We start from the raw sequence: 54,235 nt of genomic DNA on the forward strand, positions 1-54,235 counted from the left end.
CCGAATCATCCCCCTTCATTCCTGACCTACGGAATCACCAACCCGGTTCCGTGCAAAGCCCTCACAAGGGGAGAAGGAGGAGCTCTATCTGGCCCTACACCTCTCCCGCGAAACCCGCTAAACACTCCGCATGAACCACCACGCCAAGCTCCGGATTGGGCATTCTGCCTGTCCGCATGACTGTCCTTCCACCTGCGCGCTCGAAGTCGAGCTGCTCGACGACAACCGCATCGGCCGCGTGCATGGCGCCAAGGCGAACAGCTATACGTCCGGCGTCGTCTGCGCCAAGGTCGCGCGCTATGCCGACCGCGTCCACCATCCCGATAGGCTGCTGAAGCCGCTGGTGCGCGCCGGCGCCAAGGGCGAGGGCGCCTGGAAGGAATCCAGCTGGGAAGCCGCGCTGGACCTCGTGGCGGAAAGATTCATAGCGGCCGAGGCGAAATACGGATCGGAGACCGTCTGGCCTTATTTCTACGCCGGCACGATGGGGCTGGTGCAGCGCGACGGCATCCAGCGGCTGCGCCACGCCAAGAAATATTCCGGCTTTTTCGGCTCGATCTGCACCAATCTGGCCTGGACCGGCTGGATGATGGGAGCGGGTGCGCTCCGCGGCCCCGATCCGCGCGAGATGGCCAAGTCCGATTGCGTGGTGATCTGGGGCACCAATGCCGTGGTCACCCAGGTCAATGTCATGACCCACACGACCCGAGCGCGAAAAGAGCGTGGGGCCAAGATCGTCGTCATCGACATCTATGACAACGCCACTATGAAGCAGGCCGATCTCGGCCTGGTGCTGAGGCCTGGCACCGACGGCGCGCTCGCCTGCGCGGTCATGCACGTGCTGTTCCGCGATGGGCTCGCCGACCGTGCCTATCTCGAAAAATACACCGACGATCCGCGCGGGCTGGAAGAGCATTTGAAGACGCGCACGCCCGAATGGGCGGCCGCTATCACCGGGCTTTCCGCCGCCGAGATCGAGGCATTCGCCCGGCTCGTCGGCACGACGAAGAAAACCTACTTCCGCCTCGGCTACGGTTTTGCGCGCCAGCGCAACGGCTCGGTCAACATGCATGCCGCCTCCTGCATCGCCGCCGTCACCGGCGCCTGGCAGTATGAGGGCGGCGGCGCTTTCCACTCCAACTCCGGCATCTTCCAGCTGAACCAGGACGTGCTGGAAGGCACCGCGATGCGCGACCCGAAGGTGCGCTATCTCGACCATTCGCGCATCGGCCCGGTGCTGACGGGCGCGGCCGACGCGCTCTACGGCGGTCCGCCGGTGACGGCGATGCTGATCCAGAACACCAATCCGGCCAATGTCGCGCCGGAGCAGCGGCTGGTGAAACAGGGTTTCATGCGCGAGGATCTGTTCACCTGCGTGCACGAGCAGTTCATGACCGATACGGCCAAGCTCGCCGATGTCGTGCTGCCGGCGACGATGTTTCTGGAGCATGACGACATCTACAAGGGCGGCGGCAACCAGCACATCACGCTCGGCCCCAAGCTGATCGAGCCGCCGGAAGGGCCGCGCACCAACCACTACGTCAATGAGGAGCTCGGCAGGCGGCTCGGCGTCGGCGACCGGCCGGGCTTCGGCCTGACCGAGCGCGAGCATATCGACATCATCCTCGGCAAGCGCGGCCTTGGCAGCTTCGACAGCCTGAAGGCTGAGAAGTGGGTCGACCTGCAGCCCGACTTCGACGACGCGCATTTCATCAACGGCTTCGGCCATGCCGACAAGAAATTCCATTTCCGACCCAACTGGACCGGGCAGTCGGCGCCCAACCGGCCGCCGAAAAGCATGGGCCTGTTCGGCCCGGTCGGGCGGCTGCCGGAATTCCCCGACCATGTCGAGCTGATCGAGGTGGCGGATGAGGAGCATCCGTTTCGCCTGGCGACGTCGCCGGCGCGCAACTTCCTCAATTCCAGCTTTGCCGAGACGCCGGTCTCGAAGGCCAAGGAAGGCCAGCCCGAGCTGCTCATCCACCGCGAAGATGCAGCAGTGCTCGGCATCGAGGATGGCGGCCGCGTCGAGGTCGGCAACCGGCGCGGCGACGTGGTGCTGCATGCCAGGTTCTTCGACGGCGTGAAGCGCGGCGTGGTGATCGCCGAAGGCATCTGGCCGAACAGCGCGCATGAGCGCGGCGAGGGCATCAATGTGCTGACCGGCGCCGACGCCCCGGCGCCGTATGGCGGCGCCGCCGTTCACGACAACAAGGTGTGGCTCAGGGCGCTTTGACCGCTTCGTGGTCTGCCATTGCCTGGCGGCTCACCAAGTGGGGTCTCGGCCTTTGAGATCATCGTCCGGGACGACCGGCGGTTGGCGACCAAGACTGGCGTAGGGGTCCACGTAAGCCATCTTGAGTGCATCGCCTACCAAACCGGATATGGCATTGAGCGATGCGCCGATTGCAAGCCTCGGAAAGCTTCGCCGCAGCAGTTTAAAGCGTCGGACTATGATCGGGCCTGTGGTGAGGATGTCAGCCATGATGTCCTCCTGAACGGCGACAATGGCACTGCCTCGCACGCAGGTCCTTGGCTTGAACCTGAAGAGTCTTGTACGGCTCTGAAATTGCCTGAAGCGAAGAATCCCGAACGGCCCTGAAGTTCGCCTTCAGGGTCATCTTGGATTATCTTGACCGCGAGGGTGGTTCTTGGCCAATGGACTTGGAGTTTGGGAACTATCGTTTGAGACGAGCCGAACGGCAGTTGCTGGGTCCGAAAGGGCCGGTGGAGCTTTCGGGGCGTTCCTTCGACATCCTCGCCATGTTGCTCGACAGGCCCGATGAGGTGATCGGCAAGACCGAACTTTTCGATGCGGTCTGGCCCGGCGTGGTGGTGGAGGAGAACACGCTGCAGGTCCACATTTCGGCGCTGCGAAAACTGCTGTCTGCCGAGATTATCGCAACCGTACATGGTCGCGGTTATAAATATGCGGGCCCCAGGCCCTTTGCGGTTACGGCAGATGGCACGGCGCCGCCCAGGCCGTCCATCGCCATACTTCCCTTCGACAACATGAGCGGTGACCCGGAGCAAGACTATTTCAGCGACGGAATTACCGAAGACATCATCGTCGAGCTCGGCAAATATAAGGAGTTTCTGGTCATTGCGCGGAACTCCTCCTTCCAGTTTCGCGGCAAGGCGCATGAGCCGGCAGAGGTGGCGAGCAAGCTTGGCGTCCAATATGTCGTCGAAGGCAGCGTGCGGAAGATCGGCAACAGGGTGCGGATCGCAGTACAGCTAACCGATGCGTCGTCGATGGCTCATATCTGGGGCGAACACTACGACCGGGAACTCGACGACATTTTCGCCATCCAGGACGAAATCACCCGGATGATCGCGGCGCGTCTGGCCCGGCAGGCCAGAACCGCGATCGCGTCGCGCGCCAGGGCCCGGCCGACCAACAACATGTCGGCCTACGAGTTTTACCTACGGGCGCTGCAACTGGCGGCCGTCTATGACACGGTGCTCGAAGCGGAACCATTCCTGCGCCAGGCTGTAAAGCTCGATCCGCAGTTTGCCGCCGCCCACGCCATGCTCAGCTTTGTGGAGTCGATCAAGTACTATTGGGACTACAACAATCCCGGCCATTTGCATTCCGGACTGGCGATCGCGAGAACGGCGTTGGACCTTGATCCCGACGAGGCCTATGGGCATCTCGCCACCGGCTTCGCTCACTTGTACCTGCGCCAGTTCAAGCAAGCTGAATTCAGCCTTGACCGGGCCGTCACGCTCAATCCGAACGATCCGTTCATTCTCAGCATCCGCGCTATTTTCCTCAATCACACGGACAGGCCGGAGCAAGGGCTTGATGAAATAACCGAAGCCCAGCGCCGCGATCCATACGCCGTGGGATGGTATGACGACTTCCGCGGCGTCCTGCTGACGACGGCTGGGCGATATCGCGAGGCGGCTGCCTGCTACGCGAAAATGGCGACTGTAACACCGTGGTCGCTCATTCGTCTTATCATCTGCCATTCCGAACTCGGCGAAATCAGGCAAGCGCAAGACATCCTGGCAAAGATCAAGGCGCATTATCGCGGAATGAGCCTCGACCAGATCATCGATACCGAAGTGGATTTCTACCAGGATGCCGCCATATGCAGGCGCTATCGCGCGATCCTGGAGCGCGTCGACAAGGCGGGATAGCCCGGTTTGCGGCCCGCTTACCGCTGCCTGGCTACTTCGCCGCCTGCGCATCCAGAGCCTTGATCTGCTCCGCGGCCGCCTTGCGCGCCGCCGCATCGGTGCCGGATGCACCCTTGTCCTTGGCATAGGCGATCAGCGCAGTGCGCGTGTCCTCGTCGCATCCATCCTCGCCCACGCCGTCGATGCCGGCCTTGCGGGCAGCGGCCAGCACGGAGTCGCAGGCGTCCGGCGCGAAGGCGAACTGGCCCATGATGGCGCCGAGCGTCAGGGGATCCTGCAGGCGCGGATCGTCGCGGATGGCCCGCAGCGTGGCGTTGCCCACCGCTTTCGATTTCCGGTCCTGCGTGATCTGCGTCAGGTCGAAGATGAACTCGAACTCCGGCTTGTCGACGCCTTCGGGCTTCGACACCAGGATGTCGAGCGCATAGCGGGTGATCTCGTCCGGCGTGACCACCGACCGGATGGCCCTCGCCTGATGGTAGTTGTGCACCAGCGCCCAGCGCGAGGGGAGGTCGCCATAGCGGGCGAGCGTGCTGAGCTGCTTGATGGCGGCAAGCTTCTGCTTGTCGGTTTTGGCCGCCTGCGCCTGCGTGAAGACCTTGTCGCGGACGCGGTTGAGGACCTCCGCGTCGATCCCACCCGCTGCCGGCGCGGCCTGCTGCGCCGCCGCGGTCTGTGCGGGGATTTCGGCGAGCGGGCCCTTGGCGTCGACCCAGGCGGCCAGCGCCTTGCGCGCGTCAGGGCCGAAATAACCCTTCGGCTCGCCGGTATAAAAACCTTCGCTCTTCAGCGTCGTCTCGATCGCGGCGCGGATCTCGTCGGGCAGCGCCTTGCCGATACCGACGAGGTTGTCTTCCGCGAGCCCCGCCGGCGCCTCGCGAAAAGCGTCCATCACCGCGGTCGCGATCGCCGCCGTTCCGGCGCTGGAGGCAGGTCCGGAAAAGAGGCCGCTCAGTTCGATGCTTGCCGTGTCGTTGCCGAGCACGCCGGCGCCCATCCTGCCGATGCCGTCATTGTAAAGCGCGATGCGGTCGGTGATGCCTTCGCGCAGCGTCATCAGATGATCGAAACTGTCGAAGGTGAAGGCATTGGCGAGCTTGCTCTTTGCCTGGAGTGAGCCCAGCCGCGCCGCCTCGCGCCACGCATGCAGGCGCTCGCGCGGGTTCTTGTCGATGCCGACACCGTCGGCATAGGCATCGCCGAGCAGCACCATCGCCTCGACGCTGCCGAGATTGGCGGCGTTGATCAGCATCGCGGTCGCCTTTGCATCATCCTGCGGATAGACCACGCCTTTGCGCAGAAGCTTGGCCTGCAGCAGATAGGCCTGTTGCTCTTTCTTGGCCTCGCCTTCGTCGATCAGGGCTTTCAGCTGATCGTCGCTCAGACCGTCGTCGCGGCGCGACGGGCGGTAGCTGGTCGAATCGAGATTGGCATATTGCGTCGAGGCATAGAGCCAGAGCGCCTCGCGGTCGCCGCTATCGGCCAGCGGCTTCAGCATAGCGCGCGCCAAATCCTCATTCTTGAACTGCTGATCGTCCGACAGCTGCAGCCGTGCCAGCGCCAGCGCCGCGCCGGGTTCGCCGGCCTCGGCGCCGTCGCTCAAGCGCTCGATCAACTGGCCCGGATTGTCGATCTGGACGCCGTCATAGTCGGGAAGTAGTCTCGCAAGCCGGATACTGGCATCGAGGTCCCAGGGGGCGTTCAGCAATTGGATCGCTTCACGCGGCTGCCGACCGACGAACTTGCCGTCCATGAGCAGGCCGGCGAGTTCCGGCCCGGCCTCGGCGACATTCTTGGTGGCGGCACGCAGCATGGCGATGGCGCGCTTGCCGTCGGCGGGGCCGCCTTCGCCCTTGGCTAGCATGTCGGCCAGCATCGGTATGGCATATTGATCGCTGCCGACGCGCGCCTCCAGCAACTGCCTGGCCTTCGCCGCGTCCTGCGAGGTCCCGCGGCCCAGCCGCAGCGCCTTGATGTAAGCCAGCGCCGATCCTCCGGAGCCGTTGGTTCCGGCCTGGAAATCCGTCTCGACGGCATGAAAGGCCTTTTGCTGCTCGTCGCTCGTGAAGCCGTCCTCCGTCAGCGTCGTCCGTGCAATCAGCAGCGGCATGGCGGCGCGGAACTGGTTGTCCCATTCGCCGGGCGACTGACCCTGAGCCGGCGCGTCGATGACGCGTTGCGCGGTCTCGACCACCTTATGCGCGTCGCGGCGCAGCAGCGGCCCTTCGATATACTGACGGAGCAGCGTCTCGAGCGCCGTGAGATGACCGGCAGCGCCCGCCTTCTGCAAGGCATCGAGCGCCATCTCCCGTGTGACCGGCGGTGGACCGGCGTCGGCGCCGTCGTGCCGATGCACCGAATAGACCTCGTAGAGTAGGTAATTCGCCTCGGAACTGCCGCCGTCGGCGAGCAGCTTGATCTGCGGCAGGAGAAAGGTAAGCCCCGGCTGGTTGAGCGCGACCTGGACCCGAAGCCATTCAAGCGCCAACCGCTTTTCCTGCGGCGCGCCGAGCATCGCTGCCTGGCATTTGTCGGCCAGGATTTTGAGCTTGCTGAGATCAAAGTCTTGCGGGAAGAGCTTGCCATATTGGATAGGCGGCGCCTTGGCCTCAGGATCGAGCGGCACGGAAGCGCCCCGGTCGCAGACGCTGATCGCCTCGGCGAGCGCGGCGTTCTTCGCCGCATCGTCAGGCTTGTCGGAAGACGCCTGCGCCCCCAAGGCCTCGCCGGCAAGCGGCGTCAAGGCGAGGCAGGAAAGAACCAGGACATGCACTGGCCGCAGCATGGGCGTCCCCCTCGGACACGGTCCGGGTGCTGCCGGACACACAGGCGCTAAATTAGCACATCGAGCGAGTGATGATGAGTGTGGCGCTTCACATTCGCGGCCGGTCCGGCGCCGGCCTTGCCATCTGGCCCAAGCGCCTCTCGTCGCGCCCGCCAGCTCCGGCGTCTATAGAGGCAACAGTTGCGGATCAGTGGAGGATGTCGTGGCAAAAATCTCGCTTCTGGGCATTCCGCATGACGAGAATTCGTCCTATTTGCGCGGGCCAGCCGAGGCGCCGCCGCTGATCCGGCGAACTCGCAAGCGACGCCTACACTTCATGGTCGGAAACAGGCTTCGACCTGATGGACCGCTTCGTCGATCACGGCGACATCGATTTTACCCAACCCGGCGACCCGTGGCAGCGGATCGAAAGCGAAGTTGGCCGCGCTCTCGACGCCGGCCATCCGCTGATCTCGCTCGGCGGCGATCATGCGATCTCTTGGCCCATACTGCGTGGCGTTCGCCGCCGCCATCGCAACCTGACGATCGTCCATATCGACGCGCATCCGGACATCTATCATGCCTATGAAGACAATCCGCGCTCGCACACCTCGCCCTTTGCCCGCGTCATGGAGGAGAAGCTGGCCGACCGGCTGATCCAGATCGGCCTGCGCACCGTCAACGATCACCATCGCGACCAGTTCAAGCGCTTCGGCGTCGAGGTGGTGGAGATGCGGCATTTCAGGGAAGGGCTGCAGCTCGACCTCAAGACGCCCGTCTATATCTCGATGGACATCGACGCTCTCGATCCGGCCTTCGCCCCCGGCATCTCGTACCGCGAGCCGGGCGGCTTCACCACCCGCCAGGTCATCGGCCTGATCCAGGCAATAGACCAACGAATAGTCGCCGCCGACGTGGTCGAATACAATCCGCGCCAGGACCTCTCCAACGTGACGGCGCTGGTCGCCGCCAAGCTGGTCAAGGAAATCGCCGGTATGATGCTGAAGACCAACGGCGCCGCCTGAATCAACGCTTGAATCAATTTGTCAGGGCGGCGTGCTAGAGGATTGTTACGACTCGGGCTTTCGACAAGGATCGCCATGCCGCAGCCGCTCAGGATAGCCGTCGCCGGCGCGCTCGGCCGCATGGGCCGGCAGATGGCGCAAACCGTCACGGCCGATCCGCGGCTGCAGCTCGTCGCGCGCTTCCATCGGCCTGGCAGCATGGGCAAGGGGCTCCTCGATCGCGACGAAGCGCTGGCGCTTGCCGACGTGGTCGTCGATTTCACCACGCCTGCGGCTTCAGCCGAGTTGGCCAAGGCCTGCGCCGCGCGCGGCGGTCCGGCGCTGGTGATCGGCTCGACAGGTTTCAACGCCTCGGAGCTGGCGGCAATCGCCGAGGCGGCGAAGAAGATCGCCGTCGTGCGCTCCGGAAGCTATTCGCTAGGGCTCAACATGCTGACCGGGCTGGTCGAGCAGGCGGCGAGGGTGCTTGACCCCGACGATTGCGACATCGAGATCCTCGAAGCGCATCACCGCATGAAGGTCGACGCACCGTCGGGCACGGCGCTGATGCTCGGCGATGCGGCGGCGCGCGGGCGCGGCGTCGAGCTGGACAATGTGGCGAAGCGCACCCGCGACGGCCTCGTCGGTCCGCGCCCAACCGGCGAGATCGGCTTTGCCGTGCTGCGCGGCGGCAGCATCGTCGGCGAGCACAGCGTGAGCTTCCTCACCGAAGGCGAGACGCTCACGCTCTCGCATGCCGCCGGCGATCGCTCGATGTTCGCGCGCGGCGCCATCGCCGCGGCACTCTGGGTCGCCGGGCGGCCACCGAGCGAATATGATATGCGCGACGTTCTCGGCTTCACTGCCTCGTGACCGGGAACCACGCCGGATTCCGTTCCACCGCCGCTAAAACGGCTGAAAGCCAGCTGAAAGCTTGGCCATGCCATGACGGTTTTGTGGCGTTCGCCACATGAGCGGCCTGGGAGCGGCCGGCAGGAGGAAATGCGGCGCCGCGCGCCGCCCAGCGGAGGAAGTTACGTGACCGGTTTCATCTCTAGACGCGCGCTGCGCTCAGTGGCGCTGGCGCTTGCCATGGTCGGCGCTGGCGCATCGGCGGCCTCGGCAGCCGACAAGATCACCATCATCGTCGGCGGCATGGAAAAGCAGATCTATCTGCCGGCGGTGCTCACCCAGCAGCTCGGCTACTTCAAGGATGAAGGGCTGGACGTGGAGTTGGTGAACTCCCGCGCGGGCGTCGAGGCCGAGAACGAATTGCTGGCCGGCGCCGTGCAGGGTGTCGTCGGCTTCTACGACCACACTGTCGACCTGCAATCGAAGGGCAAATACATCCAGTCGATCGTGCAGTTCAGCCAGGCGCCGGGCGAGGTCGAGCTGGTCTCGGCCAAGCATCCGGAAATCAAGTCGCCGGCCGACTTCAAGGGCGCGACGCTCGGCGTCACCGGCCTCGGCTCCTCGACCGATTTCCTGACGCAGTATCTCGCCGTTCGCGGCGGCCTGAAGCCGGGCGACTACACGCTGCTTCCGGTCGGCGCCGGCAACACCTTCATCGCCGCCGTCAAGCAGGACCAGATCCAGGCCGGCATGACCACCGAGCCTACCATCGCCAAGCTGCTCCAGACCGGCGAGGCCAAGGTGTTGGTCGATATGCGCACGCCCGAAAAGACCAAGGCAGCGCTTGGCGGCGACTATCCGGCGGCCTCCTTCTATGTCCAGTCAAGCTGGATCGAGGGCCACAAGGACGAGGCGCAGAAGCTCGCCAATGCCTTCGTCAAGACGATGAAGTTCATCGCCGGCCATTCGGCCGAAGAGATCGCCGACAAGATGCCGAAGGACTATTATGCCGGCAGCAAGGACCTCTATGTGCAGGGCCTGGCCGGCGGCAAGGCGATGTTCACGCCGGACGGTCGCATGCCGGCCGACGGCCCCCAGACGGTGCTGAAGGTTCTGTCGACTTTCTCGAAGAGCCTGCAGGGCAAGCAGATCGACCTGTCGAAGACCTACACGACCGAGTTCGTGGACGCCGCCAAGTAGGCGCCGGCAGGCGAGGGCGGGCCGATCGGTCCGCCCTTGGAGCAATTCAGGAAAAGTGTGAAACGGTTTTCCGCCCGGAATTGCGTCAAGCAAAGAGATGAAGCGGTTTGGCGTGAAACGACGAACCGCTCCAGAGAACAACGACTTGCGCCGGCTGCCTGAATCAATTCGGCAGCGGCGCCTTTGCCGGTGCCGTCGTGCGGCGGACCCGCGGGCTTGAGCCCGGCGTCCTCGCACCACCACGATAGGAGTGTGTCATGCAGTTGCAGACCATGGCGGCGGAGAAACTGTCTCCGGCCGCGCCGCCGGCCGATGCCGCGATCGCCATCGACGACGTGACGCTGCGCTTCGTCACGCCTGACGGCCACATGATGACGGCGATCCGCGATTTCACCATGACGGTGGCGCGCGGCGAGTTCGCCTGTGTCGTCGGGCCGACCGGCTGCGGCAAGTCGACGACGCTCAACCTCGTCACCGGCCTGTTGCGTCCGACCACCGGCAATGTCCGCGTCATGGGCAATCCGGTTACCGACATCAGCCGCGATATCGGCTTCGTCTTCCAGGCCGACGCGCTGTTTCCCTGGCGCAGCGTCATCGACAATGTCGCCGCCGGTCCGCTCTTCCGCGGCACGCCGAAGAAAGAAGCCTATGACAAGGCGCGCGACTGGATCGGCCGGGTTGGCCTTTCGCGGTTCGAGAAGCATTATCCGCACCAGCTTTCGGGCGGCATGCGCAAGCGCGCGGCGCTTGCCCAGACCTTCATCAACCAGCCCAAGATCCTGCTGATGGACGAGCCCTTCAGCGCGCTCGACATGCAGACCCGCACGGCAATGCAGGACGAATTGCTGGGCCTCTGGTCGGGGCTGAAATCCTCCGTCGTCTTCGTCACGCATGACCTTGAGGAAGCGGTGGCGCTGGCCGACAAGGTCTATGTGCTGACCGCCGGTCCGGGCACGGTGAAAAGCGTCTACCGCATCGACCTGCCGCGCCCGCGCGTCATGGCCGACATCCGCTACGATCCGAAATTCATCGAGATCGCCAAGGTGATCTGGAGCGATCTGCGCGAGGAAGTGCAGCTCGGCCAGAGCCGCGGCCTCCAGACCGGCCATTGACAGGAGACACAGCATGACCGCCATTTCTCCCACCGATCAGGCCGCTGCCCGTGCCACTTCGATCGTCGCCGCCGAAGCGCAGGCGAGGGCGCGGCTGCGCAAGCGCCATGCCTTGGTCATCGGCCTGCGCCTCGCGATCCTCGTCGTCTTCCTTGGCCTTTGGGAACTCTGCGCCGATTACAACATCATCGACCCGTTCTTCTTCTCCAGCCCGTCGGGCATCTGGGAACAGATCTGGTCCTGGATTACCGAAGGCACCTCGCAGGGGCCGCTCTGGCTGCAGATCTATGTGACGCTGGAAGAGACCTTCCTTGGCTTCGTGATCGGCGCCGTCGGCGGCATCGTGGCGGGCATCATCCTTGGCCGCAACAAGCTCCTGGCCGATGTGTTCTCGATCTATATCAAGATCGCGAACTCCGTGCCGCGCGTGGTGCTCGGCTCGGTGTTCATCATCGCGCTTGGACTTGGCATGGCGTCCAAGGTGGCGCTGGCCGTCGTCATGGTATTCTTCGTCGTCTTCGCCAACGCCTTCCAGGGCGTGCGCGAGGCCGACCGCGCGATGATCGCCAACGCCCAGATCCTCGGCGCCTCGCCGATGCAGATCACCACCTCGGTCATCATCCCTTCGGCGATGAGCTGGATCCTCGCCAGCCTGCATGTCTCCTTCGGCTTCGCGCTAGTCGGCGCCGTGGTCGGCGAGTTCCTCGGCGCCAAGCAGGGCATGGGTCTCTTGATCTCCACCGCGCAGGGCGCCTTCAACGCCAATGGCGTCTTCGCCGCCATGATCATCCTGGCGGTGATGGCGCTGGTGGTGGAGTTCATCATCACCCGCTTCGAGAACTATGTGGTGAAGTGGCGCCCGGCGCCGTTCAACGAGCAGGGGGCTTGATCAGGCAGATCGCTCTTCAGGTGAAGCAAGCGGCAGCCGCACCTCGACCTTGAGCCCGCCCGCGGCGGCGTCGCCCAGCGTGACGCTGCCGCCGGCATTCTCGACCACCTCGCGCACGATGGCGAGACCAAGACCGCTGCCTTCCTCGGCCGAGCCGGCGAGGCGGTAGAAGCGCTCGAAGACATGCTCCCGCTCTTCCGCCGGGATTCCCGGTCCGGCATCGCTCACCGTGAGCTCGGCCTCGCCGGCCGCAGTCGCCAGCCTCACCGTGACGCTACCGCCCGGTCTGGAATAGCGTAGCGCGTTGTCGACCAGGTTGACGATCATCTCGCGCAGCATCGTGCCGTCGCCGACCACCGTCACCGGTCCGTTTTCCTCGAGGCCGAGGTCGATGTCGCGGTTGATCGCCGCCGGCGCTTGCGCTTCCAGCACATGGCGGGCGGCTTCGGTGAGGTCGATGCGGTCGGCGCGCGGCCGTCGGCTGCCAGGTTCCGCCCTCGACAGCGTAAGCAGCTGTTCGGCCAACCGCGCCAATTTGCCCGAGCTCGCCTGCAAGGCGACCAGCGCCTCCTGACGCCGGTCGGCCGCGGTTTCGCGCAAGGCATAGCTTGCCTGCGTCGACAAGAGCGCCAGCGGCGTGCGCAGTTGGTGCGCGGCATTGGCGATGAAGCGCCGCTGCGCCGCCATCTGCGCACGCACGCGCTCCATATAGGCGTTGAGCGCCTCGATCAGCGGCCGGATCTCGCTCTGCGCGCCCAGAACCTCGACCGGGTCGAGATCGCTGCGGCTTCGCGAGCGCACCGCGTCGCGCAGCCGGATCAGCGGCGCCAGCCCGCGGCGCAGGCCAAGCAGCACGAACACGCCGGCAATAGCCACCAAGGCAAGCTGCTGGGCGAAGGCGCTGAGCCACAGGCGCTTCACCATCGCGTCATGCCCGGCGAGCGTGACGCCGACAGTGACCTTGATCGGCGAATCCGTGCCGGCGCCGATCACGGCATGGCTGAGCGTCGCCAGGCGCAGCGGGTGATCGCGATAGGCAGCCTCGATGCTGCCGCGCTCCGGCGCCACGGGCAGGTCGGGATAGCCGGTCAGCAGCCGCCCGCCGGCGGTCTCGACCCGGTAATAGACGCTGTCCCGGTCGCCGGTGTCGAACATCTCGATCGCAGCCGGCGGCACGGTGGCGTCGAGCGCGCCGTCGGCCATCGCCACCTGCTCGGCGATGGCGCGCGCCGAGCCGACCAGCATGCGGTCGGTGACGAGGTCCGCGGTCGCCAGCGCGTTGCGCTGGCTGGTCCACAGATTGATGGCGGCGAGCCCGGCAAGCGGCAGCACCACCCAGGCCAGCAATTGCAGGCGAAGGCTGCCGATCCGAAACCTGTCGATCCTCATGGCGCCGGGTCGTCGTGGCGCAACAGGTAGCCGAGGCCGCGCAAGGTGGCGATCCGGACGCGCGATCCCTCCAGCTTCTTGCGCAGCCGGTGCACGTAGATCTCGATGGCGCTGGGGTCGGCGTCGGTCTCGAAATCGTAGATCGCGGTCGAGAGCGCCGCCTTGCTCACCGTGCGGCCGGCCTTGACGACGAGCTGTTCCAGCACGGCGTGCTCGCGCGGTGTCAGCGACAGCGTCGCGCCGGCAAGCGAGAACAGCCTGGTGTTGGTGTCAAAGGTGAGATCGCCGCAGGCAATGACCGGCGCGGTGCGGTCGTTGGCGCGGCGCAGCTGCACGCGGATGCGCGCTTCCAGCTCCTCGATCTGGAAGGGTTTCGCCAGATAGTCGTCGGCGCCTTCGTTGAGGCCCTTGACCCGGCCGTCGAGGCTGGCATTGGCGGTGAGCACGATCACCGGCACCGGGTTGCCGCGCGCCCGCAACCTTTTCAGCACCTCCATGCCGCCCATGCGGGGCAGGGCAAGGTCGAGGATGATCACGGCATGGTCGCCGGCGGCCAAAGCATGCTCGACATCCTCGCCGTCATGCACGACGTCGACGACATAGCTCGCCTGGCGCAGCGTCTTGCTCAGCCAATCGGCCAGTTCGCGGTTGTCCTCGACAAGCAGCAGCCGCATCGTTTGTCGCTGTTTCCTCCCAATTGCGTCGACCGTCGCCATAGGGCGGCTGGTGGCGTCCAAATTGGTTCCCGAGGCAACCGATAGTATCGATCCGCGCGCAAGGCAAACGTGGTTTCCCGGCGGTCGCCATCCCGGTCGTGGCACCTGCCGAGTCCCTTGTTCGGTCGTGCAAGCGATGAAATCGAACCGTTCGGTTCAATTAATGTTGACGGTTCGTACCACCACGGTGAACACCGGCAGCCTGTACCAGGATGCCGCATTGCGCGCCGTTTGCTGTAACCAATTGATATTAAACGATAAGAATGTGGCCGCTGCGTCCTTTGCATAATTTCAAGATCGAACCGAACGGTTCGGTTCGCAACTTTTCGTGATTGGAAATGGCAGCAGGGCCGACCCATTTCGGGGTGGTCCGAGCGACGCGAATTTCCATTACGGCACGCCACTAGACGGACGAGACTTTTGAAATCTGGAGTACCTAAAATGAACAAGATTGCTTTTGCCGCCGCTGCTTTCCTCATTGCCACGGGCAGCGCTTTCGCCGGCAGCGACCACTACAACCCCAACGATACCGCCCAGTCGGCCGTGACGGCCCCCGCGGGCTACGCGGGCAACGTCGACCGGACCGTTACCGGCTCGATCAATAAGTTCGAACAGCGCTTCATCAAGAGCGCGCCCAGCTCGAACCAGCAGGAATCCGGCCAGGGCCTCTGGGGCAACCACTAAAGCCGGTTCCAGTCCTGACCAAAATCTGACCATCAACCCAAATCTGATCATCAACCTTGAATCTGGAGTAACTCAAATGACCAAGATCGCTCTTACCGCTGCCGCCCTCCTCGTCGCCACTGGCGCCGCTTTCGCTGGGTCCGACCACTACAACCCCAACGAAGCCAGCCGGCCGGCTGCGTCGGTCGACACCTCGATCACTGCTTCGGTCAAGACTTCGGACGCGAACGTCCAGAAGCCGGCGACCCAGGCTCCTGCTCAGGATCTGTTCGGCAACCGCTGAACGCCCTGGTCTTCCAAGACTTCAAAGCGGCGGGCTTGTCCCGCCGCTCTGTTTTTCTGCAGCCGGCTGCTCCCGGGCCGGCTTTTCAGGGTTGATCAAGCATTCATCACGAAGCGGTGATGCCTGTAACGATGCCCCTGGTGCCGTCGAAGTGGGAGTAAGGGCCGATAGACGGGGCCGATGCCAAGGAAATTCAAGTGTGTCGAACGAGCGGGCAGCACCCGGGCGATGTCCGTGGCTACCCTGTGCCGATCCACTAGGTCATCTGATCGTCGATCGCGCCCGATCAAAACAGCGCAACCCGAAACCTGGAGTATTTGAAATGACCAAGATCGCTCTTACCGCCGCCGCCCTGCTTGTCGCCACTGGCGCCGCTTTCGCCGGGTCGGACCACTACAACCCCAACGAGGTCAACCGGCCGGCTGCTTCGGTCGACAGCTCGTTCACCGCTTCGATCAAGAATTCGGGCGCGAATGTCCAGAAGCCGGCGGCCCAGGCCGTTGATCAGGATCTGTTCGGCAACCGCTGAATGGCCTGGTTCCAAGACCTCGAGCGGCGGGCTTGTCCCGCCGCTCTGTTCTTCTACAGCCGGCTACCGGCATAGTGAAATCACTTCACAAGTATTTGTATCACAAGCATTTGTAATCGTTTGTCTTTTTCTCCGCGAAATTTGGGCCAACGCTACCGAGGCCGCTAAAGAAAGCGAGCGGGCCGGGAATAAATCCCGGCCGCCACGGGTCTTGTCGGCAGCGGGGTCATCCTCCCAAGGCCTCCGCCACGATGAAACCAAACGAACAAGGAAAACCGAAATGACCAGGATCGCTCTCACCACTGCCGCAATGCTTCTCGCGATGGGCTCCGCCTTCGCTGGCAGCGATCACTACGACCCCAATGACGCCAACCGGCCGATCGCCGGCGTCGACAGGGCCTACACGGCCTCGGTCGGCAAGCGTGAGGTTGCCAAGCAGGCCGATGTCGACACCTCGATGACGACAGGTTCGGCTGGCTCCAAGGCTTGGTCCGACCCGGGCCAGGGCATCTGGGGCAACTGATTTTTGACGCTTTGAACTGTCAAAGGCGGCGGACTTGCTCCGCCGCCTTTTGTTTTACGCGGCGAGCAGCGCCAATCCCAGCGAGGAGATCGGCGGTTTTCACTCTAGGCCCAAATCCTTCGGCCGAACACAATGCGTCAGCCGCGCGCCGCGAAAGTCGAGGTCCACCCAATCCTCGTCCAGCGTGAACCGCGCGAGCGCCGCCGTCGGGAACTTCGCTTCGATCTTCTTGAAGACAGCCTCATCCGACCCGGCGCCGGCCAGCCGCAGCGCAAAATGCTGCAGGCCGGGATTGTGGCCGATCACCAGCAGGCTCTCCGCCTTGGCCTGCCGCACACGCGCCAGGATCGCACCGGCCGCCGCCTCGTAGAGTTCGTCGGCGAATTGCGCCGGCACGTTCTTCGGCAGTTCGGCCGCGACCATCCGCCAGGTGTCGCGCGTGCGCAGCGCCGGCGAGACCAGCGCCAGGTCCGGCAGCCAGCCGCGTCGCGCAAGCTCCCGCCCCATCAGCGGCGCCGTCTTCAAGCCGCGTGGGGCCAGCGGCCGGTCGAAATCGGCGAGTCCCGGATCGTCCCAGCGCGATTTGGCATGGCGCAGGATAAGCAGCTGTCTCACGGGCATTGATCAGGACCAGGGCAACCAATGAAACGAGCGCGAGCCTTCTCGTTAATTGCTTCGATGTCAAAACCATCGAACGGGCCGCTGTCCAGCCCGTCTATCCAAGCCTTGCGCAGCCGGTCTGTTTCGGTCTGGCTCACAGGTTGGTTCGGCGAATCCGGGCTGGAGGTCATGCTGTTGTTCTGGTGAGGCCGCTACGGCGTGATCCGCGCCAGCTGCTCGAGGTCGGTCTCCTCGCGCAGCGGATCCGGCGCCATCACCACCGAGGCGGCGTTGTCGGCGTCGTCGGCGAAATGGGCAAGCACGGTGTGGCCCTTTTCCATGCGCGCCTTGCCTTCGGCGACCAGACCCAGCGCCAGCGGGTAGAGCCGGTGCTCCACCTTCAGCACGCGCGCTGCGAGCGTGTCCTCATTGTCGCCGACCATCACCGGCACGGCAGCCTGCGCGATGATTGGGCCGTCATCCATCTCGGGCGTGACGAAATGCACCGAGCAGCCATGGATGCGCACACCGGCGCGGATGGCGCGCGCGTGCGTGTCCAGCCCCTTGAAGGCCGGCAGCAGGGCAGGGTGGATGTTGACCATGCGTCCCTGCCATTTCTCGACCAGGCCGCGGCCGAGGATCCGCATATAGCCGGCCAGGGCCACGATGTCGGCGCCGAAGCCGGTGAGCGCGGCATCGAGCGCGGCGTCATAGGCATCCCTGCTCGGATGGTCGGCGCGCTGGACGACCTTGGTGGCGATGCCGCGCGACTGGGCGATGCCGAGGCCGGCAGCATTGGCGCGGTCGGAAATGACGCCGACGATTTCGGCCGGATAGCTTGGATCGGCGGCCGCCGCGATCAACGCCGTCATGTTGGAGCCGCGTCCCGAGATCAGGACGACTGTGCGTTTCCTGCTCATAGGCCGATCGAGCCCCGATAGATGACGCCGGCGTCTCGGCGCGGCACGATGCGGCCGATCGGCGTCACCGTCTCGCCGGCTTCCTGCAGCACCGCCGCGACCTGCGCTGCCTGGCCGGACGCGACCGCCAGGATCATGCCGATGCCGCAGTTGAAGGTCCGCATCATCTCTTCCGGCGCGACGCCGCCGGTCTTTGCCAGCCACGAGAACACCGGCGGCACGTCGATCGCCTCGAGGTCGAGCTCGGCGGAGAAATCCTTGGGCAGCACGCGCGGAATGTTTTCCGGGAAACCGCCGCCGGTGATGTGGGCCAACGCCTTGATGCCATGCGTGTTGCGGATCGCCTTCAGGATCGACTTCACATAGATGCGCGTCGGCTCGAGCAGCGCCTCGCCGAGGCTGAGCTCCTCGTTGAACGGCGCCGGATCGCTCCAGCCAAGGCCGCTCGCGGCAACGATCCGGCGCACCAGCGAAAAGCCGTTGGAGTGCAGGCCGGACGAGGCAAGGCCGAGCAGCACGTCGCCCTCGACGATGTCGTCGGTCGGCAGCAACTGGCCGCGCTCGGCCGCACCCACCGCGAAGCCGGCAAGGTCATAGTCCTTGTCGTGATACATGCCGGGCATTTCCGCCGTCTCGCCTCCGATCAGCGCGCAGCCGGCCTGCCGGCAGCCTTGCGCGATGCCGCCGACGATCGAAGCGCCCTGGTCCGGGTCGAGCTTGCCGGTGGCGAAATAGTCGAGGAAGAACAGCGGCTCGGCGCCCTGCACGACGATGTCGTTGACGCACATGGCGACGAGGTCGATGCCGATCGTGTCGTGCTTGCCGGCGTCGATGGCGATCTTGAGCTTGGTGCCGACGCCGTCATTGGCCGCGACCAGCACTGGGTCGGTGAAGCCGGCGGCCTTCAGGTCGAACAGCCCGCCGAAGCCGCCGATCTCACCGTCGGCGCCCGGCCGGCGCGTCGCGCGCACCAGCGGCTTGATCTTCTCGACCATCAGATTGCCGGCATCGATATCGACGCCAGCCTCGGCGTAGGTGAGCCCGTTCTTTCGCTTGGCCGGATCGCCCTTGCTCATCGTAGGCTCGTCCCTGTTTCCATTGCGGGCTCTTCGCATGAATGGTTTCGGGGAGCAAGGATGACGGTCGTTCCCGCCGATAAAAGCGTGGAAAGCGGAAGCTGCCAATCTCCCGCGCAAACGGGGATTGGCAGCTTCGCCGCCCCGCTACTTGCGCCCACCCGCCATCTCCCTCATCTATTCCCCAATAAAACCACGACGGGACGTGCGGTGACCCTTCCCAACATGATCACGATCATGCGGCTGCTGCTCGTGCCCGCCGTGGTGCTGGCCATGCTGCAGTCGCGTTGGGACTGGGCCTTCGCCGGGTTCCTCGTCGCCGGCATTTCCGACGGCGTCGACGGCTTCATCGCGCGCCGCTGGAACCAGTCGTCCAGCCTCGGCGCTTATCTCGATCCGATCGCCGACAAGCTTCTGCTTGTCTCGGTTTTCCTCGTCATGGGTTTTGCCGGCGAGCTGCCGCTTTGGCTGGTGGTGACCATGGTCTCGCGTGACGGACTGATCGTCTGCGCCGTGCTCTTGTCCAGCGTCATGAGCCATCCGGTCGAGATGAAGCCGCTCTTCGTGTCGAAGGCCAACACCGCTGCGCAGATCGTGCTCGCGGCGCTTGTGCTGGGCGAGTTGGCCTTCTCGGTGCATCTCGGCCCGCTGCGGACCGCGCTCATATTGCTGACCGGGGTCTTGACCGTGGCTTCGGCCGCGGCCTATCTCGTGGCTTGGCTAAGGCATATGAGCGGCTATGGCGAAGGCTCCCGGACGAGCAACTCCCAGATCGACAACTCCCAGACCGGCGACATCAAGTCGGGCATCGGCAAGTCGGGCGGCTCCAACACGGGCGCCTGACAATGACGCCGAGGCGATCGCGGCCGACGACAGCTCGGGCGGGCTTCGCCGCCAGGCCTTCTTCTGGCTGGCGACGGCGGTCCTGCTGGCGCTGTTCCTCTACATCTTCTCGGGCATCCTCCTGCCTTTCGTCGCCGGCATGGTGCTCGCCTATTTCCTCGACCCGGTTGCCGACTGGCTGCAGCGGCTCGGCCTCTCGCGCCTGATGGCGACTGTGGTGATCCTGATTGCCTTCATCGTCGTCGTGGTGCTGGCCTTGGTCATCCTGGTGCCGGTGCTGGCCACCCAGATGGCCGATTTCGCCCGCAAGCTGCCGGAATATCTCACCCGCCTGCAGTCGCTGATCACCAGCTTCGACCCGAAATGGCTGGAGCAGCGCTTTGGCGTCAACGCCGCCGGATTGCGCGACGGGCTGAACTCGCTGCTCACCACCGGCTTCGGGCTGCTCACCACCGTCTTCACCTCGATCTGGAGCTCGGGCGTGGCGCTGGTATCGGTCGTCAGCCTGTTCGTCGTCACCCCGGTCGTCGCCTTCTACATGCTGCTCGACTGGGACCGCATGGTGGCGGTGGTCGACAGCTGGGTGCCGCGCGACTATGTCGAGACGGTGCGCGCGCTCGCCCGCGACATCAACACCGCCACCGCCGGCTTCGTGCGCGGTCAAGGCACGCTCTGCCTGGTGCTCGGCGCGATGTATGCCACGGGTCTGACGCTGACCGGGCTGAACTTCGCCATCCTCATCGGCTTGTTCGCCGGGCTGATCTCCTTCATCCCCTATGTCGGCTCCTTGACCGGGCTGGTGCTCGCCGTCGGCGTTGCCTTCGTCCAGTTCTGGCCGGACTGGACGATGATCGTGGCGGTGGCCTGCGTGTTCTTCGTCGGCCAGTTCATCGAGGGCAACATCCTTCAGCCGAGGCTGGTCGGCAAAAGCGTCGGCCTGCATCCGGTCTGGCTGATGTTCGCGCTGTTTGCCTTCGGCGCGCTGTTCGGCTTCGTCGGCCTTTTGATCGCCGTCCCGGCCTCGGCGGCGATTGCCGTGCTGGTGCGCTTCGCCATCGGCCGCTATCTCGAATCGCCGCTTTACAAGGGTCACGCCGCCCGTCCCGCGCCGCCATTGCCGGCCGATCGCGGCGGCGGCCATCGCTCGAAGCGGGGCTGAAATGGCTGCTCAGCCAGCCGATACGCCGCGCCAGCTGCCGCTCGATCTCGGCCACGGCACCGGCTATTCGCGCGACGAGCTCGTCGTCTCGGGTACCAATGCGCAGGCGGCATCGCTGATCGACCGCTGGCCGGACTGGCCGTCGCCGGTGGTCGTGCTGGCAGGGCCGCCCGGTTCCGGCAAGACGCATCTCGCCCGGATCTGGCAGGATAGGGCGCACGCCGTCGCCGTCGATCCGGGCCGGATCGACGAGCACATTGCCGGTCTCGGCACCAGGCCGGCGCTCATCGACGATGTCGACAAGGGCCCGATCGACGAGCAGGGCCTGTTCCACCTGATCAACGCCGTGCGCGGCGCGGGTTCGACGCTGCTTTTGACGGCGAGGCGGTTCCCCTCGGCCTGGCGCGTCGCGCTGCCCGATCTCATCTCGCGGCTGAAGGCGGCGGCGACGGTCGAGATCCACGAGCCCGACGACCTTTTGCTTGCCGGCGTCATCACAAAGCTGTTCGCCGACCGCCAAATCGAAGTCGAGCCGCATGTGGTGCAATATCTGGTGCGCCGCATCGAGCGTTCGCTCGGCACCGCGATGCGCGTTGTCGAGCGCCTCGATCGCGCAGCCCTCGAGCGCAAGACGCCGATCACCCGCGTCTTGGCCGCCGAGACCGTCAGCGCCATGGACGAGGGGCAGGGCGAGTTCGATATCTAGCCATCGAGAGCGGCCCAGCTGTTACGCCCAAAGCCCGGCAAGATGCCGGGCTAAAAGATAGACTCCCGTATGCGCCGCGACATAGCAAGCGGCGACAAGGCCGAAGAACATCAGGCCGGCGAACCGTGACCGGGCGACGCCGCCCGGTCTCTTGCTCGGCCGGTTGTTCCAAACCCATAGGGCAGCACACAGAATTGCCCAAACGACCATGGCCGGAACCGTAAAGCCGTAATAGGCCAGGTACGCCGGGCCGATCAGTGACAGCAACGCCTCGAGAACAGGCATCAAAAATCCCCCTGGTTCGAAGTCTAGACCGGCGACAAAGTTGGAAGCGAGGGATTATTCGAGTCACGGCAGGCGTTTCCGTGATCAATCCGTGGGAGCACGCGGCGTAGCCGTCCCATTCCGGAACAGTCTTTCCGGCATCGCTCTTGCAACGCACACAGTGCCGGCTGATCCCGGTCCCGGTCGCGTTCCAGATCGGGTTGTAGGCTCGCCGGGCTCGAGGTGTTGGGGTCTCGCCCGGCGGGTTTACCGTGAAACTCAGTCCCGCCCACATGGGCCAGGCCGTATTCTTAAACCCAGCGGTGTGATGCGCGACAAAGGCAACGTGCGCTTATTCCGCGCAGCGGCCAAATTCGTGCGGCAGCGCAACATGTCGCAAGTCGGCCGGAAGCCGGCGGTGTGGATTGAAGTGAATGAAAGCCAATTGTCCCCGAAATCCAGTGCTCATAGAATAGACGCCGGTCGGGCCGGTATCGCCCACCGAGGGAGGGGGCCGTCAGAAATGTCCGACCCGGTATTCGACCAGAAGGCTTGGCTCCAGCGTATCGGATATTCGGGACCAGTCACCCCAACCCTTGAAACCCTCAATCGCCTGATTTTCGCGCAGTCGCATTCAATTGCATACGAGACGTTGGATATCATGCTCGGACGACCACCGAAGCTTGATATACCGACGCTCCAGCAAAAGATGATCGACAACAAGCGCGGTGGATATTGCTTCGAACAGAACATGTTGTTCCGGGCCGGACTGCGGTCACTCGGATTCAGGATCACAAGTCTGCAAGGGCGTGTAGTGCGGGGGTTGGCGATTGATGCTCAACGTCCTGCGATCCACATGCTGTTAAAAATAGAGCTGCCGGAAGGAGCTTATCTTGCCGATGTTGGGTTCGGAAATCTCGCGCCGACCTCAGCACTGTTGCTTGAGCCGCAGATCGAACAAGAGACGCCGCACGAACTCATGCGGTTTATCGACGTTGGTGGCGAACTGACGCTACAAGCACGTCTCAAACACGGCTGGCAGCACATTTATCGCGTGATTCCTCACCCGCGCTACGACGCAGAGTACGAGATCGCGAATTGGTATACCGCGACACACCCGGAGACGCCTTATCAGGCGAACATCATTGTGGCCAAGCCAGGCCCGAATAGAAGCCGGATCACGATGTACAATGCACGCGTCACGATTCGGGATGCGGACGGGCATGCTGAGAAACGCTGGCTCTCGGACGAGAGTGAATTCAAGGATGTGTTGTGTGGCGAATTTGGACTCAATATATCCGATCAGGAGATCGAAGACTGCGTAGCGGTGATGAAAGCCAAAGGGACTGGAGACGCCCCGCACCCGTTTTTTGCGTAAGCCCTCACATCCGCCCTCGGTCGCTTTTCGGCATTGCGTTCGGCCGGTGATCCAAGCTCACCCTCTGGCGGCTCGAATCACAAGCCGGAAACGACTGTCCCGCCTCAATCCGGATCAATGCTGCCTGCCGACCATGGCTGTGATGCCGACTGGATCAGAGAACTTGCCTTGAAAAGCGCGTGGGCCAACATCCGGCCGAAAAGCAATCGCAGCGATCCGATCTCTCCGCGCCGCAAATCCCAGTCCTGCAGCGCATCGAGCAGCAACTTCCCGCCACCCAGGGCGAAGGCCGCATTGACTCGGTCGTCGATGAGGGGAGACCACAGGTCGCGCGGCACCCCATGTCAGCCGCCGCACGGCGACGACGATGTCGGTGTCCCAATGTCCCTGTCGAGGATCGCCGCGGCTGCCGAGGCTTGCGCCCTTCCGGCCAGGATGCCGGACCGCGAGGCCGGCCTGATCGATTCCAGGAAGAAGCAATGGTCGGAGTGGCAGGATTTGAACCTGCGACCCTCTGGTCCCAAACCAGATGCGCTACCAGGCTGCGCTACACTCCGACGTTCCGCGGCGTATAGGGGGCGCACGCCCGGAAGGCAACACAAAAACCGAGGTCGGAACTGACGATGCCACTCAGCGCTTCTGGCTGACGATCTTCCTGGCGATCGCGGTGCCCTGAATCCTTGCATTGGAAAAGCAGCCGCGAATGCTCGGCCGCATGCCGGTGAACCAGAGCCCGGGCAGCTTCGGGTCGTTGGCGGCGCCGTTGAACAGCGGCACGCCCTTGGCGTCGAGCACGCCGAGCCGGCCCAGCATCGTTTCCAGCCCGGTGCGGTAGCCGGTGGCGGCAATGACGATGTCGGGCGCGATCGTCTGCCCATTGTCCAGCACGACGCCGTCGCGACTGAATTCGCGCAGTTGCGGCACCACGATGATGCGCCCGGCCTTGATGGCCTCGACCGCGCCGTCGTCGGCGGCGATCGCCGTATAGTCGGAGCCGAGCCGGCTGGCGCCGCCCGACGGGGCAGGAGGCAGGCCGTATTTCGTCAGATCCCCGAACACCAGGCGCTGCGTTGCCGCCATGGCCGCGTCCGCGAGCCGTGTCGGCAGGCTTGCCATCACCGGCGAGATGCGATGCACCGCGATCTTGCCGATGCGCTTGGGCAGCAGCGAAGGTCCGTTGCGCGCCGAAAGCCACATCTGGCCCGTCTCGACGCGGGAAAGATGGTTGAGCGCGTCGAAGCCGGAATTGCCGGCGCCGACCACCAGCACCTTCTTGCCGGCATAGTCGCTCGCCTTGCCGAAATCGGCCGAGTGGATGATCGATCCTGAAAAATCCGCCATGCCCTTCCAGGCCGGGATGAAGGGTTGCCGGTCGCGCCCGGTGGCGACCACAACATATCGCGCCGCCGTCAAGCCCGCGCTTGTCCGCAGCAGCCAGTGGTCGCCGCGGAACTCGATCTCGTCGACCTTGACGCCGAAGGCGATCGGCAGCCTGTGCGTCTCGGCGAAATCGTTGAGATGGCGGATGACGGCGCTGCGGTGCGGGAAGGCCGGCGTTCCCGCGGGATAGGAAACGCCCGGCAGCGAAGAAAGATCGCGATGCGTGTTGAGGTGCAGGTTGTCGTGGCGGCGATGCCAGGGCTCGGCCAGCCGTTCCTCGCGTTCCAGGATCCGCGTCGTCACGCCGGCCCTGGCCAGCGCATGCGTGGCTGCAAGCCCCGCGGCGCCCGCGCCGATGACAATCGCGCCTTCCAATATCGCTGGCTCGCCGACCCCCGACGGCAAGACTTTCGCTTCCGCGCCCATAAGTGTCTTTATCGTCGTCATCATGCCTTCAACTGGCATGACCATGTATCTGACATATGCCGCCCAAGGGCTAAAAGGAATAGGCCTATGTTGCAAAGACCACCGGCATTGTGTCGCGGATTTTTGCAAGCGCCGGCTAATGAACCGGGTCGGCGTGGCGATGCACCAGCTTGAACGCGCCGTCCTCCAGCCGGAACACCTCGGTGACTCGCAAGGTCATCTCGGTTGCCTCGCCGTTTTTGCCCATGCGCGCCTTGGCATGCTGCAAGCCACTCCAGAAGGCCAGATCGCCGCTTGCCGACGCCTGCAGCACCTCGAGGTCGGTGTTGCCGCCTTTGTGGAAGCTCGCAGCATCGCGCTCGTAACGGCCGGCAATCGCTTCGGCCCCTTCGAGATGGTCGCCGCGCGGCGAGAAGAATGTCGCCGGCCCGGCACGGGTGACGATCGCTTTCAGCGAGGAGGCGTCGCCATTGACATAGTCCTCGGCAATCTTCTCGCGCTGCTTCATGAAGGCATCGAAGGACGAGCCGCCAGGATGCACCGTCCTGATCCAGTTCTCTAGGCTGGCCATGAAATTCTCGAGGAAGGTGGCGGTGTCGGCGTTGGTCACCGCGCCTTTGTCGTCCAACAGCTCCGAGACATTTCCTATATAAGCCTCCGGCTGCTGCATCACCGGCATGTCGAGGAAGACGAAGGTTTGTCTCAGCGCATGGTTAGCGCCGAATGCGCCGAGCTTGTTCGGCGTGACGCTGACCACACCGGCGGGCATGCCCTTGAACACGTTTTTGCCCGATGGGCGCGAGCCGACATCGAGCGCATTCTTCAGGCAGCCCGGGATCGAGCGGTTGTATTCCGGTGTGACGAACAGCGCCGCGTCGCATTCGCGTATCGCCGCACGGAAGGCCGACCACGCCGCCGGCGGGCCGTTGCCGTCCAGATCCTCGTTGTAAAGCGGCAGGTTGCCGATCTCGATGAAGCGGCAGCGCACCGAATCCGGCGCACGAGCGGCGAGCGCCTTGGCGATCTTGCGGCTGAAGGATTGGGCGCGCAGGCTGCCGACAAGCACGGCGAGCTGCAGGACGGGGTGTTCGGTTGCATTGGTCATGGCGAACGTCCGCTTCTGATGGATGGCTCAGGGGAAGGCTGGCTCGGGCCGGCCGCCCGACCTTTCGATAATGTCGCTGGCGCGGCGAGGTTCCCTGCGCCGTGGGAACGAGGGGCGCTTGCGGCCTTGCCGCGGCGCCCATTGCACAGTAATGACGGATTGGCGTGAGATCGGGGCTTCCGTAGGATCCCCGGAGGCGCTGAGCGAGGTGCCCGGTCTTCGGGCGGCAAAGAGGTGGTCATGTCCGCGCGCATTTTCAGTCCAGCCAAAACCGCGATGCAGTCCGGCAAGGCCAAGACCGGACATTGGGTGCTGGAATTCGATCCCGCCCAGCGCAAGAAGATCGACCCGCTGATGGGCTACACCACCTCGGGTGACATGCTGAGCCAGGTGAAGCTCACCTTCGAGACGAAGGAAGAGGCTATGGCTTATGCCGAAAAGGAAAAGATCGCCTATCGCGTCGAAGAGCCGAAGGAAGCCAAGCGCCGGCAGATTTCCTATTCGGACAATTTCCGCTATGACCGCAGAACGCCCTGGACGCACTGACTTCCCGAGTCTTGCCTCGCCTTGGCGTAGCGCGCATCAGCCGGCCCGGCCGGCCGACGGTCCCGTAGCTCAGCTGGATAGAGCACCGGCCTTCTAAGCCGATGGTCGCAGGTTCGAATCCTGCCGGGATCGCCATTTTTTGGGTCCGTTCCGGACACATAGGTTACGGTTTATACCGGAGACATGGGTAACACTTTTGGACCGAAGGGGTTCTGGAGTGGTTTGAGCCTGCATGTCTCATCGTCGAAAGAGCCCAGATCATAGTCCATGAAGCTGGCCAGCCGGATATGGTCTCCGACCTGTTTTGACGCCGACGGTCTGGCCAGCGAAGACGAGGCTGAGCAAGGCCCATTAACTGCCCTTTCTCACCCGTTCCGAGTTTGTGAGCGCTTCGCCAAGCCGTCCAACTACCTGCTTCATCGCCTTCTCTGCGGCATCAGTCATTGCTTTGGCGCCACCTTCGCAGAACCCGCCGGCATCGCCCTGCGCATTGCCGTCCCCGCCCACAGTGGAACCGAGCAGGCGGCCGTTGCGCCCATCAACGGTTATTGAAGCCGCCAACTCAACTTCCGTTTCCATGCCGGCGGTCCAAAACCCTGGGACGACACGAAGCCGCCCGTCCAACTCTTCGCCTTTGATAACAATCATTCCGCGAGCACCTTGGGCGGCGAGATCAGCTCGATCAACCGGAGCATCGACGACTTGAAGCTCTGCCACGAGAGGCTCCAGCGTTTTTCGCACCGATCCGGCAAAGCCGGCTCGCATATCGATTGGAAAGGTGTGGGCAGCGCAATTGATGTCGGATGGTTTGATGCTGCGGGAGAGGACAGTTGCATCGACGTATAGAAAGTACTTCCCGGGCAACTTATCGCCATACGATGAATAGACGTTATAGGCCGCGATCGGCAGAGGTTCAGCCTTGTATTGGCAGCCAGACACCGCAGCGGCAATAACCGCGACGGCCAAAGATCGAAATTTCATGGTTTCCCTCCCAAGCCCGTCGCCACAATTGCGCGGGCAAGACAGAGCGTCAATCCTCTACACTCTGGCGAAACGCTTCATTTTCTTGTTTTAACTCAACGATTCCAAATACGAATTGCTAGTTCGAGGCCGGCTTCATCGCCCTGCCCAACTCCGCATTTGACGCAATAGATGATCGTAAGATCCGAGGTATGTTCGTTGTTTGGAGGGCTGATGCTGCGGACGATGTCAGCGCTTACGTGCGAGTGGTTCGCTGCGACGATCTTCCGCGATCAGGGCATGCGCCGCCCCGAAATGCGCATGCGCATGATCGATGGCTTCAACGAAGGCTGGATCGATTTCCGCGATCCGAACGCTGAACGGCGCAAGGGGAGGACTGGGATCGACGAGGCGATTGCTGGACTTCTTAACGCCGGGGCAGAGCGGTGATTTTGCTGCGGGAGGTGATTTGCCGATCTAACGAAGTCCAGTCGGTGAATATTTCTGGCTTGGTGCGACATTCTTGCGGACCGTGACATCCTCCTTGCTATGATACGGCTTTCTCGTTTTCGGCAGGGGGCGAGACATCACCAGTTGGAATGCCCGAGTTCGCCCGGGCATCCGAAGGGTTATGTCGCTGCGCGCCGAGTGAGTTTCAAAGTGTCGACTTTTTCGAAGTGGTTGAAAGATGTTCGCCACTATCTGCCTGAGAACGCGTCTGTGGGACGCCACACCTATGGTGTGACATGGCGAAAGATCCTTTACTGCTCGAAGGATACTCCGCTGAGAATCGGAGCCTTCTGCTCCATCGCTCGTGAGGTGCTTTTCATGTGCGGTGGGCAGCATCTGACCGACAGTGCGACCTCCTTTCCAATCTACAGCCGCATGCTGGATCAGCGCGACCCGGTTCCGAACGCAGGCAGGCCCGGCGGGATCATGATTGGCAATGATGTTTGGATTGGCTATGGCGCCATAATACTTCCGGGCATCGAAATCGGCGACGGTGCGGTCATCGGCGCCGGCGCAATTGTCACCAAGGATGTGCCGCGCTATGCCGTCGTCGGTGGATCTCCAGCCAAGCTGATCAGATATCGCTTTCCGCAGGATATCATCTCGAAGCTGCTGGATATCCAATGGTGGCACTGGGACGACGACAAGATCAAGAGCGAGGCAGCCATCCTCACCGGTCCGATCGAGACTTTCGTTGCCAAGCATTTCGTGGCAGGCGCCGGAGTGAAGCAAGCGGAATAGCTAGGCCGGCAGCAAATGACGAAATCCTGTTTCTTTCTGGCGGCGGATGCCAAATACTTTCCCTATGCCTGCCTGGCGGCGCGCCGGGTGCTGGACGTTTCGCCGGCGACAGACGGCTTTATCCTGCAAATGAATGTCGGCGCGGCCGATCTTGCCGCAGCGCGGCGATTGCTCGCCGATCGCGTCAGCGTAATCGATCTCTCGCAGATGATGCAAAATGCGCGCTTTTCGCCCGGCCATCTGAGCCTCGCGGTTTATATGCGGCTGTTCGTGGACGAGATGGCCGAATTCGTCCCCTACAGCCGGGTTGTCTATTTGGACAGCGACGTGCTCTTCAACCGGTCGGTCGTCGACCTGATGGAAACCCCGCTGAACGCGCCGCTTCTGGCGGCCCACGATGTTCAGTCGTATTTCGAGCCGAGATATCGGGAGCGCCTTTCCATGCAGTCCGGCGCTCCATATTTCAATTCTGGCGTTCTTTTGCTCGATCTGCCCTGGATCAGAAGAGATGGCCTGTTGGGCGCGGCTCGGCACTTTGCTTCGCTTCGCGTCAATGGACTGGATCAAGGCGCATTGAACCTTGCATTCGAAGGCAAATGGCAGACCCTGCATCCTTCGTGGAACGCCATGACCAACTACAGTTGGCAAATCCCGTTCGGCAGCGCCTTTGCCCGGCACTTCAACTGGGGCAAGCCTTGGGACAAGGTGCCGCTCGGCGTCGAACGCGCTGCTCTCGACATCTACCGCGACTTGGCGCGCGGCACGCCTTGGGAGGCTGCTTTCAAGCGCCGTGTTCCTTTCGAGCGCGGCCAGATCAAGCGTTTCATCCGGCGCTTTGACAAGGTCGGCAGTCTTGTTACCAACCGCGAGCGCCTTCGCCGCCGCGCCCGCTACGACGGCGAGAAGGTGTATGAAATCTTCGCAAGGCAAGCCGACGAAGGGGCGATGGCGGCGCAGTTTCCCGAGATGCTTTGCGGCTTTGGCTGAACCGGCCGCGGCGACGGGCTGTGGATAATAGCCACCCGTTTACCACGCGCCGGCGCTTGCGTTGCGGCCGGGCTCCGACTCGCCGAAATGGAAGGGCCTGAACCCGTCAGGCAACCCCGAACCCCAGCGGCCGGCGTTTTCATGTGCCCCACGGGATGCGTTCTTGAACGTGTTCCGGAGTATGCGTCGGCCGTCGCTTCGCCCCCATGGAAAACAAAAGCCCGCCGCGGCAATGGGAAACCGCGACGGGCTTGGCGGCGTCCCCGGTGGGACGCCATGGGGAAATCGAGGCTGGAGCAATTCCAGGAAAAGTGTCACACGGTTAGGCTCGGCGACTTCGCCGTAGCCTTCCGTCCGGAATTGCGTAAAAACAAAGAGATAGAGCGGTTCGCCGTTTCCGTGAAACGGTGAAACGCTCTACGCCAGCAGGCCGGCGACCTTGGCCGCCTTGCGCAGTGTCTTGCGGGCTTCCACCGGGCTGCGCAGACCGTCGAGCGCATCGCGGCAGACACGGCTTGCCGAGCGCCAGGCGCCGTCGCGCGCCTGTCCCGGCCAGCGTTGGTCGAGGCATTCCATCGCTTCGAAACAGCTTGATACCTTGCGCTGGCCGTTTGGCTGGAAATCGATCACGACTGGTTCGGAAAACCAGACATCGTTCATCACTTCCTCCGTTCTTGTGATTGTCTTAGAGCAAGCAATCGGTGCCGGATGAGCACCCGATGCAGGTCCGCGCGGGGCGATGCGGACCCTCGCATTAACCAACCATCGCGCGTTAGGTTCCGAAGAATTTCAAGGCCGGGACGGGCCGCGCCCGAACGGGCTCATGGGCCTCCGGATCCATGATCCGGATGGCTGAAAAATCGTGTGACCAAAGTCACTGCCGCGCCCTCGCGGACGGCGCTAATGAATCCGGCAGGCTGATGAAACGCGGGAAACCTCTCATGCTTATCGCCGTGCTCGCATCCACCATGACCGTCGCCACCTTGATGGCGACCGCTTTCGGACTCTACGAGGAAGTGCGGCTGAGCCGTGCCCGCGCTGAAGCCGATCGTTTGCGCGCGTTTGGAACGGCGCGTCGGTTTTCTGTCAAGTCGCGCGATCGATAGGCCCGACGCCACCAGGCATGTTCACTCCGCTTCAACTGGCCATGTGCATCTTTCGGGCCGGAATCCTGCTTTCTCCGGCGGTGTTCGCGGTGCTGGCGCTCTTGTGGCTTTACTATCGATAGGCCGGCTTGTGGAACGCCGGTCCGCTCTATTCCACCAGCACATGCGCCTCGCGCGCGGCGACAACAAAGGCCTCCCTGGCATTGTCCGCCGCGACGTCGCCGCGGATCGCGCGGCGGCACGCGCGCAGCGCCGCGCCATGCGGCGCGCTGCCGGCATCGCGCCATTGGCCGGTCAGCAGTTCGACAGCCTGCTCGGCGTTGGATATGTGGCGGATCGAGCCGGAAACGCCGACGGCGACTTCGACCGGCCTCGAAAACCATCCCTGGATCATCGCTAACCTCCCGAAATATGTCGGAGAACGATATATTTTACCGTAGCGCTGCCCCACGAAACGTCAACTTAACGTGAAGCCGTCTCGCCTATGCGGCACGCGCTGCTCATCGTCCAAGCGGCTTCCGCGAAAGCTCGATCAGTTCCGCCTCGTCGGTGATGCCCGCCATGTAATTGGCGAGGATGCGCGAGGCGCGTGCTTCCTTCTGCTCGGCGGTCTCACCCTCGACATTGCCGTTTTGGTAGACACGGCCAAGCATGGCCGTCTCGTCGGGGGTGAATGTGTTGCGTACGACGGACATGGCTTCCTCCTACAGCCCGGTCCCCTTTGCCCCGGCTAATATTAGCACGCTTCGAGATTGGGAGTGAGTCGCGGCAATATCGTGGCCGAGGTCTCCTCGACCGGTCACGCCGACTGCCCGCGGTTGGCCGCTGCTTTGCCGGCCTCGTTATATTCTTGCCGAATGAGCGCTTCGCTGATACGCATTAGCAGCGTGGAATTTTTCCGAGTCTGCATTGACTTGCGCCCAGAAAAGCGCCGCGCGTTCTGTCCGAGACCAACAACCCCGACGTGGTGGCAACCGGGTTACGAAGGGGTTCTGGTTGAAAAGAAGCAGGGCAGGTCCCGTGTCCAATCGGGGCATGCTCATCAACGCTCTGGAACTCTGAAGCCATTGCCCCCATGGCCTTCGGAAGAGCATGAACCATGGGGAAATCGATGGTCACCAAGAAACTTACCGCCAACGCAGAAAGCGCGGCAGCCTTTCTCGCGGTGATGGGCAACGAGAAGCGTCTGCTCATCATGAACTACCTGGCCGAGGGCGAACTCTCTGTCGGCGTGCTCGCTGACAAGGTCGAACTCAGCCAATCGGCGCTGTCGCAACACCTGGCCAAACTACGCAGGTTTGGCCTGGTCGAAACCCGCCGCGATCGTCAGATGGTCTATTACTCCTGCAAGTCTTCGGCAGCGCGCGAGCTCCTGGCGCTGCTCGATGGCCTGTTGGCCATGGACAAGCCGCTTGCCGGACCGGCAAGGCAGGCGTTTGTCGAGAGGATGCGGCGGCCGCAAGCCGCCTGAACTGACTGCTACGCACGGACGAGGCCGGGGGGCCTTCGTCTGGCGCGGCGCCTCGATGGCGCAGTGCTACGAACGGGGGCCGTACGGCGCCGCCGCTCATACTTCTTGCACCTCGAAGCCGAACCCGCCGCGCCGCTTGCCGGACGGACGGTGCATCACATTTGTTTGACAGATAGGGGGCGCCAAACATCAAGTTCCCCCTGCAAGCCGTTGATATAACGGTTTTTTGTAACGCGTACGGGCGCCAGATCTAGCCCAAGATTACAGATTTGTAAGTCGCCCTGCGCCCTTCCGTTGGCTAACCTTCGAGTCGATCCACACCCCCGGATCATGACGGTGCCGAGCTTCCACTTCGGCTCCGTAAGAGGTCCGCCGCTCCCGGCGGGCCTCTTACGTTTTGCGGTCACGGCATGCCTGCGGAACTCCGTCGTCTGGCCGATCTGGACTCTCGATTCCCGGTCACCTATCGTCTCGATCCGTTCACATTGCGCAATGTCCATGCCGGGCTCCCGATCTAATGCATGTCGCCCGGAAGTGTGCAGCGGTTCTGGGACAACGACATGCAGCAAAACAAAGACTTAAAGCAGCGCGGCATTTTTTGATCTTCGGTGCTGACGATGTTCGATCCAGAAAAGGCCAGGGCCGCTTCACGCCTGCTGGTGAGCCATTGGGACAACGGCACCCGTTTCGATGCGATACCCGAGCTGCTGCGGCCACGCACCCGCTCCGAAGGATATGCCGTCCAGTCGCATGTGATGGATCGCTCCGCGGCTCCGCTTTTCGGTTGGAAGATCGCCGCAACCAGCCTTGCCGGGCAAAGGCACATCAACGTCGACGGTCCGATGGCCGGGCGCCTGCTGGCGGAGAAGGCGGTCGATGTCGGCGGAGCCGTTTCGCTGGCGACGAGCAGGATGCGCGTGGCCGAGATCGAATTCGCCTTTCGCTTCGGCCGCGAGCTGCAGCCGCGCGCGGAGCCCTATGAGATCGCCGAAGTGATGGATGCGGTGGCGGCATTGCACCCGGCGATCGAGATACCGGACTCGCGATACGACGATTTCTGCGCGGTCGGCGCGGCGCAGCTCATCGCGGACAACGCCTGCGCCAATCTGTTCGTCATCGGCGAGGCCGTGGAAGACGATTGGCGCGACGTGGATCTGGCGAAGCACCCGGTGGTCGGGTTCGTCGCCGGGAAGTCGCGCCATGACGGATCGGGGGCGGCCGTGCTGGGTGACCCCCGGATTGCCCTTCAATGGATCGTCAACGAATTGTCGGGCCTCGGCATCGCGCTACAGCCTGGGCAGGTGGTGATAACCGGCACCTGCGTCAAGCCGATAGAAGTCGAGCCCGGCGATGAAGTCACCGGCGATTTGGGCAGGTTCGGCCGCGTCTCGGTCAGGTTTGTCTGATCGGCCGTTTCAGCGCACGGCGCGCTGCCTTGTGACGACGCTGCGCACGGCGAGCACCAGCACGGTGACGATGATCAGGATCACCGAAGGTGCCGCGATCGCCGGATCGATGTTGTCGCGCAGGCCCATCCACATTAGCCGCGGCAGGGTGATGGCGTTCACCGAGGTGATGAACAAAGTCACGCCGATCTCTCCCAAGGAGAGCACGAGGGACAAAAGGGCCGAGGTGATGATGCCGATCCGTCCGAAGCAACCTCAATCAATCTGGAATTAGGCGGATTGCTGCAACTCTTTGTCCAATAGCCGGACGGTGCTTCCTTCTTTCCTCAGTTCTGAGATGATCTGTCCGACATTCTCCCTTGTGAACCATTCTTCGGGATCAAAATTGGACCCGCCCCAAACTTCCAGGATCGGCACGCAGAGACGCTTCAACGTGCCGAAATAATCCTCCAACAACTCGGCTCGACCGACTACCAGCCGAGTAAAATATCTATCTTCGACCGCTTTGAGACGCGTATGTACACGCATGCCGTAGTCCATACCTCTCCCAAGGATACGGTCCTTCATTCCTCGATGATCGGTGAACAGCGCAATTTTTTCGGCATCTGGCGCATTGGCCGTCGTAATCGCGGCGTGAGCAAGCAGGCTGTGCATCCTGATGAATATGTTCACCGACGTGAGGAACGGATGATCAACGCGACCCTTCAGGCGATGATAATCCTCTCGGTAGCTCTTGGTCGTGACGAAGACAGAGTTCCCATAAGCCCGCCAATAGTCGTACTCACCAAAATAGACCGATCTGCCGTCAACCCGGATACCCTCGACTCCGGTGACATCCTTACCGTCGATGTTCCACAGCCGAGTACGAGGTGACACGTCAGAATTGGTCAACACAATGAAGTCGTGCCATCCAAACGACGCAACGTAGTTCATTTCTTCACTGGCAGTTTTGAGTAGCTTATGTGGACGCTCAAGGGTGAGGAAGTTGTTTGCTGAATCCAAGAGCGCGTAGCTTGACACGACGTGTTTGCCAGCAATCTCTCGCACTTGCTGATCAGTTTCAGTGGTCCCAAAGTCGAGAGCATTGATTTGCGCGATAAACTCCCAGCGCGCACTTTCCGTGAGTGCATCGATTGTTGTCCAATCAACGCCCGGTCCAGTGGCAGGTGCCGCACTCATGTTTTCTACAAGGATTTTCAGAACGGAAGCGGTCACAGATTTCGTGATGGCCTTTGTCATTGCCTGAGTGCGCGTGAGTTCATCCTCTTCACGCGTTTGAACGGCTTCGACATCCCGGAACCGCATGCACCGCTTTAAGATTGTGTCCCACTGCTGATATCTCGATATTTTCACTGATTCTGGACCGACGCTCCGCACGTAGATATGCATGAAGCTGCTTTCGTCTTTGGCTCCAATTGGTGTGGTGCCGTGGGACGGGATATGAACGACCGGATAAGTGACCCCGTTGGTAAACTCGGTAAAGCGAACCTCGCACTGCAAGGTAGGTTCCAGGCGGGTTTTCAAGAGGTTATGGATCGCGTCTGAACGGAAGTGTTCGAGGGGAAAGGCCTCAGACCGCGCCTCCGGATTGCCGTCGTTATCAACCCCAAAATAAACACGACCGCCGCCGTGATTGGCAATCGCAGCGATGTGCCGGGCAATCTTCGCCTGGCCTTCCTTGTTCGACTTCGAGATATCCATCCAAGCTTTAAATTCAACATTTAGCGTTTCGCTGCGGTGCCGCAGGTCCACTTCCATTTGCTGAACATCGGTCAAGACAGCCATCTGTGGGTCCAAACTCTTTCCGTGATGAAATCAAGATGGAGAGTTAAGTGCACGGAGATCAAGGTCTGTTGTGGAGGCGGTGAAGAACGATTGTGGACAAAGGGCTTGAGGGTGGAGAACGGTGGTATGAGCAAGGAACCATAGCGTAGCGGCCGGCGTGGGAATTCAGCCGGTCGCCTGGCAGCGATAGGCTGACGGCATCGCAGGCGGTTAGGTCAAGGGCGGGCATTTCTTTCCGGAGGAGCATGCTGAAGGCACAGCAGCGGCGCTAGCGAAATTTTTTGCGGCGTGAAGGCTCGCCTACTGTCCGCCGCGCATCTTCACCGCCACACTCCGCACGGCGAGCACCAGCACGGTGATAATGATCAGGATCACCGAAAGTGCCGCGATCGCCGGATCGATGTTGTCGCGCAGGCCCATCCACATCAGGCGGGGCAGGGTGATGGCGTTCACCGAGGTGATGAACAGCGTCACGCCGATCTCCTCCCAGGAGAGCACGAAGGACAGCAGCGCCGCGGTGACGATGCCGAACTTGATGTTGGGCATGATGACGCGCGTCGCGCGTTCCCAAACGCTCGCGCCAAGGCCGCGCGCGGCAAGGTCGATACGGCGGTCGAGCTGGCTGAGCGACACCAGGATGAGCACCGTGGCGAAAGGCACCGTCATCACCGAATGCGCCATGGCCACACCCAGCCAGGTGTCGTAGCCGAAGAACGAGGTGAGGCCGGAGACCGAGGTGAGCAGGAAATAGAGCGTGACGGCCGAGACCACCGGCGGCACCACCATCGGCAACAGCACGAAGCCGACGAGGGCGGCGGTGAAGCGCGGCTGGAACATCCACACGCCGAGGCTGAAAGTGAGGGCAAGCGCGGTGGAAAGGATGCTGCTGACGACGCCGATCCTGAGCGAAAGCAGGATCGATTCCAGCCAGCGCGGATCCTCGATCAGCGAGCGGTAATGGCGCAGCGACAATTCACCCGTCGGCATGGTCAGCATGCGGCTCGGCGTCAGCGACACCGGGATGACGGCAAGCAGCGGCATCAGCAGGAACAGCGCGACCAGCACGGCGAGGATGAGCGAGACGGGGCCGGGGCGGTAGGTCGGCATCTTGGCTACACCAATTGCTTCGGTTTGACGTAGCGGAACAACAGCGCCATCAGCGCGCCGACGAACACCACCAGAACGACGCTGATCGCAGCACCCAGCCCCCAGTCCGGGCTCTGGAAGATGCGCAGGTAGATCAGCTCCGCGATCATCACGCTGCGGCCGCCGCCGAGGATCGCCGGCGTGACGAAGAAGCCGAGCGAGAAGACGAAGGTGATCAGCGCCGAGCCGATGATGCCGGAACGCGTCATCGGCACGAACACCGTCCAGAAAGTGCGCATGCGGCTGGAGCCCAGGCCGCGCGCCGCGAGCAGCACGCGCTCGTCCAGGCTGCGCATGGCCGATGCCAGCGGGAACACCGCGAAGGGGATCAGGAAATGCGACATACCGACGATGACGCCGAACTCGTTGCGCACCAGGGTCAGCGGCTCGGAGATGAAGCCGATCGATTGTAGCCAGGTGTTGATCAGGCCGCGATTGGAGAGCAGCGCCACCCAGCCGAAGGCGCGCGTCAGCACCGAGATCCAGAACGGCACCAGGATACAGAATTCGGCAAGCACGCGCTGCGTCGGGCTGCCGCGCACCCAGACAACGGTGATCGCATAGGCGGCGGTGACCGAGACGACGGTGACGATCGCCGCGATGCGCAGCGTGCGGATGAACACCGACTGCACGAGGTCGTCGGTAAGCAGGGCGTGGTATTGCTCCAGCCCTGGCGTTGGAAGCGTGAAGCTCCACTTCACCACGCCGAGGAACGGCCAGGCATAGGCAAGGATAAGGAACAGGAGCAGCGGCGCCATCAGCAGCGCCGCGCCCATCCTGTCGGAGAGGGTGCCTCTCATCGGGGTTGAAGATCTCGGCCGGATCAGGCCGAGATGATCTTGGTGTATTCGTCGAGCGCGCCGCCGTAATTCTTGGCGTACCACTCCATGTCGAGCGGGATCTGCTTCTTCATGTTTTCCGGATCGACGGGGTTGATGCGCTTTTTGTCGGCCGGGATCAGCGCGTCGGCCGCCGGGTTCGCCGGGCCTTGGCCAAGCTTGTCGAACATGACGAGCTGCTTCTGTGGATCCTGCGCGCTGGCGATGAACTTCATCGCCGCGTCCTTGCCGCCGGGGTTGTTCTTCAGCACCGCGAGCGCGCCGGGCGAGATCAGGCCCTGGTCCCAGATGAACTTGATCTGGCCGCCCGAGTCCTGCTCGATCAGCGAGGCGCGGGTCGACCACACGATCGCCATCGAGGCCTCGCCGTTGAGCAGAACGCTCTGGCTTTCGGCGCCGCCGCCCCAGTAGGAGACGACGTTTTCCTTGAAGGCGGCGATCTTGTCATGCGCGCGCTTCAGGTCGAGCGGATAGAGCGAGGCCGGCGCCACGCCGTCGGCCAGAAGTGCCGCTTCCCAGCTCGACACGCCCCATTTGTAGAGCGAGCGCTTGCCGGGGAATTTCTTGACGTCGAAGAAGTCGGCCATGCCGGTCGGCGCGTTGGAGCCGAACTTCTGCGAGTCGTAGGCGATCACATAGGAGAAGAAGTAGGTCGAGGCGGCATATTCCCAGCCGAAGCCCGGCCGCATCTTGCTCTTGTCGACGACCTTGTAGTCGATCGGTTCGAGCATGCCCTGGCCGCCGAGCGTGATGGCCGAGAACGGATCGACGTCGACCAGGTCCCAGGTCGGCGCGCCGCTCTTGTACTGCGCGGCGATCGCGCCTTCGGTCGGACCGGAGCCGTCCATCTTGACCGGGATGCCGGTGTCCTTGGTGAAGGCCTGGCCGTAGGCTGCGTCGTAAGCGGTGATTGCGTCGCCGCCCCAGTTCACCAGCACCAGCCCTTTGGTCTCGGCTTGAGCGCCGGTCGAGCGCAAAAGCATCGGCGTGCCGGCGAGCACGAGGCCCGCGAGCTGCGCGAATTGCCGGCGCGAGATCTCGCCGCGCCTGGTCCGCTCGGCGAGGGATTCGATGGTCTGTTTCTTGGTTTCGTTCGTCATGTCAGTTCCCCTTGTTGTCGTTGATTTGAACCGGAAGCCGGCGCGGCGATTTCAGGCCGCTGCGGCGCTCTCTATTGTCCTCCGTCCGGAAGGAGGAAACCCTTTTCCGCCGGCCAGGTCAGCCAGACGGAATTGCCTTTGCTCAAGGCTGCGGCGGCGACCTCGTTCGGCACCGAGACGGTGACTTTGGCGCCCTGGCGCGTGGTGAGGTCGAGCTTGGTCGCGGCACCGAGATAGGTCGAGGCGACAGCGGTCGCCGCGATGCCGTTCTCGTTGACCGATGCTTCCGGCGCGATCGACATGTCCTCGGGTCGGATGGCGAGGATGGCGTCGCCCTTTATCGTCTCGGCCTTGCAGCGCATGTTGACGGCGCGGTCCTCGCAGAGGCCCGTGGCGCCATTGTCGGCGGGGCGCACGCCCTTCACTGGCAGCATGTTGATCTCGCCCAGGAACTCGGCGACGAAGCGGTTGGCCGGACGGTCGTAGACCTCGTCGGGCCTGCCGACCTGCAAGAGCTTGCCGTGGTTGAAGATGGCGACGCGCGACGACAGCGCCAGCGCTTCGCTCTGGTCGTGGGTGACGAAGACGAAGGTGGTGCCGGTTTCCTGGTGCAGCCGCTTCATCTCGGCCTGCATCTGGCCGCGCAGGCTCTTGTCGAGCGCCGAGAACGGCTCGTCGAGGAGCAGCACGCCCGGCTCGAACACCAGCGCGCGGGCCAGCGCCACGCGCTGCTGCTGGCCGCCGGAAAGCTGCGCCGGCAATTTCTTCTCATGGCCCTTGAGGCCGACGCGCTCGACCATCTCGCCGACACGGGTTTTGATCTCGGCGGCCGATTTCTTTCGCACCTTGAGCGGGAAAGCGATGTTCTGTTCCACGCTCATATGCGGGAACAAGGCATAGCCCTGGAATACCATGCCGGCGGCGCGCTGCTCGGCCGGCCGGTTGGTTATGTCGACGCCGTCGCTGAAAAGCTTGCCTTCGCTCGGCTGCACGAAGCCGGCGAGGATCATCAGGAAGGTGGTCTTGCCGGAACCTGAAGGTCCAAGCAGCGTCAGAAACTCGCCGCGGCCGATATCGAGCGTCAGATTGTCCAGCGCCCGGAAGGAGCCGAAGCTCTTGCCGATCCCGTTCGCCTTGATTTCTGCGGCCCGGCCGGGTTGCTGCATCCTGGCTCTTTCCTCGGTTCCCAATGAAATCGTAGGCATGGCTGCGCCTCACCGCAACCGAATAGTTTTCGCCTGATCGGCAAATTTGATTCACGGGTGGCGAGGGTTGGTGGGCGGCCGGAGCGTTTATGGGCGTTCGACATGCTCACGAACGTTCGCGATTAGCCAAAGCGTGCATGCCGTCGTCATTCCAGGGCGGAGCAAGGAGCGAAGCGACGCGCGCAGACCCTGGAATCCATGCCGTTACCTACGAGCGTTACAACGGTCCAGAATTCTCACCCGCCGCACCCCTCGGTCAACGTCACGGCATGGATCCTCGGGTCAAGCCCGAGGATGACGACCGGAGAGGGCGGCGGCTCTCAATTCGCCTAAAGTCTGTTCTCCAACAACTTCGCCCTTAGCCAGTCGCTGAACGCATTCAGCACCGGGTGGCCCGCCTTCGCATGCTCGAAGACCAGGAAATAAGCACGCGGCGAGGGAAATGACGCTTCGAACGGCTTGACCAGCCGGCCCTCGCTCAGTGCTTGGCGGCCGGTCAGCTCGTCGCCCAAGGCAATGCCCTGGCCGGCGATCGCCGCCGAGAAGACGAGGTTCATGTCGGAAAAGAAGATGCCGCCTTCGGTATCGGGATTTTCCACCTTGGACAGCGCCAGCCAGCGCGCCCAGTCCTCGGTGTCGCTGAGATGGAGCAGGTTGGCGCGCAGCACGTCGGCGGGTTTGGAAAAGCCGCCGACCTTGTTGAGCAGCCTGGGGCTGCAGAGCGGGGTGAAGGAGACTTCGCACAGCAGCTCCACCGCGCGATTCGGCCAGTTGCCGACGCCGAAGGCGATGAAGGCGTCGGCCTCCGGATTGCTGACATCGTCGAGCCGCCGCGGCGTCAGCACGGAGAGCGCGACGTCCGGATATATCTGCTGGAACTCGCCGATATGCGTGCACAGGAACATCGAGGCGAAGCCCGGCGGACAGGAGATGGCGAAGGAGCCGCCGACGCCGGCGCCGTTGTTTTGCGTCCCCGCGTCGCCGAGCACGGTCAGCGCCTTCCTGACATCGGCTGCGTAGCGCTGGCCGCGCGGCGTCAGCGCCACGCCCTTGCCGATGCGCTGCAACAGATCGAAGCCGAGATCGCGCTCGAGCAGTCGTAGCTGATGCGAGACAGCACTTCGGGTGAGGTGAAGCTCGTCGGCCGCGCGCCAAACGCTGCCGTGACGGGCGAAGCTGTCGAGGGCGCGCAGCGCCTGCGTGGAAGGTATGCGCAAGAGGCCTCAGGTGAACCGAATTTGCACGAGCCGGGAAAACATATCACTTTTTGCCGAGCCGCTTCACTGCTTTTCTTGGCCCATGGACAAACCGGTGACGAGTTCCGCGCAAGAAACCGCGCTCACCTGCATCGACAGCATCCAGCCGCTGCTGTCGGCCTGGACGCGCACCATCTTCGATTTCGGCGAAACCGCCTGGCGCGAATATCAGTCGGCTGCCTGGTATGTCGATCGGCTGAAGCGCGAAGGCTTTTCGGTCGAGGAAGGCTCGGGCGGGATGCCGACGGCCTTCTGCGCCCATTGGACGAATGGCGACGGCCCGGTGATCGGCATGTATGGCGAGTATGACGCCGTGCCCGGCAACTGCCAGGACGCCGCGACGATTAAACGCGCGCGGCCGGGCCTCGGCGTCGAGGCCGGCGGCCACACCGATCCGCATTCGGGCCTCGGCATCGGCAGCCTCGGCGGGCTTCTGGCTACCAAGGCAGCGATGCTGGAGCATGGCATCAAGGGCACGCTGCGCTTCACCGGCGAGCCGGCCGAGAAGGTGAGGGGCTCCAAGCCGATCCATGCGGCAAAAGGTTATTATGACGGCCTCGCCGGCATGATCTCCTTCCATCCCTTCTACATGCTGCCGCTCTGCAACACCGCGCGCTGGGACACGCATTGCGGCGCCGCCTATGCGATGATCTATCGCTTCGTCTGCGACCAACCGGAAAATTGGATCCGCGCAAGCGACGGCGCACCGATCCCGCAGGCGCATTCGGCGGTCCGGGCGCCCGGCGCCAACGATGCGCTGATGATGATGTACATGGCCTCCAAGGCGCTGCGCGATTCCATGCTGACGCATCAGGGCGGCTGGTCGATCAGCGAGGCGATCCTGACGGCAGGGCAGGCGACGGCCGACAATTTGCCGGCAGGCCTAGCCGAGATCCAGTACATGATCCGCGTGCCGACCATTGCCATGGCCGAGCAGGTGACCGCCGTGCTCGACCGCAATGCGGAAGCGGCGGCCAAGATGAGCGGCTGCCGCTACGAGCGGCACTGGGTATCGAAGTCGCGCCCAGGGCTGGCCAACCACGCCATGGCCGACATCACCTATCAGGCGCTCTCGACCGTCGGCGCGCCGCGCTGGGACGAGGCGGCGAGGGCCATCGCCCGCGAGGTCCAGGTCAACGCCGGCGGCGAGGCGACCGAGAACCCGTTCATCGACGAGCTCGAGCGGCTGATCGCGCCGCGGGACGCGGAAGCGATCCTGCGCCGCGACCTGCCGCCGTCGCAGGTCAACTCCACCTCGGACGACTACACCGACATGAGCTGGCACGCGCCGACCTCGCGCTTCTATGTCGCCCGTCCGGCGCTGCGTTCGGCAAACGGCCGCGCCTATCCAGCGTGGGTGATGAACGCGCTGGGCGGCATTCCCGCCACCATCGATCCGATGGTGACCTGCGCCGCCAAGACGGTGGCGCTGACGGCGCTGCGCCTGCTGGAAGACAAGGCCGCGCGCGATGCCGCGATGGACGAATTCGTCAAGCGAACCGGCGGCGGCGTCGGCGGCTCGAACTGGATCGCGCCGCTATGCGACTACGAACCGCCGGTCAACTTCCGCTGGCCGGAATATGTCACCACAGCCCGCGGGCGCGACTGGTGGATCCCGGCCGCTTCCACCGCATGACCGATCAACGATAAATCAGCTCGAGGAGAACCCCATGACCGTCCATGACCGCATCGTCGCCGAGCCGTTCTCGCTGCAGCGCCGCAACCCCAATGGCGGCACCAAGCCGCTGACCGCCTGGGGCTTCGCCAATGAGACCGACGTGCTGACCGACGTGCTGCTCGGCTCGCCCAATTTCCTGCGCCACCTGTCGACCAGCTCGCTGTCGAGAAAACATCTGCGCGAGGCCCCCTGCAACGTCCAGATCGCGCAGGCGCAGCACAAGGACCTCGTCGCCGCCTATGAGCATTTCGGCGTCAACATCCACTGGCACGAGCCGACGCCGGAACTGCCGATGCAGGTCTATTCGCGCGACTCCAGCGTCATGACGCCTTACGGCGCCTTCATCACCGCCATGGCCAACTGGTGGCGGCGCGGCGAGAATTACGCCGCCATCCGCACCTATGAAAAGCTCGGTATCCCGATCTACGACATGGTGACGGCCGGCACCTTCGAGGGCGGCGATTTCAACGTCATCGAGGAGGGCGTGGTGCTGATCGGCTGCGGCGGCGCCCGCACGCAGGAAGAGGGCGCGCGCCAGGTGCAGGCCTGGTTCGAGAAGGAAGGCTGGGAGACGCGGCTTGCCTTCATCGACGAATATTACGTCCATATCGACCTGATGGTCGTGCCGATCGCCGAGAAGCTCACCGCCGTCTGCCTCGCCTGCACCGAGCCCGGAATCGTCGACTGGTTGAAGGGCAAGGGCCACGAGATCATCGACGTGCCCTTCCAGGACACGATGGCGCTCGGCTGCAACTTCATGTCGCTCGGCAAGGACAGGGTGATCGCGCCGACGTCGAGCAAGACACTGATCGAGAAGCTGAAGGCTCAGGGCTTCGAGGTCGCGGCCGTCGACATGAGCGAGATCTCCAAGACCGGCGGCGGCATCCACTGCATGGCGCAGGCCCTGAAGCGCGTGCCGGCGTAGGGGACTTTCGAAGTTCGGCAATCGTTCATGACTAAAGCTTGCCCTCTGGCCGACGGGCCAGGGGGATATTGGTTGCGCGGCCTGTCAGTAGACAGCATCGCTCCGGTTCCGGCCAACCTGATCCTGGGCTAGGCTCCCGCCTGTCGAAACAGGATTGCCGCAACGATGATCGTTCAGGCCTGCATCAACGGCGCCCGTCCCGCCGATTTCCACCCCGCATTGCCGCTCGACCCCGAGGCCATGGCGCGCGACGCCGCCGCCTCGATCGCTGCGGGCGCCGCCGAGCTGCACGTCCATGCGCGCGGCGCCAACCGCCAGGAGAGCCTGGCGCCGGAGGCGATGGACAGGACGGTCGCGGCACTGCGCCGCGCCTGCCCGGGCACGCTGATCGGCGTCTCCACCGGCGCCTGGATCGAGAAGGACGATTTGCGCACGCTTGTCGCCATCTCCGGCTGGCGCGAGCTGCCCGACTATGCCTCGGTCAATCTCAGCGAGACCGCAGCACCCGTGGTCATGGAGAGCCTGCGCCAGCGCGGCATCGGCATCGAGGCGGGTCTGGCATCCGTCGCGGACGCCGAGCGGCTGGTCGACCTCGACCATGGCGGCCGGGTGCTGCGCGTGCTGATCGAGATTTCGGAGCAGACGATTGATCAGGCCTTTGCGGTGGCGGACGGCATCGAGACGGTGCTCGAACGCGCCGGCATCCGCAGCTCCATCCTGCTGCATGGCGAGAACGCCACGGTTTGGCCCTTCGTCGAGCGCACGGCGGCGCGGAAATTTTCGACCCGAGTGGGATTGGAGGACGGCAAGGAATTGCCGGACGGCAGCGTGGCGGACGGCAATGCGGCGCTGGTGGCGGCGGCGATCGGGATTTATCGGTCTCGATAAAACATGCTAGGCTGGCGGGACAGCGCCCCCCTCTGGCCTGCCGGCCATCTCCCCACTTGGGGGGAGATCGATGTCGCGCCGGCTTTCGCCTATTGTTGGCGTCTAAAGAAGCGCAGCCGCGAAGCTGCCAATCTCCCCCCAAGTGGGGGAGATGTCCGGCAGGACAGAGGGGGGCGCCGTAGAGCGCAACGCTTCCCTGCCCCTGCGAAACCTCACTGCGTATCCGCGTTGGCCCTCAACTCGGCGCGCTTCTCATCCGACACCACGGCAAGGTCCAGCACCTTCTGCAGGCCCGCCGCGTGGCGGAAGGTCGGCTCGGTCTGCACGCCGCCCTTCACCGCCTCGACGAAGCGCTGGTAGTTGGTCGGCACCTGGCCGGCGTCGAGCTCCTCCCATTTGGCGTTCTCGACATTGCTGCCGACACACGCCTTCAGCACCGAGCCGTCGAGATTGTGCACCACCTCGATGCCGCCCTTGTCGCCATGGATGCGCAGGCGCAATTCGTTGATGTGGCCGGTGGCCCAGCGGCTGGCATGCACCACGCCGAAGGCACCATTGGAGAAATCGAGCGTCATGGCGAAACTGTCGTTGGCGTCGAGCTGGTACGCGCCGATGCGGTTGCCCGGCGCCTTGTCGAAGGCGCGCAGCCGGCAGAAGACATGGTCGATGTCGAGGGCCGCGCCATAGCTGGCGAAATCGAGGATGTGGATGCCGACATCGCCGAGCACGCCGTTCGAGCCGTGGCCGCGCGACAGCCGCCACAGCCATTTCGGATCGGTGCGCCAGTCGCCCCAGAATTTCGACACAAGCCAGCTCTGCAGGTAGGAGGCCTCGACATGGCGCACCGTGCCGATCTCGCCGGCCTGCACCATCTGCCGCGCCTTCTGCAACGCGGCCACGTTGCGATAGGTGAGGTTGACCATGTTGACGACGCCGGCAGCTTCCACGGCATCGGCCATTTCGTTGGCCTTGCTGAAATTTTCCGCTAGCGGCTTCTCGCACAGCACCGGCTTGCCGGCGGCGATCAGCGCCATGGTGGTCGGGTGATGGATGCGGTCGGGCGTGACATTGGCGACCGCGTCGAAATCGCCCCAGTCGAGCGCCGCCTCCAGTGAGGTGAAGCGCTTCGCGATCTTGTAGGCGTCGGCATATTCGCCGACGCGCTTTTCATCGACATCGACGGCCGCCGCCAATTCCACGCCCTCGATGGCGCCAAAGCGGCGGGCATGTTCCTGCGCCATCCAGCCGGTACCGAGTATCAAAAGCCGCATTTTCTGCTCCTTTGAGCGATTTGGTTCGATTCAATTATGGAATGCGAATGTGACCCAGGCGCTGTATCCGCGCAATCCCAAGCGAGAAGAGAAACGCTTTTTTAGCGGAAGCCGGCCTCGCCATGCGCGTGCAGCTTGGGCCCGCGCTCCTCGATCGGCTCCAGCGCCTTCTCCGCCGGCACGTTCGGCGCATCGAGGATGGCGGGCTTCGACCCCTGCGGGTTGTGCGCCCACTTCACCGCGTTGCGCAGCACTTTCTGGACCGTCGCATCGTGATAGGTCGGATAGGTTTCGTGTCCGGGGCGGAAGTAGAAGACATTGCCGGCGCCGCGCCGGTAGGTCAGGCCCGAGCGGAACACCTCGCCGCCCTGGAACCAGGAGATGAAGACGGTTTCCAGCGGCTCCGGCACGGCGAACTGCTCGCCATACATCTCCTCATTCTCCAGCTCGAAATATTCGCCGACGCCTTCGGCGATCGGATGGCTGGGGCTCGTCACCCAGAGCCGCTCGCGCTCGCCGGCCTCGCGCCATTTCAGCGTGCAGGGCGTGCCCATCAGCCGCTTGAAGATCTTCGAGAAATGGCCGGAATGCAGCACGATCAGCCCCATGCCTTCGAAGACCCTGTGCGCCACGCGCTCAACGACGTCGTCGGCCACCGCGCCATGGTCCTTATGGCCCCACCAGACGAGCACGTCGGTTTCGGCAAGGCGGGATTGCGGCAGGCCGTGCTCGGGCTGCTCCAGCGTCGCCGTCGAGGCGGAGATCGCCTTGTCGGCGGAGAGCGCCTTGGCGATGGTCGCGTGCATGCCTTCCGGATAGATGGAGGCCACCACCTCATTGGTCCGCTCATGGATGTTCTCGCCCCAGACGACAGCGCGAATTGTCATGGATAGCCTCGTGTGTGATTGGGAGCCGCCCCGACGTTCATACATAAAGGCTTTGGACTGTATTGGAAGGTGCTTTGCGGTGGCGAATTTTCGACTTCGTCATTCTAGGGCGGAGCAAGGAGCGAAGCGACGCGCGCAGACCCTAGAATCCATGCCGCGACCCTGCCGACGTGTAAGAGCGTTTCAGAACAAAGGATCAGCCTGAACCGCCGTAACGCTCATAGGTAACGGCATGGATTCTAGGGTCTTCACTCCGCTTCGCGTCGCTCCGCCCTAGAATGACGAACTTAGGAGGCCGATTGGCAAGCGCCCTGTCTCATGCGCAATATTAGCCATGGGCGAAGTACTTGTAGGAGCAGCGATCTTTGCTTGCCTGGCCGGGGCCTCGCTGGTCAGCCTGATGGTGCACAAGCGCTTCCCTGCTCACCACCTTCAGGACGACACCAGCGCGGTGGTGCGGCTTGCCGCTAACCTGTTCGTGGTGATGTCCTCGCTTATGCTCGGCCTGATGATCAATTCGGCCAAGAACACATTCGAGGCCATCAACGGCAACGTCCACACCTTCGCCACCGATCTCATCCTGCTTGATCGAACGCTCCGACATTATGGACCGGAAGCGGACAGCGCCCGGCAATCGCTGACCGCATACGTCCAGCGCGTCGTCGACACCTCCACCGCCGACAGCGACACGACCGTCGTCCCGAACAGGCTGGCGGAACTGCTGCTCAATCAGGTCGGCGACATCCTGGCGGGATTGACGCCGGCGGATGCTAGGCAGACCGCAGCGCAGCAGACCGCGACACAGCAACTGCAGAAATTGATCGAGCAGCGCTGGATACTGGCCGAACAATCCGAGGGCGCCATACCCGCGCCGCTGATCGTTCTCCTCGTCGCCTGGATGACGCTGATCTTCGCCAGCTTCGGCTTCCGGGCGCCGCGCAACGGCACCATCGTCTTTACCTGCCTCGTTTCCGGGGCGCTGGTCGCCGCGGCGATCTATCTGATCGTCGACATGGACAGCCCGTTCTCAGGCCCGATCCAGGTCTCGCCGGCGCCCCTGCAAAGGGCGCTGGCGGAACTGACGCAGTGAGTTCACCGGTCGGGCTGGCCAAGCAATTCGACCACCAGTCTCGCCGCCGCCTCGGCGCCGTCGGTGCGGATCATGCCGGCGCAAGCCCTCGCGCGAGCGCCGGCCTCGGCCGCCAGCGCCACCCCCAGCGCCGCCGATAGCGACTCCGCCGTAGGCACTGGACCGTCATGCGCGGCGCCGATGCCCAGTTCGGTCGCCCGTCGCGCCCAATACGGCTGGTCGCCGATCTGCGGCACGATCGCCTGCGGCGCTCCCGCCCGCGCGGCGGCAACGGTCGTGCCGGCGCCGCCATGGTGGATGACCGCGGCCACGCGGCCGAACAGCGCCTGCTGGTTGACCTCGCCGACGGCGAAGCAGTCGTCGCGATCGTCGACGGGGCCGAACTCCGCCCAGCCATGCGCGATGACCGTGCGAAGGCCCTTGGCGCGGATCGCCGCGATGGCGGCGCTGCCGGCTTCCCTGGCTACCGATATCGAGCCGAAGCCGACATAGACAGGTGGCGGGCCTGCATCGAGAAAGGCCTCCAGGCCATCGGGGAGGGGCCGCTCATCCCGCAGGAGGAAGGCGCCGGTCTGCACCGCATCGATCATGTCCGAGCCCGGCCATGGCCCGAGCGTCGGGTCGCAGGCGAGCAGGACCCTGTTGCCGTAGACATAGTCCCGGACATTTTCCACCCGGGGCAGCCCGAGCGACGCGCGCTGGCCGTTGATCGCCTCGCCGAAGAGCGCGTTCTTGGTCCGGATGTCCATCTCCCACAGCAGCCGGTTGTCGGTCACGCCGGGCGGCAGCGGATGGCTCGGATATTCATGCGGCCGGTTGTGTGGCGACGGCAGCCAGATTGGGCAGAACGTGCCGAGCATGTAGCGCATGCCGCGTTGTTCCGCGACCAGCCGCGCGGCGGCGCAGGACGGGAAGAGCCCGAACGCCACTACCGCGTCACAGCCTTCGGCGGCTGCGCTAAGCGCCTCATATTGCCTGGCGACGATCTCGGCCGCCTGGCCGGCAATGAGCTTGGCCCGGTCCTCGGGCGACGCCGATCGCGACCGGTCGATCATTTCCTTCGCCCATTCGCGCACCGGCGCGAAGGCCGGGGCCATCGGCACACCGGCGCGGGCCAGGAGGGCCGCAAACTCCGCGTCGCCGGGCGCGCTCACCTTGGCCTCGACGCCCTGCGCCTGCAACGCCGCGCCCAGCGCCGCCAGCGGTTCGACGTCGCCGCGCGAGCCGTAAGTCGATAACAAGATACGCATTCGGTGCTCCGTTATGGTTTTTCGGAGCCGCGTTGATACGCCATGGCCGGGGGCTTGCCGCAAGCCCGGGCTGCGCCATATCTACCATCTGGGAAGGGTCGTTATCGCTTCCTCCGATGAGGTTGCGATCGTCGCCATGGGTTTAAGCGACGGCAAACACCCGGGCGCGTCTTGGCGCGAGGCCCCTTCGGATCGGCAAGTGGGGATCGATGACAGCCGGCGACCAGCGCGCCGGTAGGGCAGCGCTTAACCCTGGCGGCCTTCCTGGGCGACCTGGGTGGGGGAGCTTGTGAGGCGCGGGACGACCACGAGGCGCTTGATCTTGCCCTTTTTATAGGCGGCAAGGAAGCGGTGATAGTCCTTGAAGACGACGCAGCCATTGGATTCCGCGCGGCCGCCGCGTAGCATGTAGGTGTGGGCAAGCAAGCCGTTGCGGCCGTATTTGTTGCTGCCGCTGGTCGGCGTGAGCCTGATTGCCTCGACGCCGTGAAAGCGCGATTCCCGTATCGACAGATTGTAGGTGTCGGGCGGCGTCGGGCCGACATTCTTGCGGTTGACGAAGCGCGGCTGGTCGACCATCGAGCCCAGTCCCGAATGCGCCTCCAGTTTCGAGCCGTCGGGCATGTAAACGGTCCTCGCCGAAATGTCGTAGACGGCGACGCCATTGCTCGTCGAGGGCCCGTTGAAAAGGTTGCGGAACGCGCTGCCGAGTCCACCACGCTCCGGCGTGTCCGGCTTGGCATAGGCGAGCATCTCTGACGCCTGCGCCTTGCGCTTGCTGCGCTTGGAGTCGGCCACGAGCGGCTTCGAGCCCGTTACGCCCGGCAGGCCCTGGTCGCCGCTTCTCGGCGAGGCCACTGTCGGTGCGCCTTGCGCGGTCTCGGGAGCGGCCTGCTGCGGCTTGGCCTTGGCCGCCTGCGGCTTCGCGGCCTCGGGCTTCTGCGGCTTGGCCGCGCTCTGTTCGGGCGGCTCGGTGGCGCGATCGAGCGAGGTGCGCGGGCGAAGGCCTGGCACGGCAATGGTGTCGGGCAGATCGTCCTGGGGCGGCAGCGAGGCGACCTGATATTCGCCGGCCTGGCCATTGTCCGAATTGTCGGCGGCATTGGGCGCGTCGCTGTTTTCGAGCGCGACGGCGGTTGGAACGTCGGCCGTATCTTCCGGCGCCATGTTGGCAAGCGCCAGCGCCAAGTCGGAAGCGCCGGCGATTTCGGCCGGTCGCGAACCGAAGCGGGCTTCCGCCGGGGCGCCCGGCAGCGCGCCGCCGAAGCGGCTTGCCGAAGGCAGGCTGGCCAGCAGGAACGGCGCCTTCTCGGCGCGGGCAAAGGCATCGGCAAGCTTTTGCGGCGAAAGCGCCGCGCGCTTTACAACGCCGTCGAAGCGGTCGACGGCACCGGCGGCCGAAGCCACCACGACCTTCTCCTGCGCGACGCTGTCGGGCACTGGCAGCTTGAGGCGCGCCGTCTTGCCGGCGTGGCCTTCTTTCTTCAGTTTTTCAGGAGCTTGGCCGTCATGCCTGAAGCTTGTCGCGAGGCTGAAACAGCCGGCGTCGCAGCCGCCGGTGAGCGAGCCAGCCTGGTAGCCGCCATTGGCGGAAAGACGCGGCGCCCAGGCGTTGGCGATCTGCCGGCGCTGGTCGCCAAGCGCGATCTTGCGCGGCGAAAGCAGGCCTTGCGGCAATCCGTTGGAAGCGGCGGTCAGCGAGGTGCTCACCGAATGGAGCCCCGCCAAGGTGGCGGCGGACCACAACACGAGGGCGGCGCCGACAGCAGGCACCACGACCCAACGATGACCAGACTTTTTCGAAGTTACCCCCCCATAAGGAGCGTCACCCCGGTTCTTCAAACGCAAAAACGCCATACGACCACTCTCAATCGGCATGCCGGTTTGCGGACCTGGCACCCGTCACGATCACAGTTCGCTGGTGCCCCCTGCACCTTCACGCGTCTGTTGCCGATTGATTCAAAAGATGGACAAAGTTGGTTAACCAATCCCTCCACCAATCGCCGATTTGGCGACGGTCCATACGAAAAAAGAGCCCTCCATGGTCTGCGCCACGGTAGAAATGCTCTCCCTCACCCGACTTGCTGCCCGTTTTTCCGGCCCCTGTCAAGAAACCGTGAAGGCTGGAACCGCAGCGTCTTCAGCCGGCTAGAGGTGGATTTGGGTCAAAATGCGTCGATTTGAAGAATTGCGAAACAAGCCAGTCGCAAAATCTTTGGACCAGATTGCGGGGAGTGCCGGCGGCCGGCGCGGTCTCCTTATTGTCGACCGAGCAGCGACAAAGCCGGAAACGTCAGCGCCGTTCGTCAGGGCTGTCGGCGACACCGACATGGTGGCGATAGACCATCTCCCAGCCCTTCCATCCGGTAAACAGAAGGATGAGAACCACGAGCAGGGGACAGCGCGAGGCCGACCGGATTACGGCTGCATCGCCATGGGCATAGCGCGAATACCAATTGTAGGGCTGTATGAGAACGACAAGCACATTGCCGCCGGCGTGAAGCCATGCATCCTGAAGATTGCGGATCTGGTCATCGCCCAACACATCCGTCAGGCCGGCAACAGCGGCCAGGGCCGCCATGATTAGGCCGGCCTCGAGAAGCCAGAGCGAGCCACTTACCCAATCCGGGTTGCCGGTTCGCCAGAAGATCAGGTCGCAGAACAAGGTTCCGACGAAAAACGCGATGGGAAAGGGGATCAGCATGGGTGGATCGGATGGCCGCCGATGCTTGCCGTGCTGCGCGGATAGTGGGTCATGGCGACGCCTTCAAGCTAGCTGGGCCGACCGACCCTGACCAACGGAACTGGCCAGCCGCGACAGAGAACAAGAAAACCCCGGCGGCGGTGGAATTTTCCATTACGCGCCGGCCGCTCGCGGGCCGCACCGACGCCTTTCCGCCAAAGAACCGCGAAGCTCGGCTGTTTGTCGGCAGAAAGCTTTTCGGTTCTCGGTACGGTCCCCCAAATGTAGCCGACCGGTCTTCATCAGGGAACGTCGATGACGACCATCAGGAGGAGCGGGCAGCCTGCTCGGCAAGCGCCCGGGCGTCGCCGATCCGGCAAAAATGCCGGCAGCCCGATCTCGCTGGCCTCGCGGCCGCGCGAAATCCTCGGGGATTGCCAGGCGCTCCACCAGCCTGGTCAGGCCTTGGTGCTCGCCAGTCATTCACTTGCTGCCTTGCTGCACTGCGCCCGGCACGACCAGCGCTCCCTGGTCCGGCTCCGAATATTTGAAGCCGATAAAAAACAGCGCAATGATGAGAACGCAGATTGCCAGCACCGTGACGAGGGTCCTTCCCGGGTTTTCGGCTGGCGGTCTGTCTTCCATGGCAATTCGCCTCGGGATCTAAACTCGGCGACAACGCCAGGGTTCCCGCGCCTCAAGGCTGACGCTTCGCCACGAAATTCTTAAAGAAGCGGCTCCGAGTCCGTGGCGCGCATCACAAAAATGACGCGCTCGCTCCGCAATATGCCAGGCTGGATGCGCTAAAGCGGGGTTCATCGTTATGGATGCCAGCGAATTGCAGGCCATGGGCGATACGCTGATGCGCGTTGTCACCCCCGATATGAAACCGAAAGACCTGCTCAAGGCGGTGCGAAAACTGCATCCGGACGCCAAGAAGAAGGACATCGCCCGCGCGGCGTTCCACGCCATCATCGCCAACGCCGACCAGGATCCCGGCAAGTCGCGCAACCTTCAGGCCTTCGCGCTTGCCGAGCGTACCCAGCAATCGGAATAAATTGCCGCGAATTGTAGCGTCGGGCTTGCCGGAAACTTAATAAGCGATTTCTAATTTAATGGCTCAGCCGGCAGCTGGAGCAATTCCAGGAAAAGTGTGTCACGGTTTTCCGTCCGGAATTGCGTAAAGACAAAGAGATAGAGGGGTTCGGCGTTTTCGTGAAACGCTGAAGCGCTCTAGCCCCAACCGGTAACGAGTTCATGACCAAAAACCTCGGCAATGCCAAACCCGGTGCTCCTGCCAAGGAGATAAACCCCTCGCTGCTCGGCAAGGCCGCGCCGGCGCTGTTTCCGCTGGTCGTCGCGGCGCTTGGCTATCTCGTCGGCCGGCATTTCTTCGGCTTTTGACGCGGCCGGCCGGCACGTCGGTCCAAGTACGATTGGTCGTCTCGACCATACCCCTTGCAGCTTTGGTCCTAGGGCCTAGGTCGTTCTTGTCCTTGGCCGGGCCCAAGCGCATGCTCACAACAGCCGGCGGCCTCGCAAACTCCGGTCAGGCCCGGCCGCCGAACCCAGTATCACCCCCCCAAGGCTGCCGGGCCGCGCCGCCGTGCATCCGAGCTTGCACCGCCAGGATGCCATACTGCGAAAATCCGCTGTTCCGCTCGGACGCTTTCGAAATCCGCTGCCGCATCGTCTCGCTGACCGAACGCCATGCCGAAGTCGAATTCCGCCGCGTCGGGGCGCAATGGCGTGCCTGCTTTGCCACAAATCGTTTTTGTTCGTCAGGATTCGCAAATATATCGAATATTGGCGAGTGCACTTGCACTAAAGATCAATAAGCCCCGCTTTACGGCAACTCAAGGCGCGCTAGATCGTATTGGGTCGGAGACAGGAAGTTCTTCGAGCGAAGAGCAGGAGCTGTATATGGTAACAAGCGAGCCAGACAGTGTCCGCGTAAAGACCGTCAATGGCCAATGGATCGTGCGCGTCGTCGACGGCGGCAGGCTGACGCAGCAATTGTACGATATTCATGCGCAAGCCGAGATCTTCGCCGAGGAGGAGCGGCTGCGACTGGGGTTGCCCGGGGAGCCGCCGGCCGAGGAGCCGGTCGGGCCGCTGCGACACGGGCGATCTCGCTGAAGGGCGAGGGGAATTTATCGAGGAATTCGCGTTCCGACGTTAGAGCCGGATGATTTCAGGTCGGTTCGACCTGAAATCTGAATCCGTCTCTAAATCAAAGAGATAGAGCATGATGTCGTCCGAAAACCGCTTCACACTTTTCGGCATCATGCGCTAGCGGCCGCGCGCCTTCCCAACACCGCTGCCATCGCCGCCAGGCTGCCGATCAGCACCGAAAGCACGCCGGCCGGAAGTTCGGTCGGCGCGAACATGGCACGCCCAACCCAGTCGGCGAATACCACTAGAGCGGCTCCGGTCATCGCCGCGCCGAGGAGTTGCGGCCCGGCGCGGCGCAGGCCGAGCAGGCCGGCAAGATGTGGCGCCAGCAATCCGACGAAGCTCATCGGGCCGACGATCAGCGCCGCCGCCGCCGTGGTGA

57 protein-coding genes, 2 tRNA genes and 2 pseudogenes (1 of these 61 cut by a window edge) are annotated in these 54,235 nt (G+C 63.6%); 30 read left to right on the forward strand and 31 right to left on the reverse strand.

From position 1 onward, the window contains the following. Positions 1-130 precede the first annotated feature (130 nt). Complete coding sequence (locus FJ956_RS23295) at positions 131-2,236, forward strand: molybdopterin oxidoreductase family protein (RefSeq protein ID WP_140680698.1); 2,106 nt, start codon at positions 131-133, stop codon at positions 2,234-2,236. A 30-nt stretch (positions 2,237-2,266) separates the two neighbouring features. Here the strand turns inward: FJ956_RS23295 and FJ956_RS23300 are convergent, their stop codons facing one another. Then, positions 2,267-2,485 (reverse strand): hypothetical protein, encoded by a 219-nt coding sequence (locus FJ956_RS23300; RefSeq protein WP_140680696.1) that lies wholly within the window; start codon positions 2,483-2,485, stop codon positions 2,267-2,269. Between the two features lie 137 nt (positions 2,486-2,622). Here FJ956_RS23300 and FJ956_RS23305 point away from each other — a divergent pair, with 137 nt between their 5' ends. After that, positions 2,623-4,146, forward strand: a complete 1,524-nt coding sequence (locus FJ956_RS23305) for a winged helix-turn-helix domain-containing protein (protein ID WP_246672149.1) — start codon at positions 2,623-2,625, stop codon at positions 4,144-4,146. A gap of 31 nt (positions 4,147-4,177) precedes the next feature. Here FJ956_RS23305 and FJ956_RS23310 read toward each other — a convergent pair whose 3' ends face one another. Beyond that, positions 4,178-6,931: a sel1 repeat family protein gene (locus FJ956_RS23310; protein WP_140680694.1), complete on the reverse strand. Its 2,754-nt coding sequence runs from the start codon at positions 6,929-6,931 to the stop codon at positions 4,178-4,180. A gap of 341 nt (positions 6,932-7,272) precedes the next feature. On the opposite strand from FJ956_RS23310, the gene FJ956_RS23315 reads away from it, so the two are divergent. The 5 genes from FJ956_RS23315 (at position 7,273) to FJ956_RS23335 (ending at position 11,967) form a co-directional block, all read left to right on the forward strand. Then, positions 7,273-7,935 (forward strand): arginase family protein, encoded by a 663-nt coding sequence (locus FJ956_RS23315; RefSeq protein ID WP_246672148.1) that lies wholly within the window; start codon positions 7,273-7,275, stop codon positions 7,933-7,935. A gap of 75 nt (positions 7,936-8,010) precedes the next feature. Continuing rightward, on the forward strand, positions 8,011-8,787 hold the full coding sequence (gene dapB, locus FJ956_RS23320) for a 4-hydroxy-tetrahydrodipicolinate reductase (RefSeq protein WP_140680692.1): 777 nt from the start codon (positions 8,011-8,013) through the stop codon (positions 8,785-8,787). A 219-nt stretch (positions 8,788-9,006) separates the two neighbouring features. Then, positions 9,007-9,966, forward strand: a complete 960-nt coding sequence (locus FJ956_RS23325; protein ID WP_246672150.1) for an ABC transporter substrate-binding protein — start codon at positions 9,007-9,009, stop codon at positions 9,964-9,966. 257 nt (positions 9,967-10,223) lie between these two features. Continuing rightward, entirely contained in the window at positions 10,224-11,078 is an 855-nt protein-coding gene (locus tag FJ956_RS23330; RefSeq protein ID WP_140680688.1) for an ABC transporter ATP-binding protein, read from the forward strand. A 13-nt stretch (positions 11,079-11,091) separates the two neighbouring features. After that, complete coding sequence (locus FJ956_RS23335; protein ID WP_140680686.1) at positions 11,092-11,967, forward strand: ABC transporter permease; 876 nt, start codon at positions 11,092-11,094, stop codon at positions 11,965-11,967. Here FJ956_RS23335 and FJ956_RS23340 read toward each other — a convergent pair whose 3' ends face one another. Together FJ956_RS23340 and FJ956_RS23345 are read right to left on the reverse strand one after the other, a co-directional pair. Then, complete coding sequence (locus FJ956_RS23340; protein ID WP_140680684.1) at positions 11,968-13,356, reverse strand: sensor histidine kinase; 1,389 nt, start codon at positions 13,354-13,356, stop codon at positions 11,968-11,970. Then, positions 13,353-14,030: a response regulator gene (locus tag FJ956_RS23345; RefSeq protein ID WP_140680682.1), complete on the reverse strand. Its 678-nt coding sequence runs from the start codon at positions 14,028-14,030 to the stop codon at positions 13,353-13,355. The genes FJ956_RS23340 and FJ956_RS23345 overlap by 4 nt, the downstream gene beginning before the upstream one ends. A gap of 483 nt (positions 14,031-14,513) precedes the next feature. Here FJ956_RS23345 and FJ956_RS23350 point away from each other — a divergent pair, with 483 nt between their 5' ends. The 4 genes from FJ956_RS23350 (at position 14,514) to FJ956_RS23365 (ending at position 16,091) form a co-directional block, all read left to right on the forward strand. After that, complete coding sequence (locus tag FJ956_RS23350) at positions 14,514-14,756, forward strand: DUF680 domain-containing protein (RefSeq protein ID WP_140680680.1); 243 nt, start codon at positions 14,514-14,516, stop codon at positions 14,754-14,756. A 76-nt stretch (positions 14,757-14,832) separates the two neighbouring features. Beyond that, the gene (locus tag FJ956_RS23355; protein WP_140680678.1) at positions 14,833-15,039 is read left to right on the forward strand and encodes a DUF680 domain-containing protein; all 207 of its coding nucleotides are present in this window, start codon (positions 14,833-14,835) and stop codon (positions 15,037-15,039) included. Between the two features lie 322 nt (positions 15,040-15,361). Next, positions 15,362-15,568, forward strand: a complete 207-nt coding sequence (locus FJ956_RS23360) for a DUF680 domain-containing protein (protein ID WP_140680676.1) — start codon at positions 15,362-15,364, stop codon at positions 15,566-15,568. Positions 15,569-15,848: 280 nt separating this feature from the next. Next, the gene (locus FJ956_RS23365; RefSeq protein ID WP_140680674.1) at positions 15,849-16,091 is read left to right on the forward strand and encodes a DUF680 domain-containing protein; all 243 of its coding nucleotides are present in this window, start codon (positions 15,849-15,851) and stop codon (positions 16,089-16,091) included. 99 nt (positions 16,092-16,190) lie between these two features. On the opposite strand, the gene FJ956_RS23370 is transcribed toward FJ956_RS23365, so the two are convergent. Genes FJ956_RS23370 through purM form a run of 4 tightly spaced genes read right to left on the reverse strand, consistent with a single transcriptional unit; the run spans position 16,191 to position 18,687 of the window. Further along, the gene (locus FJ956_RS23370) at positions 16,191-16,712 is read right to left on the reverse strand and encodes a histidine phosphatase family protein (RefSeq protein ID WP_140680672.1); all 522 of its coding nucleotides are present in this window, start codon (positions 16,710-16,712) and stop codon (positions 16,191-16,193) included. Further along, entirely contained in the window at positions 16,703-16,882 is a 180-nt protein-coding gene (locus FJ956_RS23375) for a hypothetical protein (protein ID WP_140680670.1), read from the reverse strand. The genes FJ956_RS23370 and FJ956_RS23375 overlap by 10 nt, the downstream gene beginning before the upstream one ends. 21 nt (positions 16,883-16,903) lie before the next feature. After that, on the reverse strand, positions 16,904-17,611 hold the full coding sequence (purN, locus tag FJ956_RS23380; protein WP_140680668.1) for a phosphoribosylglycinamide formyltransferase: 708 nt from the start codon (positions 17,609-17,611) through the stop codon (positions 16,904-16,906). Beyond that, the gene (gene purM, locus FJ956_RS23385) at positions 17,608-18,687 is read right to left on the reverse strand and encodes a phosphoribosylformylglycinamidine cyclo-ligase (protein WP_140680666.1); all 1,080 of its coding nucleotides are present in this window, start codon (positions 18,685-18,687) and stop codon (positions 17,608-17,610) included. Before purM ends, purN begins: the two co-directional genes overlap by 4 nt. 210 nt (positions 18,688-18,897) lie before the next feature. On the opposite strand from purM, the gene FJ956_RS23390 reads away from it, so the two are divergent. Genes FJ956_RS23390 through hdaA form a run of 3 tightly spaced genes read left to right on the forward strand, consistent with a single transcriptional unit; the run spans position 18,898 to position 21,395 of the window. Beyond that, positions 18,898-19,530, forward strand: a complete 633-nt coding sequence (locus FJ956_RS23390; RefSeq protein WP_140680664.1) for a CDP-alcohol phosphatidyltransferase family protein — start codon at positions 18,898-18,900, stop codon at positions 19,528-19,530. Beyond that, positions 19,427-20,689, forward strand: a complete 1,263-nt coding sequence (locus FJ956_RS23395) for an AI-2E family transporter (RefSeq protein ID WP_246672147.1) — start codon at positions 19,427-19,429, stop codon at positions 20,687-20,689. The genes FJ956_RS23390 and FJ956_RS23395 overlap by 104 nt, the downstream gene beginning before the upstream one ends. A 1-nt stretch (position 20,690) precedes the next feature. Beyond that, a complete protein-coding gene (gene hdaA, locus FJ956_RS23400) occupies positions 20,691-21,395 on the forward strand; it encodes a DnaA regulatory inactivator HdaA (protein ID WP_140680662.1) in 705 nt (234 codons plus the stop codon). A gap of 21 nt (positions 21,396-21,416) precedes the next feature. Here hdaA and FJ956_RS23405 read toward each other — a convergent pair whose 3' ends face one another. Next, complete coding sequence (locus FJ956_RS23405; protein WP_140680660.1) at positions 21,417-21,680, reverse strand: hypothetical protein; 264 nt, start codon at positions 21,678-21,680, stop codon at positions 21,417-21,419. A 307-nt stretch (positions 21,681-21,987) separates the two neighbouring features. On the opposite strand from FJ956_RS23405, the gene FJ956_RS23410 reads away from it, so the two are divergent. Beyond that, complete coding sequence (locus tag FJ956_RS23410) at positions 21,988-23,037, forward strand: arylamine N-acetyltransferase (RefSeq protein ID WP_140680658.1); 1,050 nt, start codon at positions 21,988-21,990, stop codon at positions 23,035-23,037. A 104-nt stretch (positions 23,038-23,141) separates the two neighbouring features. Here the strand turns inward: FJ956_RS23410 and FJ956_RS23415 are convergent, their stop codons facing one another. The 4 genes from FJ956_RS23415 to FJ956_RS23430 all read right to left on the reverse strand — a co-directional run bounded on the left by FJ956_RS23415 (position 23,142) and on the right by FJ956_RS23430 (position 25,948). Continuing rightward, entirely contained in the window at positions 23,142-23,375 is a 234-nt protein-coding gene (locus FJ956_RS23415) for a hypothetical protein (RefSeq protein WP_140680656.1), read from the reverse strand. A 142-nt stretch (positions 23,376-23,517) separates the two neighbouring features. Continuing rightward, positions 23,518-23,594 (reverse strand) — tRNA-Pro (locus FJ956_RS23420). A gap of 73 nt (positions 23,595-23,667) precedes the next feature. Continuing rightward, the gene (locus tag FJ956_RS23425; protein WP_140680702.1) at positions 23,668-24,843 is read right to left on the reverse strand and encodes an NAD(P)/FAD-dependent oxidoreductase; all 1,176 of its coding nucleotides are present in this window, start codon (positions 24,841-24,843) and stop codon (positions 23,668-23,670) included. A gap of 136 nt (positions 24,844-24,979) precedes the next feature. Further along, the gene (locus FJ956_RS23430; protein WP_140781990.1) at positions 24,980-25,948 is read right to left on the reverse strand and encodes an NAD(P)H-dependent oxidoreductase; all 969 of its coding nucleotides are present in this window, start codon (positions 25,946-25,948) and stop codon (positions 24,980-24,982) included. Positions 25,949-26,188: 240 nt separating this feature from the next. Between FJ956_RS23430 and FJ956_RS23435 the strand changes: the two genes are divergently transcribed. Further along, positions 26,189-26,494, forward strand: coding sequence for an ETC complex I subunit (locus FJ956_RS23435; RefSeq protein ID WP_140680654.1), 306 nt, complete (start codon positions 26,189-26,191; stop codon positions 26,492-26,494). Positions 26,495-26,552: 58 nt separating this feature from the next. Beyond that, positions 26,553-26,629 (forward strand) — tRNA-Arg (locus tag FJ956_RS23440). Between the two features lie 216 nt (positions 26,630-26,845). Here FJ956_RS23440 and FJ956_RS23445 read toward each other — a convergent pair. Continuing rightward, positions 26,846-27,475: a hypothetical protein gene (locus FJ956_RS23445; RefSeq protein ID WP_140680652.1), complete on the reverse strand. Its 630-nt coding sequence runs from the start codon at positions 27,473-27,475 to the stop codon at positions 26,846-26,848. 213 nt (positions 27,476-27,688) lie between these two features. Here FJ956_RS23445 and FJ956_RS30730 point away from each other — a divergent pair, with 213 nt between their 5' ends. The 3 genes from FJ956_RS30730 to FJ956_RS23460 all read left to right on the forward strand — a co-directional run bounded on the left by FJ956_RS30730 (position 27,689) and on the right by FJ956_RS23460 (position 29,692). After that, on the forward strand, positions 27,689-27,904 hold the full coding sequence (locus tag FJ956_RS30730; RefSeq protein WP_210241596.1) for a hypothetical protein: 216 nt from the start codon (positions 27,689-27,691) through the stop codon (positions 27,902-27,904). Between the two features lie 210 nt (positions 27,905-28,114). Then, on the forward strand, positions 28,115-28,705 hold the full coding sequence (locus FJ956_RS31060) for a CatB-related O-acetyltransferase (RefSeq protein WP_281405631.1): 591 nt from the start codon (positions 28,115-28,117) through the stop codon (positions 28,703-28,705). Positions 28,706-28,720: 15 nt separating this feature from the next. Continuing rightward, positions 28,721-29,692, forward strand: a complete 972-nt coding sequence (locus FJ956_RS23460) for a glycosyltransferase (protein ID WP_140680648.1) — start codon at positions 28,721-28,723, stop codon at positions 29,690-29,692. Positions 29,693-30,109: 417 nt separating this feature from the next. On the opposite strand, the gene FJ956_RS23465 is transcribed toward FJ956_RS23460, so the two are convergent. Continuing rightward, the gene (locus FJ956_RS23465; RefSeq protein WP_095816412.1) at positions 30,110-30,352 is read right to left on the reverse strand and encodes a DUF982 domain-containing protein; all 243 of its coding nucleotides are present in this window, start codon (positions 30,350-30,352) and stop codon (positions 30,110-30,112) included. Between the two features lie 281 nt (positions 30,353-30,633). On the opposite strand from FJ956_RS23465, the gene FJ956_RS30615 reads away from it, so the two are divergent. After that, complete coding sequence (locus tag FJ956_RS30615; RefSeq protein ID WP_181170281.1) at positions 30,634-30,798, forward strand: hypothetical protein; 165 nt, start codon at positions 30,634-30,636, stop codon at positions 30,796-30,798. Between the two features lie 148 nt (positions 30,799-30,946). Here the strand turns inward: FJ956_RS30615 and FJ956_RS23470 are convergent, their stop codons facing one another. Continuing rightward, positions 30,947-31,192 carry a DUF982 domain-containing protein gene (locus FJ956_RS23470; protein ID WP_140645004.1) on the reverse strand — a complete coding sequence of 82 codons (246 nt, stop codon included), beginning with the start codon at positions 31,190-31,192 and terminating at the stop codon, positions 30,947-30,949. 106 nt (positions 31,193-31,298) lie between these two features. Further along, positions 31,299-31,493 carry a hypothetical protein gene (locus FJ956_RS23475; RefSeq protein ID WP_140680646.1) on the reverse strand — a complete coding sequence of 65 codons (195 nt, stop codon included), beginning with the start codon at positions 31,491-31,493 and terminating at the stop codon, positions 31,299-31,301. A 416-nt stretch (positions 31,494-31,909) separates the two neighbouring features. Here FJ956_RS23475 and FJ956_RS23480 point away from each other — a divergent pair, with 416 nt between their 5' ends. Continuing rightward, the gene (locus FJ956_RS23480; RefSeq protein WP_040988334.1) at positions 31,910-32,269 is read left to right on the forward strand and encodes a metalloregulator ArsR/SmtB family transcription factor; all 360 of its coding nucleotides are present in this window, start codon (positions 31,910-31,912) and stop codon (positions 32,267-32,269) included. A 617-nt stretch (positions 32,270-32,886) separates the two neighbouring features. Beyond that, complete coding sequence (locus FJ956_RS23490) at positions 32,887-33,675, forward strand: fumarylacetoacetate hydrolase family protein (protein WP_140680644.1); 789 nt, start codon at positions 32,887-32,889, stop codon at positions 33,673-33,675. Positions 33,676-33,684: 9 nt separating this feature from the next. Here FJ956_RS23490 and FJ956_RS23495 read toward each other — a convergent pair. The 7 genes and pseudogenes from FJ956_RS23495 to FJ956_RS23525 all read right to left on the reverse strand — a co-directional run. Further along, positions 33,685-33,912 (reverse strand): annotated as a pseudogene (locus tag FJ956_RS23495) (ABC transporter permease); the annotation flags it as partial. Between the two features lie 33 nt (positions 33,913-33,945). Further along, on the reverse strand, positions 33,946-35,460 hold the full coding sequence (locus tag FJ956_RS23500; protein WP_140680642.1) for an ATP-binding protein: 1,515 nt from the start codon (positions 35,458-35,460) through the stop codon (positions 33,946-33,948). Between the two features lie 300 nt (positions 35,461-35,760). Then, positions 35,761-36,567 carry an ABC transporter permease gene (locus FJ956_RS23505; RefSeq protein WP_140680640.1) on the reverse strand — a complete coding sequence of 269 codons (807 nt, stop codon included), beginning with the start codon at positions 36,565-36,567 and terminating at the stop codon, positions 35,761-35,763. A gap of 5 nt (positions 36,568-36,572) precedes the next feature. Beyond that, positions 36,573-37,406 carry an ABC transporter permease gene (locus FJ956_RS23510; protein ID WP_140651915.1) on the reverse strand — a complete coding sequence of 278 codons (834 nt, stop codon included), beginning with the start codon at positions 37,404-37,406 and terminating at the stop codon, positions 36,573-36,575. Positions 37,407-37,429: 23 nt separating this feature from the next. Next, positions 37,430-38,545: an ABC transporter substrate-binding protein gene (locus tag FJ956_RS23515; RefSeq protein WP_140680638.1), complete on the reverse strand. Its 1,116-nt coding sequence runs from the start codon at positions 38,543-38,545 to the stop codon at positions 37,430-37,432. A 71-nt stretch (positions 38,546-38,616) separates the two neighbouring features. Continuing rightward, on the reverse strand, positions 38,617-39,711 hold the full coding sequence (locus tag FJ956_RS23520) for an ABC transporter ATP-binding protein (RefSeq protein WP_140680636.1): 1,095 nt from the start codon (positions 39,709-39,711) through the stop codon (positions 38,617-38,619). Positions 39,712-40,079: 368 nt separating this feature from the next. Then, positions 40,080-40,967, reverse strand: coding sequence for a LysR substrate-binding domain-containing protein (locus FJ956_RS23525; protein ID WP_140680634.1), 888 nt, complete (start codon positions 40,965-40,967; stop codon positions 40,080-40,082). Positions 40,968-41,049: 82 nt separating this feature from the next. Here FJ956_RS23525 and FJ956_RS23530 point away from each other — a divergent pair, with 82 nt between their 5' ends. The 3 genes from FJ956_RS23530 (at position 41,050) to FJ956_RS23540 (ending at position 44,497) form a co-directional block, all read left to right on the forward strand. Further along, positions 41,050-42,642: an amidohydrolase gene (locus FJ956_RS23530; protein ID WP_181170280.1), complete on the forward strand. Its 1,593-nt coding sequence runs from the start codon at positions 41,050-41,052 to the stop codon at positions 42,640-42,642. A gap of 34 nt (positions 42,643-42,676) precedes the next feature. Then, a complete protein-coding gene (locus FJ956_RS23535) occupies positions 42,677-43,609 on the forward strand; it encodes a dimethylarginine dimethylaminohydrolase family protein (protein WP_140680630.1) in 933 nt (310 codons plus the stop codon). Between the two features lie 165 nt (positions 43,610-43,774). Then, the gene (locus FJ956_RS23540) at positions 43,775-44,497 is read left to right on the forward strand and encodes a 3-keto-5-aminohexanoate cleavage protein (RefSeq protein WP_140680628.1); all 723 of its coding nucleotides are present in this window, start codon (positions 43,775-43,777) and stop codon (positions 44,495-44,497) included. Positions 44,498-44,709: 212 nt separating this feature from the next. Here the strand turns inward: FJ956_RS23540 and FJ956_RS23545 are convergent, their stop codons facing one another. Together FJ956_RS23545 and FJ956_RS23550 are read right to left on the reverse strand one after the other, a co-directional pair. After that, positions 44,710-45,768, reverse strand: a complete 1,059-nt coding sequence (locus FJ956_RS23545; RefSeq protein WP_140680626.1) for a Gfo/Idh/MocA family oxidoreductase — start codon at positions 45,766-45,768, stop codon at positions 44,710-44,712. A gap of 101 nt (positions 45,769-45,869) precedes the next feature. Then, positions 45,870-46,655, reverse strand: coding sequence for a ThuA domain-containing protein (locus FJ956_RS23550; protein WP_140680624.1), 786 nt, complete (start codon positions 46,653-46,655; stop codon positions 45,870-45,872). 334 nt (positions 46,656-46,989) lie between these two features. On the opposite strand from FJ956_RS23550, the gene FJ956_RS23555 reads away from it, so the two are divergent. Then, positions 46,990-47,745, forward strand: a complete 756-nt coding sequence (locus FJ956_RS23555) for a DUF4239 domain-containing protein (RefSeq protein ID WP_140680622.1) — start codon at positions 46,990-46,992, stop codon at positions 47,743-47,745. Between the two features lie 2 nt (positions 47,746-47,747). Here FJ956_RS23555 and FJ956_RS23560 read toward each other — a convergent pair whose 3' ends face one another. The 4 genes and pseudogenes from FJ956_RS23560 to FJ956_RS30620 all read right to left on the reverse strand — a co-directional run bounded on the left by FJ956_RS23560 (position 47,748) and on the right by FJ956_RS30620 (position 52,323). After that, positions 47,748-48,995 carry a glycosyltransferase gene (locus FJ956_RS23560; protein ID WP_140680620.1) on the reverse strand — a complete coding sequence of 416 codons (1,248 nt, stop codon included), beginning with the start codon at positions 48,993-48,995 and terminating at the stop codon, positions 47,748-47,750. A gap of 246 nt (positions 48,996-49,241) precedes the next feature. Further along, positions 49,242-50,705 carry a DUF2778 domain-containing protein gene (locus tag FJ956_RS23565; RefSeq protein ID WP_246672146.1) on the reverse strand — a complete coding sequence of 488 codons (1,464 nt, stop codon included), beginning with the start codon at positions 50,703-50,705 and terminating at the stop codon, positions 49,242-49,244. Positions 50,706-51,288: 583 nt separating this feature from the next. Continuing rightward, positions 51,289-51,752: pseudogene (locus tag FJ956_RS23570) on the reverse strand (DUF2231 domain-containing protein). 409 nt (positions 51,753-52,161) lie between these two features. Continuing rightward, on the reverse strand, positions 52,162-52,323 hold the full coding sequence (locus FJ956_RS30620; RefSeq protein WP_181170279.1) for a hypothetical protein: 162 nt from the start codon (positions 52,321-52,323) through the stop codon (positions 52,162-52,164). Between the two features lie 178 nt (positions 52,324-52,501). Between FJ956_RS30620 and FJ956_RS23575 the strand changes: the two genes are divergently transcribed. From FJ956_RS23575 to FJ956_RS30735, 3 genes are all read left to right on the forward strand, one after another. Continuing rightward, positions 52,502-52,735, forward strand: a complete 234-nt coding sequence (locus tag FJ956_RS23575; RefSeq protein ID WP_140680616.1) for a hypothetical protein — start codon at positions 52,502-52,504, stop codon at positions 52,733-52,735. A gap of 200 nt (positions 52,736-52,935) precedes the next feature. After that, on the forward strand, positions 52,936-53,082 hold the full coding sequence (locus FJ956_RS23580; RefSeq protein ID WP_140680614.1) for a hypothetical protein: 147 nt from the start codon (positions 52,936-52,938) through the stop codon (positions 53,080-53,082). A gap of 306 nt (positions 53,083-53,388) precedes the next feature. After that, complete coding sequence (locus tag FJ956_RS30735) at positions 53,389-53,817, forward strand: hypothetical protein (RefSeq protein ID WP_140680612.1); 429 nt, start codon at positions 53,389-53,391, stop codon at positions 53,815-53,817. Positions 53,818-53,963: 146 nt separating this feature from the next. On the opposite strand, the gene fhuB is transcribed toward FJ956_RS30735, so the two are convergent. Beyond that, on the reverse strand, positions 53,964-54,235 hold the 3' portion of the coding sequence (gene fhuB, locus FJ956_RS23590; protein WP_140680609.1) for a Fe(3+)-hydroxamate ABC transporter permease FhuB. It continues 1,681 nt past the right edge of the window; only the last 272 of its 1,953 coding nucleotides appear in the window; its start codon lies off the right edge, out of view — the gene reads right to left on this strand; it ends in the stop codon at positions 53,964-53,966.

Origin of the sequence: Mesorhizobium sp. B2-4-3 (assembly GCF_006442815.1) — a bacterium.
GTDB lineage: Bacteria > Pseudomonadota > Alphaproteobacteria > Rhizobiales > Rhizobiaceae > Mesorhizobium.

Excerpts from the sequence above, each read along its gene's own strand:
- hdaA (WP_140680662.1), top strand. The coding sequence starts at position 20,691 with ATGGCTGCTCAGCCAGCCGATACGCCGCGCCAGCTGCCGCTCGATCTC.
- FJ956_RS23375 (WP_140680670.1), bottom strand. The coding sequence starts at position 16,882 with ATGACCTCCAGCCCGGATTCGCCGAACCAACCTGTGAGCCAGACCGAA.
- FJ956_RS23460 (WP_140680648.1), top strand. The coding sequence starts at position 28,721 with ATGACGAAATCCTGTTTCTTTCTGGCGGCGGATGCCAAATACTTTCCC.
- FJ956_RS23580 (WP_140680614.1), top strand. The coding sequence starts at position 52,936 with ATGACCAAAAACCTCGGCAATGCCAAACCCGGTGCTCCTGCCAAGGAG.
- FJ956_RS23370 (WP_140680672.1), bottom strand. The coding sequence starts at position 16,712 with ATGCCCGTGAGACAGCTGCTTATCCTGCGCCATGCCAAATCGCGCTGG.
- FJ956_RS23330 (WP_140680688.1), top strand. The coding sequence starts at position 10,224 with ATGCAGTTGCAGACCATGGCGGCGGAGAAACTGTCTCCGGCCGCGCCG.
- FJ956_RS30730 (WP_210241596.1), top strand. The coding sequence starts at position 27,689 with ATGCTGCGGACGATGTCAGCGCTTACGTGCGAGTGGTTCGCTGCGACG.
- FJ956_RS23535 (WP_140680630.1), top strand. The coding sequence starts at position 42,677 with ATGACCGTCCATGACCGCATCGTCGCCGAGCCGTTCTCGCTGCAGCGC.
- FJ956_RS23335 (WP_140680686.1), top strand. The coding sequence starts at position 11,092 with ATGACCGCCATTTCTCCCACCGATCAGGCCGCTGCCCGTGCCACTTCG.
- FJ956_RS23345 (WP_140680682.1), bottom strand. The coding sequence starts at position 14,030 with ATGCGGCTGCTGCTTGTCGAGGACAACCGCGAACTGGCCGATTGGCTG.
- FJ956_RS23505 (WP_140680640.1), bottom strand. The coding sequence starts at position 36,567 with ATGCCGACCTACCGCCCCGGCCCCGTCTCGCTCATCCTCGCCGTGCTG.
- FJ956_RS23435 (WP_140680654.1), top strand. The coding sequence starts at position 26,189 with ATGTCCGCGCGCATTTTCAGTCCAGCCAAAACCGCGATGCAGTCCGGC.
- FJ956_RS23425 (WP_140680702.1), bottom strand. The coding sequence starts at position 24,843 with ATGGGCGCGGAAGCGAAAGTCTTGCCGTCGGGGGTCGGCGAGCCAGCG.
- FJ956_RS23300 (WP_140680696.1), bottom strand. The coding sequence starts at position 2,485 with ATGGCTGACATCCTCACCACAGGCCCGATCATAGTCCGACGCTTTAAA.
- FJ956_RS23515 (WP_140680638.1), bottom strand. The coding sequence starts at position 38,545 with ATGACGAACGAAACCAAGAAACAGACCATCGAATCCCTCGCCGAGCGG.
- FJ956_RS23575 (WP_140680616.1), top strand. The coding sequence starts at position 52,502 with ATGGATGCCAGCGAATTGCAGGCCATGGGCGATACGCTGATGCGCGTT.
- FJ956_RS23360 (WP_140680676.1), top strand. The coding sequence starts at position 15,362 with ATGACCAAGATCGCTCTTACCGCCGCCGCCCTGCTTGTCGCCACTGGC.
- FJ956_RS23365 (WP_140680674.1), top strand. The coding sequence starts at position 15,849 with ATGACCAGGATCGCTCTCACCACTGCCGCAATGCTTCTCGCGATGGGC.
- FJ956_RS30735 (WP_140680612.1), top strand. The coding sequence starts at position 53,389 with ATGCCGAAGTCGAATTCCGCCGCGTCGGGGCGCAATGGCGTGCCTGCT.
- FJ956_RS23405 (WP_140680660.1), bottom strand. The coding sequence starts at position 21,680 with ATGCCTGTTCTCGAGGCGTTGCTGTCACTGATCGGCCCGGCGTACCTG.
- FJ956_RS30615 (WP_181170281.1), top strand. The coding sequence starts at position 30,634 with ATGCTTATCGCCGTGCTCGCATCCACCATGACCGTCGCCACCTTGATG.
- FJ956_RS23465 (WP_095816412.1), bottom strand. The coding sequence starts at position 30,352 with ATGAACGATGTCTGGTTTTCCGAACCAGTCGTGATCGATTTCCAGCCA.
- FJ956_RS23325 (WP_246672150.1), top strand. The coding sequence starts at position 9,007 with ATGGTCGGCGCTGGCGCATCGGCGGCCTCGGCAGCCGACAAGATCACC.
- FJ956_RS23410 (WP_140680658.1), top strand. The coding sequence starts at position 21,988 with ATGCGCGACAAAGGCAACGTGCGCTTATTCCGCGCAGCGGCCAAATTC.
- FJ956_RS23510 (WP_140651915.1), bottom strand. The coding sequence starts at position 37,406 with ATGAGAGGCACCCTCTCCGACAGGATGGGCGCGGCGCTGCTGATGGCG.
- FJ956_RS23430 (WP_140781990.1), bottom strand. The coding sequence starts at position 25,948 with ATGACCAATGCAACCGAACACCCCGTCCTGCAGCTCGCCGTGCTTGTC.
- FJ956_RS23355 (WP_140680678.1), top strand. The coding sequence starts at position 14,833 with ATGACCAAGATCGCTCTTACCGCTGCCGCCCTCCTCGTCGCCACTGGC.
- FJ956_RS23340 (WP_140680684.1), bottom strand. The coding sequence starts at position 13,356 with ATGAGGATCGACAGGTTTCGGATCGGCAGCCTTCGCCTGCAATTGCTG.
- FJ956_RS23470 (WP_140645004.1), bottom strand. The coding sequence starts at position 31,192 with ATGATCCAGGGATGGTTTTCGAGGCCGGTCGAAGTCGCCGTCGGCGTT.
- FJ956_RS23480 (WP_040988334.1), top strand. The coding sequence starts at position 31,910 with ATGGTCACCAAGAAACTTACCGCCAACGCAGAAAGCGCGGCAGCCTTT.
- FJ956_RS23445 (WP_140680652.1), bottom strand. The coding sequence starts at position 27,475 with ATGAAATTTCGATCTTTGGCCGTCGCGGTTATTGCCGCTGCGGTGTCT.
- FJ956_RS23475 (WP_140680646.1), bottom strand. The coding sequence starts at position 31,493 with ATGTCCGTCGTACGCAACACATTCACCCCCGACGAGACGGCCATGCTT.
- FJ956_RS23520 (WP_140680636.1), bottom strand. The coding sequence starts at position 39,711 with ATGCAGCAACCCGGCCGGGCCGCAGAAATCAAGGCGAACGGGATCGGC.
- purM (WP_140680666.1), bottom strand. The coding sequence starts at position 18,687 with ATGAGCAAGGGCGATCCGGCCAAGCGAAAGAACGGGCTCACCTACGCC.
- FJ956_RS23550 (WP_140680624.1), bottom strand. The coding sequence starts at position 46,655 with ATGACAATTCGCGCTGTCGTCTGGGGCGAGAACATCCATGAGCGGACC.
- FJ956_RS23395 (WP_246672147.1), top strand. The coding sequence starts at position 19,427 with ATGGCGAAGGCTCCCGGACGAGCAACTCCCAGATCGACAACTCCCAGA.
- FJ956_RS23540 (WP_140680628.1), top strand. The coding sequence starts at position 43,775 with ATGATCGTTCAGGCCTGCATCAACGGCGCCCGTCCCGCCGATTTCCAC.
- FJ956_RS30620 (WP_181170279.1), bottom strand. The coding sequence starts at position 52,323 with ATGGAAGACAGACCGCCAGCCGAAAACCCGGGAAGGACCCTCGTCACG.
- dapB (WP_140680692.1), top strand. The coding sequence starts at position 8,011 with ATGCCGCAGCCGCTCAGGATAGCCGTCGCCGGCGCGCTCGGCCGCATG.
- FJ956_RS23560 (WP_140680620.1), bottom strand. The coding sequence starts at position 48,995 with ATGCGTATCTTGTTATCGACTTACGGCTCGCGCGGCGACGTCGAACCG.
- FJ956_RS23350 (WP_140680680.1), top strand. The coding sequence starts at position 14,514 with ATGAACAAGATTGCTTTTGCCGCCGCTGCTTTCCTCATTGCCACGGGC.
- FJ956_RS23315 (WP_246672148.1), top strand. The coding sequence starts at position 7,273 with ATGGACCGCTTCGTCGATCACGGCGACATCGATTTTACCCAACCCGGC.
- purN (WP_140680668.1), bottom strand. The coding sequence starts at position 17,611 with ATGAGCAGGAAACGCACAGTCGTCCTGATCTCGGGACGCGGCTCCAAC.
- FJ956_RS23545 (WP_140680626.1), bottom strand. The coding sequence starts at position 45,768 with ATGCGGCTTTTGATACTCGGTACCGGCTGGATGGCGCAGGAACATGCC.
- FJ956_RS23490 (WP_140680644.1), top strand. The coding sequence starts at position 32,887 with ATGTTCGATCCAGAAAAGGCCAGGGCCGCTTCACGCCTGCTGGTGAGC.
- FJ956_RS23295 (WP_140680698.1), top strand. The coding sequence starts at position 131 with ATGAACCACCACGCCAAGCTCCGGATTGGGCATTCTGCCTGTCCGCAT.
- FJ956_RS23500 (WP_140680642.1), bottom strand. The coding sequence starts at position 35,460 with ATGGCTGTCTTGACCGATGTTCAGCAAATGGAAGTGGACCTGCGGCAC.
- FJ956_RS23555 (WP_140680622.1), top strand. The coding sequence starts at position 46,990 with ATGGGCGAAGTACTTGTAGGAGCAGCGATCTTTGCTTGCCTGGCCGGG.
- FJ956_RS23310 (WP_140680694.1), bottom strand. The coding sequence starts at position 6,931 with ATGCTGCGGCCAGTGCATGTCCTGGTTCTTTCCTGCCTCGCCTTGACG.
- FJ956_RS23530 (WP_181170280.1), top strand. The coding sequence starts at position 41,050 with ATGGACAAACCGGTGACGAGTTCCGCGCAAGAAACCGCGCTCACCTGC.